Source organism: Leifsonia xyli subsp. xyli str. CTCB07 (genome assembly GCF_000007665.1).
Taxonomy (GTDB): domain Bacteria; phylum Actinomycetota; class Actinomycetes; order Actinomycetales; family Microbacteriaceae; genus Leifsonia; species Leifsonia xyli_C.
In genome coordinates this window covers 2,053,305-2,107,472 of the sequence record NC_006087.1, presented here as the reverse complement: position 1 = coordinate 2,107,472, position 54,168 = coordinate 2,053,305, and the positions used below count along the sequence as shown (strand labels likewise).

The 54,168-nt window shown below is 67.8% G+C and carries 69 protein-coding genes and 3 pseudogenes (2 of these 72 running past the window's edge); 66 read left to right on the top strand and 6 right to left on the bottom strand.

All coding sequences use genetic code 11. The annotated features are described in order from the left end of the window. Nucleotides 1-9, bottom strand: partial view of a hypothetical protein gene (locus LXX_RS14455; RefSeq protein WP_050737917.1) — the 5' portion only. It extends 306 nt beyond the left edge of the window; 9 of the gene's 315 nt are visible here — the first part of the coding sequence; its start codon is at nucleotides 7-9; its stop codon lies beyond the left edge, outside the window. Between the two features lie 76 nt (nucleotides 10-85). Between LXX_RS14455 and ykgO the strand changes: the two genes are divergently transcribed. Then, nucleotides 86-208 (top strand): type B 50S ribosomal protein L36, encoded by a 123-nt coding sequence (gene ykgO, locus LXX_RS10120; RefSeq protein WP_011186752.1) that lies wholly within the window; start codon nucleotides 86-88, stop codon nucleotides 206-208. Between the two features lie 940 nt (nucleotides 209-1,148). Here ykgO and LXX_RS16305 read toward each other — a convergent pair. Then, nucleotides 1,149-1,271, bottom strand: coding sequence for a hypothetical protein (locus tag LXX_RS16305; protein WP_256030446.1), 123 nt, complete (start codon nucleotides 1,269-1,271; stop codon nucleotides 1,149-1,151). 89 nt (nucleotides 1,272-1,360) lie between these two features. Between LXX_RS16305 and LXX_RS14450 the strand changes: the two genes are divergently transcribed. The 53 genes and pseudogenes from LXX_RS14450 (at nucleotide 1,361) to LXX_RS09865 (ending at nucleotide 39,770) form a co-directional block, all read left to right on the top strand. Beyond that, a complete protein-coding gene (locus LXX_RS14450) occupies nucleotides 1,361-1,723 on the top strand; it encodes a hypothetical protein (protein WP_041767728.1) in 363 nt (120 codons plus the stop codon). A 350-nt stretch (nucleotides 1,724-2,073) separates the two neighbouring features. Next, complete coding sequence (locus LXX_RS10105; protein ID WP_176714718.1) at nucleotides 2,074-3,708, top strand: Ig-like domain repeat protein; 1,635 nt, start codon at nucleotides 2,074-2,076, stop codon at nucleotides 3,706-3,708. Nucleotides 3,709-3,730: 22 nt separating this feature from the next. After that, complete coding sequence (locus LXX_RS13730; RefSeq protein WP_192807318.1) at nucleotides 3,731-4,423, top strand: choice-of-anchor M domain-containing protein; 693 nt, start codon at nucleotides 3,731-3,733, stop codon at nucleotides 4,421-4,423. Nucleotides 4,424-4,477: 54 nt separating this feature from the next. Further along, complete coding sequence (locus LXX_RS10100) at nucleotides 4,478-4,765, top strand: hypothetical protein (protein WP_041767726.1); 288 nt, start codon at nucleotides 4,478-4,480, stop codon at nucleotides 4,763-4,765. Nucleotides 4,766-4,775: 10 nt separating this feature from the next. Further along, a pseudogene (locus LXX_RS10095) lies at nucleotides 4,776-6,464 on the top strand (TIGR03773 family transporter-associated surface protein); the annotation flags it as partial. Further along, nucleotides 6,430-7,227, top strand: a complete 798-nt coding sequence (locus tag LXX_RS10090; RefSeq protein ID WP_081423145.1) for a TIGR03773 family transporter-associated surface protein — start codon at nucleotides 6,430-6,432, stop codon at nucleotides 7,225-7,227. The pseudogene LXX_RS10095 and the gene LXX_RS10090, both read left to right, overlap by 35 nt. A gap of 82 nt (nucleotides 7,228-7,309) precedes the next feature. Continuing rightward, on the top strand, nucleotides 7,310-8,218 hold the full coding sequence (locus tag LXX_RS15830) for a metal ABC transporter solute-binding protein, Zn/Mn family (RefSeq protein ID WP_218060867.1): 909 nt from the start codon (nucleotides 7,310-7,312) through the stop codon (nucleotides 8,216-8,218). Between the two features lie 12 nt (nucleotides 8,219-8,230). Beyond that, nucleotides 8,231-8,971: pseudogene (locus LXX_RS15825) on the top strand (anchored repeat ABC transporter, substrate-binding protein); the annotation flags it as partial. Between the two features lie 175 nt (nucleotides 8,972-9,146). After that, entirely contained in the window at nucleotides 9,147-10,016 is an 870-nt protein-coding gene (locus tag LXX_RS10080) for a choice-of-anchor M domain-containing protein (protein WP_218060868.1), read from the top strand. Further along, a complete protein-coding gene (locus tag LXX_RS16390) occupies nucleotides 10,013-10,318 on the top strand; it encodes an ATP-binding cassette domain-containing protein (RefSeq protein ID WP_176714719.1) in 306 nt (101 codons plus the stop codon). Before LXX_RS10080 ends, LXX_RS16390 begins: the two co-directional genes overlap by 4 nt. Continuing rightward, nucleotides 10,315-10,776: an ATP-binding cassette domain-containing protein gene (locus tag LXX_RS16295; protein ID WP_176714720.1), complete on the top strand. Its 462-nt coding sequence runs from the start codon at nucleotides 10,315-10,317 to the stop codon at nucleotides 10,774-10,776. Before LXX_RS16390 ends, LXX_RS16295 begins: the two co-directional genes overlap by 4 nt. Before the next feature lie 2 nt (nucleotides 10,777-10,778). Beyond that, on the top strand, nucleotides 10,779-11,699 hold the full coding sequence (locus LXX_RS10070) for an anchored repeat-type ABC transporter permease subunit (protein WP_041768473.1): 921 nt from the start codon (nucleotides 10,779-10,781) through the stop codon (nucleotides 11,697-11,699). A 250-nt stretch (nucleotides 11,700-11,949) separates the two neighbouring features. Beyond that, nucleotides 11,950-12,942, top strand: a complete 993-nt coding sequence (locus LXX_RS12820; protein ID WP_050737916.1) for a DUF4199 domain-containing protein — start codon at nucleotides 11,950-11,952, stop codon at nucleotides 12,940-12,942. Nucleotides 12,943-12,955: 13 nt separating this feature from the next. Then, complete coding sequence (locus LXX_RS10060) at nucleotides 12,956-13,450, top strand: DUF6121 family protein (protein ID WP_011186744.1); 495 nt, start codon at nucleotides 12,956-12,958, stop codon at nucleotides 13,448-13,450. Nucleotides 13,451-13,809: 359 nt separating this feature from the next. Then, nucleotides 13,810-14,184 carry a 30S ribosomal protein S12 gene (gene rpsL / locus LXX_RS10055; protein WP_011186743.1) on the top strand — a complete coding sequence of 125 codons (375 nt, stop codon included), beginning with the start codon at nucleotides 13,810-13,812 and terminating at the stop codon, nucleotides 14,182-14,184. Continuing rightward, on the top strand, nucleotides 14,184-14,654 hold the full coding sequence (gene rpsG, locus LXX_RS10050; protein ID WP_011186742.1) for a 30S ribosomal protein S7: 471 nt from the start codon (nucleotides 14,184-14,186) through the stop codon (nucleotides 14,652-14,654). The genes rpsL and rpsG overlap by 1 nt, the downstream gene beginning before the upstream one ends. 84 nt (nucleotides 14,655-14,738) lie before the next feature. Then, the gene (fusA, locus tag LXX_RS10045; protein ID WP_041767722.1) at nucleotides 14,739-16,853 is read left to right on the top strand and encodes an elongation factor G; all 2,115 of its coding nucleotides are present in this window, start codon (nucleotides 14,739-14,741) and stop codon (nucleotides 16,851-16,853) included. A gap of 132 nt (nucleotides 16,854-16,985) precedes the next feature. Beyond that, complete coding sequence (gene tuf / locus LXX_RS10040) at nucleotides 16,986-18,179, top strand: elongation factor Tu (protein WP_011186740.1); 1,194 nt, start codon at nucleotides 16,986-16,988, stop codon at nucleotides 18,177-18,179. A 165-nt stretch (nucleotides 18,180-18,344) separates the two neighbouring features. Next, complete coding sequence (locus LXX_RS12815; protein WP_050737915.1) at nucleotides 18,345-19,877, top strand: choice-of-anchor L domain-containing protein; 1,533 nt, start codon at nucleotides 18,345-18,347, stop codon at nucleotides 19,875-19,877. Between the two features lie 409 nt (nucleotides 19,878-20,286). After that, nucleotides 20,287-21,312 (top strand): glycosyltransferase family 2 protein, encoded by a 1,026-nt coding sequence (locus LXX_RS16885; RefSeq protein WP_192807297.1) that lies wholly within the window; start codon nucleotides 20,287-20,289, stop codon nucleotides 21,310-21,312. Then, nucleotides 21,248-21,988: a glycosyltransferase family 2 protein gene (locus tag LXX_RS16880; RefSeq protein WP_011186738.1), complete on the top strand. Its 741-nt coding sequence runs from the start codon at nucleotides 21,248-21,250 to the stop codon at nucleotides 21,986-21,988. The genes LXX_RS16885 and LXX_RS16880 overlap by 65 nt, the downstream gene beginning before the upstream one ends. After that, nucleotides 21,985-22,170: a hypothetical protein gene (locus LXX_RS14910; protein ID WP_176714723.1), complete on the top strand. Its 186-nt coding sequence runs from the start codon at nucleotides 21,985-21,987 to the stop codon at nucleotides 22,168-22,170. Before LXX_RS16880 ends, LXX_RS14910 begins: the two co-directional genes overlap by 4 nt. Then, entirely contained in the window at nucleotides 22,167-23,300 is a 1,134-nt protein-coding gene (locus tag LXX_RS12805; protein WP_050737913.1) for a glycosyltransferase, read from the top strand. The genes LXX_RS14910 and LXX_RS12805 overlap by 4 nt, the downstream gene beginning before the upstream one ends. A 322-nt stretch (nucleotides 23,301-23,622) precedes the next feature. Beyond that, entirely contained in the window at nucleotides 23,623-23,931 is a 309-nt protein-coding gene (rpsJ, locus tag LXX_RS10010) for a 30S ribosomal protein S10 (protein ID WP_011186736.1), read from the top strand. A gap of 14 nt (nucleotides 23,932-23,945) precedes the next feature. Beyond that, the gene (gene rplC / locus LXX_RS10005) at nucleotides 23,946-24,605 is read left to right on the top strand and encodes a 50S ribosomal protein L3 (protein ID WP_011186735.1); all 660 of its coding nucleotides are present in this window, start codon (nucleotides 23,946-23,948) and stop codon (nucleotides 24,603-24,605) included. Between the two features lie 4 nt (nucleotides 24,606-24,609). Then, a complete protein-coding gene (gene rplD, locus LXX_RS10000) occupies nucleotides 24,610-25,275 on the top strand; it encodes a 50S ribosomal protein L4 (protein ID WP_011186734.1) in 666 nt (221 codons plus the stop codon). Further along, complete coding sequence (gene rplW, locus LXX_RS09995; protein WP_011186733.1) at nucleotides 25,275-25,574, top strand: 50S ribosomal protein L23; 300 nt, start codon at nucleotides 25,275-25,277, stop codon at nucleotides 25,572-25,574. Before rplD ends, rplW begins: the two co-directional genes overlap by 1 nt. A 24-nt stretch (nucleotides 25,575-25,598) precedes the next feature. Further along, nucleotides 25,599-26,438 carry a 50S ribosomal protein L2 gene (rplB, locus tag LXX_RS09990; protein WP_011186732.1) on the top strand — a complete coding sequence of 280 codons (840 nt, stop codon included), beginning with the start codon at nucleotides 25,599-25,601 and terminating at the stop codon, nucleotides 26,436-26,438. A gap of 24 nt (nucleotides 26,439-26,462) precedes the next feature. Next, nucleotides 26,463-26,744, top strand: coding sequence for a 30S ribosomal protein S19 (gene rpsS, locus LXX_RS09985; RefSeq protein ID WP_011186731.1), 282 nt, complete (start codon nucleotides 26,463-26,465; stop codon nucleotides 26,742-26,744). Between the two features lie 25 nt (nucleotides 26,745-26,769). Further along, entirely contained in the window at nucleotides 26,770-27,180 is a 411-nt protein-coding gene (rplV, locus tag LXX_RS09980) for a 50S ribosomal protein L22 (RefSeq protein WP_011186730.1), read from the top strand. Further along, nucleotides 27,180-27,950 carry a 30S ribosomal protein S3 gene (gene rpsC, locus LXX_RS09975; RefSeq protein WP_011186729.1) on the top strand — a complete coding sequence of 257 codons (771 nt, stop codon included), beginning with the start codon at nucleotides 27,180-27,182 and terminating at the stop codon, nucleotides 27,948-27,950. Before rplV ends, rpsC begins: the two co-directional genes overlap by 1 nt. Nucleotides 27,951-27,952: 2 nt before the next feature. Next, nucleotides 27,953-28,372 carry a 50S ribosomal protein L16 gene (gene rplP, locus LXX_RS09970; protein ID WP_011186728.1) on the top strand — a complete coding sequence of 140 codons (420 nt, stop codon included), beginning with the start codon at nucleotides 27,953-27,955 and terminating at the stop codon, nucleotides 28,370-28,372. Then, a complete protein-coding gene (gene rpmC / locus LXX_RS09965) occupies nucleotides 28,372-28,716 on the top strand; it encodes a 50S ribosomal protein L29 (RefSeq protein WP_011186727.1) in 345 nt (114 codons plus the stop codon). The genes rplP and rpmC overlap by 1 nt, the downstream gene beginning before the upstream one ends. Beyond that, complete coding sequence (gene rpsQ, locus LXX_RS09960; RefSeq protein WP_011186726.1) at nucleotides 28,716-29,021, top strand: 30S ribosomal protein S17; 306 nt, start codon at nucleotides 28,716-28,718, stop codon at nucleotides 29,019-29,021. The genes rpmC and rpsQ overlap by 1 nt, the downstream gene beginning before the upstream one ends. Then, the gene (gene rplN / locus LXX_RS09955; protein ID WP_011186725.1) at nucleotides 29,018-29,386 is read left to right on the top strand and encodes a 50S ribosomal protein L14; all 369 of its coding nucleotides are present in this window, start codon (nucleotides 29,018-29,020) and stop codon (nucleotides 29,384-29,386) included. The genes rpsQ and rplN overlap by 4 nt, the downstream gene beginning before the upstream one ends. A gap of 3 nt (nucleotides 29,387-29,389) precedes the next feature. Continuing rightward, nucleotides 29,390-29,749, top strand: coding sequence for a 50S ribosomal protein L24 (gene rplX, locus LXX_RS09950; protein ID WP_011186724.1), 360 nt, complete (start codon nucleotides 29,390-29,392; stop codon nucleotides 29,747-29,749). Then, a complete protein-coding gene (gene rplE, locus LXX_RS09945; RefSeq protein WP_011186723.1) occupies nucleotides 29,749-30,336 on the top strand; it encodes a 50S ribosomal protein L5 in 588 nt (195 codons plus the stop codon). Before rplX ends, rplE begins: the two co-directional genes overlap by 1 nt. Before the next feature lie 116 nt (nucleotides 30,337-30,452). Continuing rightward, nucleotides 30,453-30,851, top strand: a complete 399-nt coding sequence (gene rpsH, locus LXX_RS09940; RefSeq protein WP_011186722.1) for a 30S ribosomal protein S8 — start codon at nucleotides 30,453-30,455, stop codon at nucleotides 30,849-30,851. A 6-nt stretch (nucleotides 30,852-30,857) separates the two neighbouring features. After that, entirely contained in the window at nucleotides 30,858-31,394 is a 537-nt protein-coding gene (gene rplF / locus LXX_RS09935; protein ID WP_011186721.1) for a 50S ribosomal protein L6, read from the top strand. Between the two features lie 2 nt (nucleotides 31,395-31,396). Further along, the gene (gene rplR / locus LXX_RS09930) at nucleotides 31,397-31,771 is read left to right on the top strand and encodes a 50S ribosomal protein L18 (RefSeq protein ID WP_011186720.1); all 375 of its coding nucleotides are present in this window, start codon (nucleotides 31,397-31,399) and stop codon (nucleotides 31,769-31,771) included. After that, complete coding sequence (gene rpsE, locus LXX_RS09925; RefSeq protein ID WP_041767719.1) at nucleotides 31,768-32,496, top strand: 30S ribosomal protein S5; 729 nt, start codon at nucleotides 31,768-31,770, stop codon at nucleotides 32,494-32,496. Before rplR ends, rpsE begins: the two co-directional genes overlap by 4 nt. After that, complete coding sequence (rpmD, locus tag LXX_RS09920; protein ID WP_011186718.1) at nucleotides 32,496-32,678, top strand: 50S ribosomal protein L30; 183 nt, start codon at nucleotides 32,496-32,498, stop codon at nucleotides 32,676-32,678. Before rpsE ends, rpmD begins: the two co-directional genes overlap by 1 nt. Then, nucleotides 32,678-33,310: a 50S ribosomal protein L15 gene (gene rplO / locus LXX_RS09915; protein WP_011186717.1), complete on the top strand. Its 633-nt coding sequence runs from the start codon at nucleotides 32,678-32,680 to the stop codon at nucleotides 33,308-33,310. Before rpmD ends, rplO begins: the two co-directional genes overlap by 1 nt. Nucleotides 33,311-33,390: 80 nt before the next feature. Then, complete coding sequence (gene secY, locus LXX_RS09910; RefSeq protein ID WP_011186716.1) at nucleotides 33,391-34,713, top strand: preprotein translocase subunit SecY; 1,323 nt, start codon at nucleotides 33,391-33,393, stop codon at nucleotides 34,711-34,713. Then, the gene (locus LXX_RS09905) at nucleotides 34,710-35,318 is read left to right on the top strand and encodes an adenylate kinase (protein WP_176714724.1); all 609 of its coding nucleotides are present in this window, start codon (nucleotides 34,710-34,712) and stop codon (nucleotides 35,316-35,318) included. The genes secY and LXX_RS09905 overlap by 4 nt, the downstream gene beginning before the upstream one ends. A gap of 7 nt (nucleotides 35,319-35,325) precedes the next feature. Beyond that, nucleotides 35,326-36,156, top strand: coding sequence for a type I methionyl aminopeptidase (map, locus tag LXX_RS09900; protein ID WP_011186714.1), 831 nt, complete (start codon nucleotides 35,326-35,328; stop codon nucleotides 36,154-36,156). A gap of 138 nt (nucleotides 36,157-36,294) precedes the next feature. Further along, nucleotides 36,295-36,516 carry a translation initiation factor IF-1 gene (infA, locus tag LXX_RS09895; RefSeq protein ID WP_011186713.1) on the top strand — a complete coding sequence of 74 codons (222 nt, stop codon included), beginning with the start codon at nucleotides 36,295-36,297 and terminating at the stop codon, nucleotides 36,514-36,516. Between the two features lie 80 nt (nucleotides 36,517-36,596). Then, on the top strand, nucleotides 36,597-36,710 hold the full coding sequence (rpmJ, locus tag LXX_RS09890) for a 50S ribosomal protein L36 (protein WP_011186712.1): 114 nt from the start codon (nucleotides 36,597-36,599) through the stop codon (nucleotides 36,708-36,710). Nucleotides 36,711-36,859: 149 nt separating this feature from the next. Further along, entirely contained in the window at nucleotides 36,860-37,234 is a 375-nt protein-coding gene (gene rpsM / locus LXX_RS09885; RefSeq protein WP_011186711.1) for a 30S ribosomal protein S13, read from the top strand. Nucleotides 37,235-37,263: 29 nt separating this feature from the next. Beyond that, on the top strand, nucleotides 37,264-37,662 hold the full coding sequence (gene rpsK / locus LXX_RS09880; protein WP_011186710.1) for a 30S ribosomal protein S11: 399 nt from the start codon (nucleotides 37,264-37,266) through the stop codon (nucleotides 37,660-37,662). 112 nt (nucleotides 37,663-37,774) lie between these two features. After that, the gene (locus LXX_RS09875) at nucleotides 37,775-38,773 is read left to right on the top strand and encodes a DNA-directed RNA polymerase subunit alpha (protein ID WP_041767718.1); all 999 of its coding nucleotides are present in this window, start codon (nucleotides 37,775-37,777) and stop codon (nucleotides 38,771-38,773) included. A gap of 52 nt (nucleotides 38,774-38,825) precedes the next feature. After that, nucleotides 38,826-39,372, top strand: a pseudogene (gene rplQ / locus LXX_RS09870) (50S ribosomal protein L17). A 173-nt stretch (nucleotides 39,373-39,545) separates the two neighbouring features. Next, nucleotides 39,546-39,770: a hypothetical protein gene (locus LXX_RS09865; RefSeq protein ID WP_041767717.1), complete on the top strand. Its 225-nt coding sequence runs from the start codon at nucleotides 39,546-39,548 to the stop codon at nucleotides 39,768-39,770. 13 nt (nucleotides 39,771-39,783) lie between these two features. On the opposite strand, the gene LXX_RS09860 is transcribed toward LXX_RS09865, so the two are convergent. Further along, on the bottom strand, nucleotides 39,784-41,673 hold the full coding sequence (locus LXX_RS09860; RefSeq protein WP_081423207.1) for an acyltransferase family protein: 1,890 nt from the start codon (nucleotides 41,671-41,673) through the stop codon (nucleotides 39,784-39,786). 139 nt (nucleotides 41,674-41,812) lie between these two features. On the opposite strand from LXX_RS09860, the gene truA reads away from it, so the two are divergent. From truA to glmM, 4 genes are all read left to right on the top strand, one after another. After that, nucleotides 41,813-42,679 carry a tRNA pseudouridine(38-40) synthase TruA gene (gene truA, locus LXX_RS09855; RefSeq protein ID WP_011186705.1) on the top strand — a complete coding sequence of 289 codons (867 nt, stop codon included), beginning with the start codon at nucleotides 41,813-41,815 and terminating at the stop codon, nucleotides 42,677-42,679. 381 nt (nucleotides 42,680-43,060) lie between these two features. Beyond that, on the top strand, nucleotides 43,061-43,507 hold the full coding sequence (gene rplM / locus LXX_RS09850) for a 50S ribosomal protein L13 (protein WP_011186704.1): 447 nt from the start codon (nucleotides 43,061-43,063) through the stop codon (nucleotides 43,505-43,507). A 50-nt stretch (nucleotides 43,508-43,557) separates the two neighbouring features. Further along, nucleotides 43,558-44,064, top strand: a complete 507-nt coding sequence (rpsI, locus tag LXX_RS09845; RefSeq protein WP_011186703.1) for a 30S ribosomal protein S9 — start codon at nucleotides 43,558-43,560, stop codon at nucleotides 44,062-44,064. Nucleotides 44,065-44,091: 27 nt separating this feature from the next. Further along, nucleotides 44,092-45,453, top strand: a complete 1,362-nt coding sequence (gene glmM, locus LXX_RS09840) for a phosphoglucosamine mutase (protein ID WP_011186702.1) — start codon at nucleotides 44,092-44,094, stop codon at nucleotides 45,451-45,453. A gap of 362 nt (nucleotides 45,454-45,815) precedes the next feature. Here the strand turns inward: glmM and LXX_RS09835 are convergent, their stop codons facing one another. From LXX_RS09835 to coaA, 3 genes are all read right to left on the bottom strand, one after another. Continuing rightward, on the bottom strand, nucleotides 45,816-46,142 hold the full coding sequence (locus LXX_RS09835) for a helix-turn-helix domain-containing protein (RefSeq protein ID WP_011186701.1): 327 nt from the start codon (nucleotides 46,140-46,142) through the stop codon (nucleotides 45,816-45,818). Between the two features lie 52 nt (nucleotides 46,143-46,194). Continuing rightward, the gene (locus tag LXX_RS09830; protein ID WP_011186700.1) at nucleotides 46,195-46,545 is read right to left on the bottom strand and encodes a helix-turn-helix domain-containing protein; all 351 of its coding nucleotides are present in this window, start codon (nucleotides 46,543-46,545) and stop codon (nucleotides 46,195-46,197) included. Between the two features lie 77 nt (nucleotides 46,546-46,622). Then, a complete protein-coding gene (coaA, locus tag LXX_RS09825; RefSeq protein ID WP_011186699.1) occupies nucleotides 46,623-47,591 on the bottom strand; it encodes a type I pantothenate kinase in 969 nt (322 codons plus the stop codon). A gap of 43 nt (nucleotides 47,592-47,634) precedes the next feature. On the opposite strand from coaA, the gene glmS reads away from it, so the two are divergent. The 8 genes from glmS to LXX_RS09785 all read left to right on the top strand — a co-directional run. Further along, a complete protein-coding gene (gene glmS / locus LXX_RS09820) occupies nucleotides 47,635-49,485 on the top strand; it encodes a glutamine--fructose-6-phosphate transaminase (isomerizing) (protein ID WP_011186698.1) in 1,851 nt (616 codons plus the stop codon). 5 nt (nucleotides 49,486-49,490) lie between these two features. Then, nucleotides 49,491-49,847 (top strand): holo-ACP synthase, encoded by a 357-nt coding sequence (locus LXX_RS09815; RefSeq protein WP_011186697.1) that lies wholly within the window; start codon nucleotides 49,491-49,493, stop codon nucleotides 49,845-49,847. Next, nucleotides 49,844-50,962, top strand: coding sequence for an alanine racemase (gene alr / locus LXX_RS09810; protein ID WP_011186696.1), 1,119 nt, complete (start codon nucleotides 49,844-49,846; stop codon nucleotides 50,960-50,962). The genes LXX_RS09815 and alr overlap by 4 nt, the downstream gene beginning before the upstream one ends. Before the next feature lie 44 nt (nucleotides 50,963-51,006). Further along, a complete protein-coding gene (gene tsaE, locus LXX_RS09805) occupies nucleotides 51,007-51,462 on the top strand; it encodes a tRNA (adenosine(37)-N6)-threonylcarbamoyltransferase complex ATPase subunit type 1 TsaE (RefSeq protein ID WP_176714725.1) in 456 nt (151 codons plus the stop codon). A gap of 9 nt (nucleotides 51,463-51,471) precedes the next feature. After that, the gene (gene tsaB, locus LXX_RS09800; RefSeq protein ID WP_011186694.1) at nucleotides 51,472-52,092 is read left to right on the top strand and encodes a tRNA (adenosine(37)-N6)-threonylcarbamoyltransferase complex dimerization subunit type 1 TsaB; all 621 of its coding nucleotides are present in this window, start codon (nucleotides 51,472-51,474) and stop codon (nucleotides 52,090-52,092) included. Next, nucleotides 52,089-52,571, top strand: coding sequence for a ribosomal protein S18-alanine N-acetyltransferase (rimI, locus tag LXX_RS09795; RefSeq protein WP_041767715.1), 483 nt, complete (start codon nucleotides 52,089-52,091; stop codon nucleotides 52,569-52,571). Before tsaB ends, rimI begins: the two co-directional genes overlap by 4 nt. Further along, on the top strand, nucleotides 52,568-53,650 hold the full coding sequence (gene tsaD, locus LXX_RS09790; protein WP_011186692.1) for a tRNA (adenosine(37)-N6)-threonylcarbamoyltransferase complex transferase subunit TsaD: 1,083 nt from the start codon (nucleotides 52,568-52,570) through the stop codon (nucleotides 53,648-53,650). Before rimI ends, tsaD begins: the two co-directional genes overlap by 4 nt. Before the next feature lie 129 nt (nucleotides 53,651-53,779). Beyond that, nucleotides 53,780-54,168, top strand: the 5' portion of a protein-coding gene (locus LXX_RS09785) for a DUF4190 domain-containing protein (protein WP_041767714.1). The gene runs 70 nt beyond the window's last position; 389 of the gene's 459 nt are visible here — the first part of the coding sequence; it begins with the start codon at nucleotides 53,780-53,782; its stop codon lies off the right edge, out of view.

Below are 54,168 nucleotides of genomic sequence, written 5' to 3'. Positions count from 1 at the left end.
TCGCTGCACTGGGATCCTCCTACCGAGCCGGGACACCTGCCCCGATTCCGTTAATGATAATCTTTCTCAGTAAACGGAGGTGAAGATGAAAGTCAGGGCGTCGATCAAATCGCTGAAGAACCAGCCTGGCGCGCAGGTTGTGCGTCGTCGGGGCAGGGTCTATGTCATCAATAAGCTCAACCCCCGGTTCGAGGGGCTTCAGGGCTGAGCGTGCGACAGCGGGCGGGGTCGCTCGGCCACCCCGCCCGCTGTCTTCGTCGTTCGCGCAGGCGCTCAATCGGTCGCTCGATGGGGCGCAACATCGGGGGATTGACACATTCTCCTGAGATGTGGATAACATGCGCTGACAAATGATGATAATTATTATCATTAAAATCGGGCAATGAAACACGGTGCCTCGAATCGCAGAGTAAGGAGGAAACCAGGATGTGGACAGGTGAGGGAGTACGGCTGGGCAACCGCCGCGGCCTCTTCTGCCGAGCAGACTCCCGTCCCCTCCTTGAGCGAGCGGCAGCCTCACCTCCACGGTCTCGGTCATCTCGCCTTCGGACGCCGTCCTCGATGCGGCTGCGGCTCCGAGAGCCTCGCCGACGAACGCTATGAGATCCGTGTGGCCACCGAGCCCTCGCCGACCTGGGTCCCGCTTCGGCACCAGCGCACCGGGTGGTGCCGCACCCACTTCGTCTACTCCGACCGAATGCCCCTCCTGTCCCGCTGAGCCGGGCATCGCCGCCGCCGCGCACGGCGGGGTGACCCCTGTGCTCGCGGGACAGGGCGCACGGGGGAAAGCGCCGTCGGCATCGTCTGCCGACCATGTCTCCGGGGCTGGGCGCAGGCCGGCTCCGCACACCCAGTGGTCATCGCAACGCACAGGCACAAAAACAGGAAAGAAGCACAATCATGAACACGAACACCATTGAGCGCACCGCCGTCCCGCGCAGGTACACGGTCCTCGGCTCCCTGACCGCGAGCGTCGGGGTCCTCGCGCTGAGTCTCGGGCTCGGGGCGGGGATCGCGAACGCCGGCACAGCCGGGACGTTCGATCAGCAGCATGTGGACAGCGTCCATGTGTCGCTCTCGCCGAACTCCAACAAGCTGATCCTCGGCACCAACCGGGAAGACTCCACGGTCGCTCCGGAGGATGGCTACTATCTCGGCTCGGAAGTCGACGCCACCTCTTCGCTCGGCACGCCGGCGTACGACTTCACCGTGAAGAAGTACACGCCCGGCTCCGGCACTCCGATCTGGCAGATCTCGAAGGACCAACTCACCGCGAACGCGCGGAGCGTGGTGTGGTCCGGGTTCGCCGGCCTCGGTAACGTCCCCAGCGACCCGTCCGCGGTACCTGAAGCAGCACGGCATGACCGCGCAGAATGCGGCCCGCAGCGTGTTCTACAGCCCGAGCGGCGGACTGGCCACGGTGTCGCCGTCGGCGAAGATCCGCACCACGATCACCCTGGTCAGCCAGCCGGCCGGCTCGACGGCGTCGATCGACTGGTCCGGCATCCCGGGTGTGACCGCCTCCGGCACGGGCGCTGTCTCGAACCCCTATGTGTTCGATTTCGCACTGACCACGGGAATCGATGAGGCGTTCTACCGGCACCCGGAGTGGGACTTCAGCACCCCCGGCACGTACGTATTCAAGGTTGTGGCCTCGGTGGCGGGGCCCTCCTCGATCGCGGCGTCCGACCCGGTCTACTACAGCTTCGTCGCAACCCCGTAGCGGTCTCCTTCGCGGGGCGGGCGCTCGGACGCCCGCCCCGCACCCTTTGTCCGTTCTCACCAGTATCCAGAGAGCTTGCCCGTGACTCACCCCGCGCCCCGTCTCCGTCGTGGACTTGCCATCGCCGTCCCGCTCGTCATCGCTTTGTCCGGAATGACCATGACCCCCGCTCTCGCGACGCCCCCGTCGATGGTTCCCGCAGCCGGGGCGACGCTGCCTCTTCTGGTGGCGACGCCGACGGCGCCGCCACCGCAGCGACGACCGTCGCCAGCACGGTCTCGCCACCGGCAGCGACCCTGGAACAGGAGACCCTCACCCTCGAGGCCGTTGACGTACCCGGTAAGGGGACCGTGTCGGCGACTCTTCCCGGTGGTGTCGTCTGGGGAACCGCCCACGGGCAAAACCGCAGCGTCGCCGTGAACACCAGGACGCCTTCCACGCTTGTGTGGGCTTTCACCGAGCCCGGCGAGTACGCGGTCAGCGTGGCGGCCGAAGCCCGCTTCTCAAACGCTGACGGGACGCAGAGCGAGAGCGCGACGGCCAAGCCGGTCACCTACCGATTCGAGGTCTCTGCTCTCACACCGGCCCCCGCACAGGCCGTCTCGACGCCGGTCCCTTCGACGCCGGTCCCCTCGACAGCGGCCCCTTCGACGCCCGCGCCGTCCGCCTCGGCCCCGGGGTCACCCACGAGCCCTCGGACGCAGGCCCTGGACACGGCGAAATCCTCAGCGCCCGGCAGCGTACCCGCGGCGAAGCGGGACGCTGCCGTCGTGCTCGCCTCCTCGTCCCCCTCGGCGAAGGCCGGCGATTCCCTCACTCTCACCGCGAGCGTCACGCCCGTCGGCGCCGCTGGCTTCGTGGAGTTCACCGAGGCCGAGAAGCTGCTCGGCCGGATTCCGGTCGACTCGTCCACAGGGGTGGCCAGCCACACCGTCGCCGCTCTGACGGCTGGTTCCCACAGCTACACCGCGCAGTTCGTTCCGAGCGACCTCGGGGCGTACACCACCGCTTCGTCTGACCCTGTCACGGTGACTGTGCATGGAGACCGCACGGTCCTCTCCGCCGGGGATCTGAGACTCGGTCCGCAGTACGTGGATGTCATCGCGGCCGCGACCGGATTCGGCTCCTTCCGCATGGGGGTGCGAAACGTAACCGGATGGTCGTATGGGGACGCACCGGCGCCGTGGTCCGCGGCAGAGGACACGATCATCCACCTCACGGATCGAGAGCGCGACCCCGCGACGGGTTCCTGGTCGACGCCGCAGGCGACCGAGGACCCGGGCGCTTATGCGCAAGGAAAAGCCGGGCGGCTGCTCTTCGGCGTGACCGGCGGGGACACCTCCGCCGTTTCCGAGAAAGCGGTGATCTCCAATGACACAACCCCGAGTTTCACCCTCACCTCGGTCACCGGGCCGGACGGCGGACGGTTCTCGGCGTCCTCGGTGACCGGCGACTATGTCGAGGACCCGCCGGGCTCCGGCGCCTGGACTCAGCCGGTCGCGTCCACCTGGGACTCGTCGGCGCTGACCGCGGGCGGTGCGCCGCAGACCGTGATGGAGAACAACGTCACCACCCGCGCCAGTGCGTGGAATATGGGCTGGTCCTTCACTCAGCCAGGCCAGTACTGCGTGAGCGTGAAGACCGTGATCAAAAGCTACAAGCCATCGGCGACACGGTCCGCGCAAGCCACCTACACTCTTGTTGTCGGCGACAAAACCGATCCGGCGATGGTCACGCCCTGCGCGCAGGTCCCGCTGTCCGGAGGCGGCGATGACGGCCACGACTCGGGGGCGTCCCGGCCGGCAATCCGACGGTGCTCGGGGCGGGTCACCTTGACATGCGCGCGGTGCTCAATCATGCGGGTGACGGCATCACGTTCGGCGTCAAACCGGCAGCGTTCTACGACACGAAGGACGTTGTCCTCACCGGCGCCTACGGACCGGCGGCCGTTGGAGAGCCTAACCAGGCGCTGGACCCCCGTCTGATCGGACCCGCTGGAACGAAGTACTGGTACTTCGAACAAGGGGGGCGGAGGGCGCCCATCTGTGGCCGGGGCTGAGCACAGAGGGCTGGAAGGTCTCCGACATCGCGCCGAGCGCGAACATCGACTTCACTCTGAACGGTGTCCTCACCCCGACCGCCGACGCGCGCGTTGTGATCTTCGACAACACCGCGAGCGACGACGGATTCGTCAAGTCGCGACCCTCCGGGGTGTGGTTCGACTCCTCCCGGCTGCCGATGACGCGCACGTCGCAGATCGGGGCGCACCAGCATATGAACTGGGCGTTCACGGCCCCGGGGCGCTATTGCCTGAACGTCACCGCGAAGACGCAGCTCACCTCCGGCTCTTGGGCGTCGGACAGCGGCATGGTCACGGTGTGGATCGGCGACCCAGCCGCCGCAGGCTACGTCGTCCCCTGCGATCGCGACGCCACCCCGCCCCAGGCGAGCCTTCAGCCGCTCGCGGTGACACCGACGGCCACGGCGAGGGTGGCCCGCGCTGGTGGCGCCGACCTCACCACTTATCTGACCGGGGGGCGGCATCGACACGGTCACCCGGGTGTAAGCGTCCGCGACGGCGCCGGTCGAATACGTCGCCGCGGAGGATGTCGTCTAAACCGCCAACGTGTCCACTATGGGCGGCTACCGCACGGGGCAGGACATGAACACCGGGCTGAACACCGACCGGATCGCCCCTGACGCTCTCGACGGTCCGCTGACCCTCTCGATAGGAGAGGCAGCGACCCCGGCAGTGTGTCGCTGACCTCCGGCCTGGCGGGCACACCGGATGTGCTCAGCCCCGCGAGCGGGAAGCTGACCACCATGCTGCCCGCTCGAACCGACAATCAGGTGTCCCAGTGGTCCTTCAGCCAGCCCGGCGTCTACTGTGTGCCGGTGACGTGGACCGCCACCAAGGCCGGCAGCCGCACACCCGTCTCGGTGCGGAAGGTTCTCACCTTCGCCGCCGGGGTCGCCGACGATACGGGCATCACCTCCTGCTCCCGCGGCCAGAAGCCGACCGGGCAAGGCAGCGGGCGATGACGCGTGGCGGGTGCCGAACCAGTCCACGACCGACTCGGGCGCGACGATCCTCAACAGCGGCCACATCGACATCGCCTCCACTCTGAACGGCGGCGTGTTCGGCACGAAGGTGAAGGACACCACCTCCGCTGCCACCGCGGGGGAAACGGTCTGGCGCGATCCCGCCCGAACCGTCCTGCAACTGCTTCCGGCGTCCGAGACCGCTATCCCGGAGAACGCCCAGTACGCTTTCCTCGGCCGTGCCGGCAGCCACCTCTGGCAGGTGACCGAGACGCAGCAGACGGAGCTCGGCCTGCTGTGGCCCGGTTGGTCCACGGAGTCCATTCCCGTCGACGCCACCCAGAGCGGGGTGAGATGGACGCTCGACAAGATACAAGGGCCTGGTGAGTTTGCCCTCTACAAGGGCGGCCGGACTCTGGGCAGCGTCGATGTGCTGTTCAACACCCGCGACGGGATCACCGCGGCCGACTCGTTCGAGATCGCCAAGAACGCGCATGTCCACGGCGCCTGGGACTTCTCCGCGGAAGGCGCTTACTGCCTTGCCTTCACCCGTTCCACCGCTCTCGCGGACGGAACCACAGCCTCGGACACCTTCACGCTGGCCGTCGCGGTGGGCAAGGTCGAGGTGAAGAAAATCGACCCTGCCCGCTGCTTCACCGGTGCGGGCAAGCCCGGCACGCAGGACATCGCGCCGGTGCCCGAGTCACAGCTGACCGATGCGAGTGCCGGCGGTGTGCAGGTCCTCGGGGATGAATCGGGTTTCTCCCCGGGGCAGCAGGCGACCGTCCAGATCGGCAAGGCCCGCACAGGTCAGTGGGTGTCGGCGTGGCTGCACAGTCAGCCGGTCTGGCTGGGCTGGGCCCAGATCAACGATGCGGTCGCCGCGCAGGTCCGTCTTCCCGCCGATGCCCCTCTGGGGGTACACAAAGTCGTCGTGAAGGCCCGGGACGGGTCGCTGATCGGCTGGGATTCCCTCGCCGTGGTGAAAGCGCCCGACAGCGGTTCCGGGGACGGGGGCGCCCCCGGAGACCCGCCCGTGCTGGACGGATCGGGCGGCTGTTCGGCCGGTGACACGACGATCGTCTCCTCCGGGCACCTGGACTATTCGACCCAGGTGGTGAACGGGAAGATCGAGTCGTACATCGGCTACAACTCATCGGGCACGGAGGTTTTCCGGGAGCCGTCGAAGACCGTCCTGTGGCTCAAACCCTCGAGTACGGTCACGCTCCCCGCCGGATACGGGCAGATCGGGCCCGCAGGATCGAGTGTTTTCATGGTGCCGCAGACGCAGAACCCAGAGCTGATCTGGCTGGGCTGGTCCACCGAGACCCTGAGCGGCGCCAAGGTCCTGTCGCCCGTGACGTGGAAGCTCACCGACGTGGACGGGCCGGGGACGGTGAAGGTGTTCCTGGACGGTCAGTTCGGCGGCATTCAATCGATGGTGTTCGACGGCGCCGGCTCGTACAGCATCCGCACCGGCGTACACGCACACGCGAACTGGGCCTTCTCCCAGGCGGGTGTCTACCGGCTGCACTTCACCCAGTCCGCTACGTTGACTGGTGGGAGGGAGTCGAGTGATTCGGAGATCGTGACGGTCGTCGTCGGCGATGTGGACCCGGTGACCGCCGTTCCCGGCGGCAAGGGCTGTCTCGCCGCCCTCGACGCTGTCACCAGCGGAGGTCAGAGCGGCACGGGCGAAACCGGCTGTCGCGCAGTGCGCAAGCACGGGTGTGTCGGTGATCTCGGCCGGGCATCTGGACTGGAACACGCAGATCATCGGCGGGAAACTCGAATCCCTGATCGGCGACGACTCCACCGGTGCCCGCCTGTACCGGGAACCGGACAGCACCGTGCTGTGGCTGAAACCAGCGTCGCGGGTCAGCCTCCCCGCCGGGTTCCCGCAGATCGGACCATCCGGCGCGACGGTGTGGCAGGTGCCGCAGACGCAGAACTATGACCTCATCTGGCTGGGCTGGTCCACGGAGCTGCTCAACGCCGGCAACGCCTCCAGCCCCGTGACCTGGTCGCTGACCCGGATCGATGGCCCCGGCAGCGTGAAGGTCTACACGGTCGGTTCGTTCGGAAACTTGCAGGAGATGGTGTTCGAAGGCGCGGGCAGCCACACTCTCCCGCTCGGCGTGCATGTGCATGCGAACTGGGCGTTCAGCGCTCAAGGCGTCTACCACCTGCACTTCACCCAGACCGCCACGCTCGCCCAGGGGCAGCGTTCCTCTGACAGCGAGGTGCTGACCGTCGCGGTCGGCGATGCGAACCCGGACACGGCCCTGTCCAAGGGCGCCGGGTGCGGTGCCCTCTCGAACACGCTGGCGACCGGGAATCAGAGCCTGCACGACGCGAAACAGGCCGCCGAGCAGGCGCAGGCCGACGCTGCGCGAGCCCAGGCGAGGGCGCTGCCCGGGGGACCCGCCACGCGGGCCTTCTCGACCCGATCGCGGCGCTGACCCAGGGCGATCCGATTCCGCTGCTGCTGAGCATCCTCGGAGCGCTGCTCCTGCTCGCCGGCGTCGGCGTGGGGGCGCTGTGGTGACGCAGGCGCAGGGGGGAGAGCGTCGCCGGCCGGGCGCCGGCCGGCTTATGACGCCGCTGACCGGGGGGCGCGCAGCCTCGCTGCGCGATCCCCTTCAGCGCCGCTGCCGCTCCCGCCTCCTGATCGGCGCCGGACTCGCCGGACTACTGTTGTCCGGGTGCGCCGCCGAGCCACTGCTCGAACCCGGAACGCACCGGCTCCAGGTGGTGACGACGACCGGGCTTCTGGCCGATCTGGTGAAGAACGTCGGCGGCGATCGGGTGGATGTCACATCGATCGTCCCCGACGGGGCCGATCCGCACACGTACGAGCCGACCCTGAGGGACGTCCGCAATGTCGTCTACGCCGATGTCGCGTTCTCCAACTACGCCCTGCTGGAAGAGCACACCATCGTCAAAGCCCTCGACGCCAACCTCAGCCCTCGGGCAGCGAATGTGTCTCTGGCCGAGGAGTCCGTCAAATACTCTGCCGAGCTCATCCCGCTCGTGGAGAACGTGCGTCTGGACACCGTCTGGCTGGGAATGCGCGCTGAGGGCGCTGGCCGGCGGTATGGGGCCACGCGCGCGTCTGATGTGCTGCTGGAGGCCACCCACGCGGACGGGCCGGGGAATGTCTACGCGTATCTGACCGGAACTTTCGGCGACACCGATGTGTACTTCGACTCCTCGAACGGCTTCGACGCCGCAGACGGGTACAAGGACGACACCGCCACACTGCCGGCCGATGCGCACACGCGTCTGTCGTGGGCCTTCACCAAACCCGGTGTCTACCACCTCACCCTGCGCGGCCGGCTGCGAACGGACGACACCTCCAGGCCGGTCGATCTCGGCGAAGCGACTTACACCTTCGCTGTCGGTGTCAACCCCGACGACGCGCGCGTCGCCGACCCGGTGGTCCTCGACTAGGGGCACGCGGATCTCACCGTCGATCTGGACGGCGGCGGCCTGGACGTGCTCTACGAACCGACCGGAGGCGAGCGCACCCAGAAGCGATACGATGCCTCCCGGGTCGTCATCGACGTCCCCAGCAAGAGCATTGTGGAGATCCCCGGTGACCCGCAGTACCGCTTCCTCGGCCAACCCGGTGGACAGGTCTACCAGCTCGCGCAGGCAGTGCTCGGAAAGCACGTCCACGGCGAGATCGACCCGCACCTCTGGCAGAACGTCCGCAACGTCGAGGCCTACGCCAAGCTCATCCGCGACACCCTCATCGCCAAAGACCCCGGCGGGGCCGCCGGCTACCGGGCGAACGCGGAACGGTATCTGACCGAACTCGATCAGACCGACAGGTATGTGCGAGACACGATCGCCCGTATACCGAAAGCGAACCGGTACCTGGTCACGACCCACGACGGATTCGCCTACCTCGCCAAGGCCTACGGTGTCCCCGTCGCCGGATTCGTCACCCCCAACCCCGCCACCGAGCCATCGCTCGCCGATCGGCGCCGGCTCACCGAGACGATCCGGAACCTGCGTGTGCGGGCCGTATTCCTTGAGCCGAACCTGAGAGCCCGCTCCTCGGAGCTGACCCAGGTGGCCGCCGAGCAGCGCATCCCGGTGTGCCCGATCTACGGCGACACCCTCGACGGCGGCGCTCCGACCTACCTCGACATGATGCGCTTCAATGCCGCCACGCTCCTGAGATGTCTCGGTCCTTGACTTCCGGTCCGCGACCGCCCCACCTTCGACACCGAACGATGAGAGACCTCCCCATGCACTCCACCCGCCCCCCGCGCCGGCTTCCCGCCTGTGCCGCCGCCACTCTCCTGTCTATCGCCGCCCTGCTCGCCCCCGTGGCAGCTGGGCCGACCAGACCCCGTCACCGGGAGATCCGGTGCTCAACCAGACGATCGGCGTGAACCAGCCCATCGTCCACGGCGACCACGTCATCACCACCGGGCACGTCGATATGGGCCCCCGGTTCGACGGATCCACCTGGAAGTTCCTCATCCACGACGACGCGGCCCGCGCGAACAAGGACGCGCAGAGCGTGTGGCTTTACCCGGCCGAGACGGTGCTGCAGGTCGTGGACGCGGCGAAGCTGACCGTCCCCGGCGGCCGCGCCTACTCCTTCGTCGGCGCGGCCCCCGGTGCCGCTGTCTGGGTCGTGCCGCAGACCCAGAACCCCGATGTGGTCTGGACCGGCTGGAACACTCAGGACCCGACCGTGATGCAGAAGATCGACCGCGGCGCGACCTTCTCTGTGGACGGTGTGCAAGGCCCCGGCATCCTCACCGTCTACCTGCAGTCCGGTGACTTCGGCGCCCCGCAGGTGCTGTGGGACTCCCGGAAGAGCGGTCCTCAGGACATCTTCGTCGACACCAAAACGCACACTCACGCCAACTGGGTGTTCACCAAGCCGGGTGTCTACCTGATCCGGATGACCGCCTCCGCGACCCTCATCGACGGATCGGCGGTCTCCGACACCCAGCTGTTGCGCTTCGCTGTCGGCTCCGGCACCCTCGCGGGCGATGCTGCGAAGGCGACCTGGAGGGGTGCGGCCCCGGGAAGGAGCGCCCGTCCCTCCGTCGCGGGCGGACAGGGACCGCTCGTGCCGATCCTGATCGTCGCGATCGCGGTCGTCGCGGTGGCCCTGCTCGTCGGATTCGTGACCGCGATCGTGTGCGGCGGCCAGGCGAAGAAGCGTTTCTTCGCCGACCGCCCTTCTTCGCCGCTGGCGCCGGACGAGGGCAGCGGCGCATGACCGCAGCACAGGAAACCCTCGCCCTTTCCGTCGAGCACGTTTCCGTCGAACTCGGCGGGCGTCGCGTGCTCGAGGACGCGAATCTCACTGCGCACCGCGGCGAGATCATCGGCCTCATCGGCCCCAATGGCGCGGGCAAGACCACTTTGCTGCGCACCCTCCTCGGGCTGCTGCGCCCCGTCGCCGGCCGCGCCCTGGTCGGGGGCCGCCCGGCCAGACCGGGTAGTGCCGAGATCGGCTATGTGCCCCAGCGCACGAGTTCTCCTGGGAGTATCCGCTCTCGGTCGCGGGCACTGTCATGACCGGCCTCACCGGCCGGCTGGGCCTGTTCCGCCGCCCCGGAGCGAACGAGTGGGAGGCGGTCGCCGACGCCCTCGACCGGGTTCGCATGACCGGCCTCGCCAACCGCCCCGTCGGGCAGCTCTCCGGAGGGCAGCGCCAACGTGTCCTCGTGGCCCGCGCCCTCGCCCTGCGCCCTTCCCTCCTACTGTTCGACGAGCCGTTCACCGGCCTCGATATGCCCACCCAGGAGATCCTCGGCGACCTGTTCACCCAGCTGGCCCGTGAGAACCGGGCCGTGCTGATGACCACCCACGACCTCGCCTCCGCCCTCTACAGCTGCGACCGTCTCGCTCTCCTGAATCGCACCGTCATCGCCACCGGCAGCCCGGCCGAGCTGACCGCGCGCCCGGAGGCCTGGATGGCCGCCTTCGGCGTCGACCCCGGCAGTCCGCTGCTGCGCATCCTGAACGTCGCGTGAACATGAATCCGATCGACTTCTTCACCGACCTGTTCCACCCCGGTCTCGCCTTCCTCCCGAAGGCTCTCGCGGTCGCGGTCATCTCGTCCACCGTCTGCGGCATCGTCGGCGCCCATGTCGTGCTTCGCGGTATGGCCTTCATCGGAGGCGCCGTCTCTCACGCTGTCTTCCCGGGCCTGGCGATCGCGTTCGTCCTCTCCGGCGACCTCGTCCTCGGCGGGGTGTTCGCTGGCGTCGCCACGGCGGTGCTGGTCGCCGTCTTCTCCCACAACCGCCGCCTCAACGAATCCTCGATCATCGGCGTGTTCTTCGTCGTCGCTTTCGCCCTCGGCGTTGTGGTCATCTCCCAGACTCCCGGATACGCTGGGTCTCTCGAGCAGTTCCTGTTCGGCTCGATCACCGGCATCCCCGACCGGGACCTGTACGTTGCCAGCATCACGGGCGTCGCCGTGCTGGGGGCGATGTTCCTGCTGCACAAAGAGTTCGTCACCATCAGCCTGGATCGCGAGTCCGCACGCGCACTCGGTGTTCCCGTTTTCTTGCTCGACCTGGTGCTCTACGTGCTGGTCACCCTCGCGGTTGTCATCAGCGTGCAGACTATCGGCAACATCCTCGTCCTCGCCTTGCTGGTCACCCCGGCGGCGACGGCGCGGATGCTCACCGATCGTCTCGGCGTGATGATGTCCCTCTCGCCTGTCATCGGCGGGCTCGGAACGTTCATCGGCCTGTACCTGTCCTGGTCGTGGGACATCCCCACCGGGGGAACCATCGTCCTGGTCCTCACCGCCGCCTTCCTTGTCGCCTGGTTCTTCTCACTTCGTCAGAGGCTGCTGGGCAAGGCCGTTCGCGGCGTCCAGCGAACGCTCGCCGCCCTCGCCCGGGTCCCCGCACGCCGCCCGGGCCGCAGTGCTGAGGAAGGCTGAGGGGCTGACGACGCCCCTCGCCAGCTTCACCGTCGACGGGACCCGTCCGGCGCGACTCGCTGCTCTGGCTGCTGCCCAGCCGCCGGCGGAGACCGGTGAGGCCGCACTTTCGCTGCCGCCGGGGAAAGGGGCGCGAGGCCGCCGCCCAGAAGTGACGGCGCTCGCTCTCCCTCCCTGGACATCCCTTTTCCCGTTGCTACAGTGGGCAGCACTGACAGCTGCCCGACCGGGCCGATCGAGGAGTGGGATCATGAGCGACACCCCGCCGGAAGACAAGCCGGAGCGGGCGACGGAGCCGGCCGAGCCGGTGGCAGCCGAGGCACACGGCATCGACCCGGAGGTCGCCGACCCGCCAGCGGGGCCGGTCTCCGCCCGCGGGCACCTCAACCGGTCGGCCGCGGGCGCCCCACCCGCCGAGCCCATCGCCGCGGCTCCGCCCGCCGCCCCCGCTGCGGTCGAGCCCGAGCCGGTCGTCCCCAGCGACGAGGATGTCGCGGCCGCTGTGGCTCGCAACACGCCCGAGGCCGCCGCTGCCGGCAGCGCCGCTGTCGACACCGCATCGCCCGCCGAATCGACCGCTGCGGTCACTGCCGCGGCCGAGGCGGCCCATCGGGACGGCGGTTATCCGGCCACCGTGGCATACCCCCCGCAGCCGGTCGCGCCGGTCTTCCTCCAGCGCCCGGAGGCGCCGAAGAAGAAGAGCAACCGCGGGTTCGGCCTCCTGCTCGCTCTCGCCGGGACGGTCGCCTTCGCTGTCCTGTGGGCCGTCACGGTGGTCCTCGTGGGCTCGCTCATCGCCCCGGGCGACGAGTTCCTCCCCGCCTTGCGGCAGTACTTCACGGGCCAGCTCTCCGGGTGGGCGCCGATTGTGGCGTTCTTCGTCGGGATGGCCGTCCTCATCCAGATCGTCAACCGCGCCCGCTGGTGGGGCTACATCCTGGGTGGGCTCGTCGTCGCGGCCTTCGTCTACTTCGTCTACATCGGCGCCGGTCTGATCGACGCCCACTACTGGCAGCGCACGCCCGACGAGTTCCAGGTCCTGCTGCGCAGCGCCTGGGTGAACCCGTTCGCCGTCCTCTCCGGTGTGCTCGCGCGCGAGGTCTCGGTCTGGACGGGCGCCTGGCTCGCCGCCCGCAGTCGCCGGCTCAAAGCCCGCAACGCCGAGGCGCGGGCCGACTACGAGCAGCAGCTGGTGGACGCTCAGAACCAGGCCGTCGCCGCGTACGCGCAGCAGAGCTACTGAGCCCGGAGGCTCCGTGCGTGACGAGCGCGCCTACGCGACCGTCGTGGCGTGCTTCGCGGCCGGGCTCTATCTTGCGCTGCTGGTGGCGGGATTCGGCCTGACCTCCCTGGCGGCCAACACCGAGGTGATCGCGGATTCGCGCGCCGGCCCGCTGATCGGCCCGGCGATGACCGGCGCGGCGGTCGCGCTGCTGCTGATCCTCCTCATCCTGTTCGGGCGGAGGGCGCCGGGGAAGCGTCAACGTGTCGATCCGGGCTTCGCGTTCGGCGTGGCCACGGCCTGTTCCCTCGTGTTCGCCGCTGCCGGGGGAGTGGCCGGCATCGCGGGCGATCCGGGCCAGTCGTTCCACTACGTCCTGTTCGCTGTGGCTCAACTCGGCAGCGTTTACACGATTGTCACCGGTCTTCTCGGCTTTGTCGTCGCTCTGCTCTATCAGCTCGTGCTGGTCGGCCGCTTCCGCCAGCGCGGCCGCCCGCGCTGGCCGTGGGAGGACGGCGACGAGGAATGAGGGCAGGGGCGGAGCGGACCGGGAGAGCCGGCGGGACACCACGCTCTCTTCGCAACCTCAGGGGGAAGCGCCGGTAGCATGCCCGCGATCATTTGACCAGCTTTCGCGTGGACGATAGTATTTATCGGGTGTGCGCTCTGTCGCGCGCTTGTCCTATGGTCACTGACCGGCTCGGTCCGGGACTGGGAGGAGCGGGCCGGCACGTACTCATCCGATGGGCTGAGGAGACCGCACGGGAACCCGCCCCCACGGCATATCGGCAGCTCGCCGATCACCCCACGACCAGAGGCGCCGCGAGGCGCGGCTGGGCCGTGGGAAAGCAACAACTGTCACCGTGCAGTCCTAAAAGGAGAAGTTCAGTGCCAACTATTCAGCAGCTGGTCCGCAAGGGCCGGACGCCGAAGGTCACCAAGACCAAGGCTCCCGCCCTGAAGGCCAACCCGCAGCAGCGCGGCGTGTGTACCCGCGTCTACACCACCACCCCCAAGAAGCCGAACTCGGCGCTCCGCAAGGTCGCGCGTGTCAAGCTCTCGAACGGGACCGAGGTCACCGCCTACATCCCCGGTGAGGGTCACAACCTGCAGGAGCACTCGATGGTGCTCGTCCGCGGCGGCCGTGTGAAGGACCTCCCAGGCGTTCGCTACAAGATCGTTCGTGGCGCGCTGGACACCCAGGCCGTCAAGAACCGCAAGCAGGCTCGCAGCCGCTACGGCGCGAAGATGGAGAAGAAGTAATGCCTCGCAAGGGTCCCGCTCCGAAGCGCCCCGTCGTCGCCGATCCGGTCTACGGCTCCCCGGTCGTCAGCCAGCTCGTCAACAAGATCCTCCTCGACGGCAAGAAGGGCCTCGCTGAGCGCATCGTCTACGACGCGCTCGAAGGCGTCTCCTCCAAGTCGGGCAACGACGCCGTCGCCACCCTCAAGAAGGCGCTGGACAACATTCGCCCGACCCTCGAGGTCCGCAGCCGCCGCGTCGGCGGCTCGACCTACCAGGTGCCGGTTGAGGTCAAGCCGCACCGTGCGAACACCCTCGCGCTGCGTTGGCTCACCAGCTACGCCAAGGGCCGTCGCGAGAAGACGATGACCGAGCGCCTCGCCAACGAGATCCTGGACGCCTCGAACGGCCTCGGCGCGGCTGTGAAGCGCCGTGAGGACACGCACAAGATGGCCGAGTCGAACAAGGCCTTCGCGCACTACCGCTGGTAACACTCTTCGCCGTCCGGGCGTAGCACCCTTCGGGGAGCCGCCCGGACGGCGCCCCTTCCACTTTCTACATTTCGGAGGAACCCTGTGGCACAGGACGTGCTCACCGACCTGCATAAGGTCCGCAACATCGGCATCATGGCCCACATCGACGCCGGCAAGACCACCACGACCGAGCGCATTCTGTTCTACACGGGCGTCAACCACAAACTGGGCGAGACCCACGACGGTGCCTCGACGACCGACTGGATGGAACAGGAGAAGGAGCGCGGCATCACCATTACGTCCGCGGCCGTCACCTGTTTCTGGAACAAGAACCAGATCAACATCATCGACACCCCGGGCCACGTGGACTTCACCGTCGAGGTGGAGCGCTCGCTGCGCGTGCTCGACGGCGCCGTCGCCGTCTTCGACGCCAAGGAAGGAGTCGAGCCCCAGTCGGAGACCGTCTGGCGTCAGGCCGACAAGTACGTCGTCCCCCGCATCTGCTTCGTCAACAAGATGGACAAGCTGGGTGCCGACTTCTACTTCACGGTCGACACCATCATCTCCCGCCTCGGCGCCAAGCCGCTTGTGATGCAGCTCCCGATCGGTTCCGAGTCCGAGTTCATCGGTGTCGTCGACCTGATCGAGATGCGCGCGTTGGTCTGGCCGGGCGACGCCAAGGGTGATGTGACCATGGGCGCCAAGTACGAGGTCCAGGAGATCCCCGCCGACCTTCAGGCCAAGGCCGAGGAGTACCGCGCCAAGCTGGTCGAGACCGTCGCTGAGAGCGACGACGCGCTGCTCGAGAAGTTCTTCGGCGGCGAGGAGCTCACCGTCGCGGAGATCAAGGGCGCCATCCGCACGATGACCGTCAACAACGAGATCTACCCGGTGCTCTGCGGCTCCGCGTTCAAGAACCGCGGTGTGCAGCCGATGCTCGACGCGGTCATCGACTACCTGCCGTCGCCGCTGGACGTCCCGGCCATCGAGGCGCACGACCCGCGCGACGAGGAGAAGGTCATCCTCCGTCACGCCGACGCCACCGAGCCGTTCTCGGCTCTGGCCTTCAAGGTCGCCGTTCATCCGTTCTTCGGTCGCCTCACGTATGTCCGCATCTACTCGGGCCGTGTCGACTCGGGTGCCCAGGTCATCAACTCGACCAAAGGCCGCAAGGAGCGCATCGGCAAGATCTTCCAGATGCACGCCAACAAGGAGAACCCGGTCGACTTCGTCACCGCCGGCAACATCTACGCGGTGATCGGCCTCAAGGACACCACCACCGGCGACACCCTGAGCGACCCGGCCAACGAGGTCGTCCTCGAGTCGATGACCTTCCCGGAGCCGGTGATCGAGGTCGCCATCGAGCCGAAGACCAAGGCCGACCAGGAGAAGCTGGGCACCGCGATCCAGAAGCTCGCCGAAGAGGACCCGACGTTCCGCACCGAGCAGAACCAGGAGACCGGTCAGACGGTCATCAAGGGTATGGGCGAGCTGCACCTCGACATCCTCGTGGACCGCATGAAGCGCGAGTTCAACGTCGAGGCGAACGTGGGCAAGCCGCAGGTCGCCTACCGCGAGACCCTCCGCCGCACGGTGGAGAAGCACGACTACACCCACAAGAAGCAGACCGGTGGTTCCGGTCAGTTCGCAAAGGTGCAGATCACCCTGGAACCGCTCGAGGTCACTCCGGAGACCTCGTACGAGTTCGTCAACGCCGTGACCGGTGGCCGCGTTCCGCGCGAGTACATCCCCTCGGTCGACGCGGGCATCCAGGACGCGATGCAGGTCGGCGTCCTCGCCGGCTTCCCGACGGTGGGCGTCAAGGCGACGCTCGTCGACGGCGCTTCGCACGACGTCGACTCCTCGGAGATGGCGTTCAAGATCGCCGGCTCGATGGCCTACAAAGAGGCTGCCCGGAAGGCGAACCCGGTGCTGCTCGAGCCGCTCATGGCGGTCGAGGTGCGCACCCCGGAGGAGTACATGGGCGACGTCATCGGCGACCTGAACTCGCGTCGTGGGCAGATCCAGTCGATGGAGGACGCCAGCGGTGTGAAGGTCGTCAAGGTGAACGTCCCGCTGTCCGAGATGTTCGGCTATATCGGCGATCTGAGGTCCAAGACCTCCGGCCGTGCGGTGTACTCGATGCAGTTCGACAGCTACGCAGAGGTCCCGAAGGCCGTCGCCGACGAGATCGTCCAGAAGAGCAAGGGCGAGTGACTCCGGTCGCTTGCCAACGCGTCGTTCTGATACTCGGGCAACATCCCGTAACATAAGAAACCAATCCGTAGATCCGCCGGTCGAAATCCGTCGATTGGGGTGTCTACTCGAGAGTCCTGAGGAGGACCCACAGTGGCTAAGGCCAAGTTCCAGCGGACTAAGCCGCACGTAAACATCGGAACCCTCGGTCACGTCGACCACGGCAAGACGACGCTCACCGCGGCGATCTCCAAGGTGCTTGCGGACAAGTACCCGTCGGCGACCAACGTTCAGCGCGACTTCGCGTCGATCGACTCGGCTCCGGAAGAGCGTCAGCGTGGTATCACGATCAACATCTCGCACGTCGAGTACGAGACGCCGAAGCGTCACTACGCGCACGTTGACGCCCCGGGCCACGCCGACTACATCAAGAACATGATCACCGGTGCCGCTCAGATGGACGGCGCCATCCTCGTGGTCGCCGCCACCGACGGCCCGATGGCCCAGACCCGCGAGCACGTCCTGCTCGCCAAGCAGGTCGGAGTTCCGTACCTGCTGGTCGCCCTCAACAAGTCCGACATGGTGGACGACGAGGAGATCCTGGAGCTCGTCGAGCTTGAGGTCCGTGAGCTGCTCTCCAGCCAGGACTACCTCGGCGACGACGCTCCGGTCGTCCGCGTCTCGGGCCTCAAGGCTCTTGAGGGCGACGAGAAATGGGTTCAGAGCGTTCTCGACCTCATGGAGGCCGTGGACAACAACATCCCGGACCCGGTGCGCGACAAGGACAAGCCGTTCCTGATGCCTGTCGAGGACGTGTTCACGATCACCGGTCGTGGAACCGTCGTCACGGGCCGTGCTGAGCGCGGCACCCTGGCCGTCAACTCCGAGGTCGAGATCGTCGGCATCCGCCCGACGCAGAAGACCACGGTCACCGGTATCGAGATGTTCCACAAGCAGCTCGACGAGGCTTGGGCCGGCGAGAACTGTGGTCTGCTCCTCCGCGGCACCAAGCGCGAGGACGTCGAGCGCGGTCAGGTCGTCGTGAAGCCGGGTTCGGTCACGCCGCACACCAGCTTCGAGGGCACCGCCTACATCCTCTCGAAGGACGAGGGCGGCCGTAACAACCCCATCTACACGAACTACCGTCCGCAGTTCTACTTCCGCACCACCGACGTCACCGGCGTCATCTCGCTGACCGAGGGCACCGAGATGGTCATGCCCGGCGACACCACCGACATGACGGTCGAGCTCATCCAGCCGATCGCCATGGAGGAGGGCCTCGGTTTCGCCATCCGTGAGGGTGGCCGCACCGTGGGCGCCGGTAAGGTGACGAAGATCATCAACTGAGTCGTCTCAGGCCGCTCGGAGAAGGGCCGGACCCGAAAGGGTCCGGCCCTTCTCCGTCGTACTCCGGATCACCCCCATTGGGGGTACTTGTCTGCCTGGATAGGTTTCGAGAGTTCGCCTGAGTCAGGGAGTGTGGTCGTGCGCGGTCGTCGGAGTCTGTCAACGGTGCTGGGAGGCGCGGTGCTCGCTGCTGCCGCGTTCGTCCCGCAGTCGGCCTCGGCCTCCACCGGTCAGTCTGTCGCCGACCTGTCCAGCACCTCGGTGGAGGAACTGGTCGCCTCACTGGTTGGGCCGGGTGTCACCGTCTCCAATGCGACCTTCACTGGCCACAGCGCCGCCGTCGGCCTCTTCAGCGGGATGGGTGCGGCGCTCGGGTTGGAGGGCGGCGTCGCCCTCAGCACCGGCAGGGTCAAGGATGGCGTTCTCGGCCCGCACGGCGCATCGAAGGCCAGCACGGACCTCGACCAACCCGGCGACCACGATCTCTCGGCCCTCCTGGGCGGTCGCACTTGCCTCTTTGACGCGGCCGTGCTCGAGTTCGACTTCGTGCGGCGGTCGCCGTCGATTTCGATCGACTATGTCTTCGGGTCGATGGAGTACCCGAAGTTCGTCGATCCCCGGTACACGGTCAACGACGTTTTCGGCTTTTTCGTGAACGGGACGAACTGCGCCACCGTCGGCAGTCAGGCTGTCTCGATCAAAACGGTGAACGCCGGTGTCAATGCTGAGCACTTCGTGGACAACACAACCGGAGCGCGGGACACTGCCGTCAACGGCTTCACGAAGGTTCTGACCTGCACCGCGGAGGTGGAGGCCGGCCGGACGAACCATGTGAAACTCGCCATCGCGGATGGCGCCGATGGCGGCTTCGACTCCGTCGTCCTGGTCGGAGCCGGCGGCTTCTTCTCGAATCAGGCTCCCACCGCGGGGGACCTCTCGTTTTCTCTGACCGCCGGCAACAGCGTGCAGATCGTCCTGCCCGGCTGGGACCCGGACGGTGACCAGCTCGGCCACAAGATTGTGAAGGCACCGGCGGGCGGAACGCTCACCCTGGAGGGCGGCAGCGTCGTCTACACGCCGCGAGCGGGATTCATCGGAACCGACAGCTTCACCTACACGGTCAGCGACGGGATCGTCGTCTCCGAGCCGTACACCGTCGCGATCACCGTGGACGAGTCGGAGACGAGTGCCCCTGTCCTGCGCGAGCGGCACTACACGGTGGTCGCGGGCGCGGACACTGTGATCGAACTCCTGCCCCTGGATGGGGTGGGTGCCCCGGCGACGGCGGCTGCGAACCCGCAGGCGCTCAGCGAAGGGGCTGTGCCCGTCAGTTACGCGGTCACCACCGCTCCGGCGCATGGAACGCTGAGCGGCGACGGAGCGTTGCGGACCTACCGCTCGGCCGCCGATTTCGCCGGCGTCGACACTTTCCAATACACCTCGTCGCGGAACGGCGTCACCAGCGGCCCCGCGACCGTGACCCTCGAGGTCGCCGCCCGCCCGGTTCCGAACGTGCAGTCGCGCAGCATCCCCGTCTTCCCGCCCGCGCCCGTCCGCATCGGCGATGGGGCCGGAACTCGCCGCCTGGCGGACACCGGAGCCGATCTCGGGACGACCGCTTCCCTCGGGGCGCTTGTGTTGTTCGCCGGTGTGGCCGCCGTCAGCGTGGCAGCGCTGCGTCGCCGGGCCCGTTCCTGATCCGCGCCTGGGCCTTTGCCTCAGCGCTCCCCGGGCACAGAATGGTCTTACCGATTCAACCGAACGGGTCCGTCGCCGAAGGGAGCGCCTATGCTAAGCCAGCACCTCGCAAACCAGACCACACCGCTGACCGGATCCCGGGCGAAGAGTTCGGGAGCGTGAGCGGTCTTGACACGATCTGAGCGACGGCGCGAGGCGTCGCTCGAGCGGGGCCGGTGACACAGCCGGTCCCGCTTCTGCGTGCCGGCGGGTGTTCTTCGCAGCTTTCGTCTTCTGCCGGCCGCTCAGAGCTGTCGCCGCCGGGGTCTGCGGCGAGTGGAACCCTTCACACAGGTAATCTTTGTGTGTACATGTTGTATCATGTCCCATATCTCATTTCCGAGACATCTGCCCGAATCCCGTCGCCGTCGTGGCCTGCTTCTATAACGCCGGTCCGGCGGTCGGCCGTTCCCTCGCCCGCCTCGCCGAGTTCGACCGTGGCGCGCAGATCGTCCTTGTGGACGATGCATCGACCGACGCCACCGAGAGCAGGCTTCGAGAGTGGGCGGTGGGGCGCCGGGAGGTCCGCGTTCTCGCCCTTGAGGAGAATCGGGGGCCGGCTGCCGCTCGCAACGCGGCGATCGGCCTGATCGACCGCGAGTACGTCTGGTTCGTGGACGACGACGATCCGGAGCCGAACGCGCTCGACAGCTTCGCCGAGGCCATCTCCGGAAAGCCGGATCTCGTGTTCGCCCGTGCTCGCTTCCGCGCCGCAGGCGCCAGCGAGCGCTGGATCGACGGAATCGGCGAGCAGCGGACAACCGGCCGCGAGCGCGCGCTGCGAAGCGTTCTCGACGGCGACGTCCAGGGCTTCCTCTGGAGCAAGCTGTTCCGTCGCTCTGTGCTGCACGCGGAGACGTTCGGACGCGACTATCCGCAGGAAGACTTCATCGGTGTCGTCGATGCGCTGGAGCGGAGCGAACGCATCGTCTTCTGGCCGGAGTCTGTCTACACCGACGTCGAGCGGGGGGGGGGGCTCGCTGAGCCGGGAACGCACGCAGAACTTCGCGTGCTATGCCGTAGCACGCGATGCGGCTGTCGCCGCGGCGGAGCGAGCGGGAGTCGAGCCGCAGCGCATCGACGTCTTCCGGCTCTGGTTCTACGCGCTGGCGGTGGCCTTCGTTCCGGTCCGGCGCCGTGGCTCGCGAGCAGAGGTGAACGAGGGGATGCGGCTCGCCCGTCAGGAGCTGCGGACGATCCGGCTGACTCAGGTCGGCGCCCAGGCCGGTCGCTGCCCTCCACGTCTGGGTCATCCGCCTGTCCGGACCGCTCTACCCCGTCCTCCTGCGCTGCGCGCTCTGGGCACACGATTCGATCAGAAAGGTGTGGCGATGAACCCGCGAATCTCCGCTGTGAGCGTTGTCATCCCGACGATGAACACTCGCGGCGCCCTTGACGACGCGGTCGCTTCCGCTCTCGTTCAGCGCGACGTGGACGTGGAGGTGATCGTCGCTATGAACGGGCAGGGCCCCGACCCGGTGTTCCAGGACGCCCGTGTGCGTGTCGTGCGCTCCGAACCGGGACTGCGCGGGAACGGCGCACGTATGGCCGGCATCCGCTCGGCGCGGCACGAGACTGTCGCGTTGCTGGACGACGACGACACCTGGGAAGCGACGAAGCTCCGAGCGCAGCTGGACGCGCTCGAATCGGCCGGAGTCTCTGGTGGCAACTGGGTGATGAGCTGTGCGATTCTCGAAAAAGACCTGAGCACCGGCGGTGAGCGTGTGGTCCCCACCGAGCCAGTCCGAGATGTGCCGAGCATCACCGAGTATCTGCTGGAAAGACCCCGGCTCCGTTCTGTCTCGCCGCAATTCGCTTCTTCCACCATAGCTGTTCCCCCGGGAGCTGGCGCTGTCCGAGCCGTGGGACACCGCTGTGCGGCTCCACCAAGACTGGGAGTGGCTGATCCGGCTGGAGCGCGAACGGGGAACCCGGATGCTGTGCGTTCCAGAACCGCTCGTGTGCCGCCCCGTCAGTCACGCCGACTCCCTGACGACGGACCCCAACTGGCGTGCGAGCCTCGAGTGGGGCAAACGGCATCTCACAGCGACCAGCCGGCGTGTTCGCGGTGACTTCATTTCTGACGCTGCCCGCCGACCGCGCGGGACGGGCGGCGAGCGGGAGCGGCCTGCTCGCGTGCCTCGGCGCGGCTCTCAGCGGCGGACGGCCCGGGTACGGCGCTTGGGCCTACTTCTGCGTCACAACGTTCCGCGCGCTCAGCAACCGGGTCCGGATGGGGAGGCCGGTCGCGTGAAGATCGCCTACTGCCGTGTCTGGGACACCGAGTATCCACGCAACGCACGGATTCGCGCTTTCCTTGAGGAACAGCTGGACGCTGAGATCACGATCACGCGACGTCGGGAAGGGCCCCGCTGGCGGCGGATGCTGCACGATCTCCGAGCGCTCCTGTTCACGGTGCATGGGCGGCGAGTCTACATTCTGTCGGAGTTCTCGCTCCCGTACGTCGCCGTCGTGTGGGCGGTCGCGCGCCTCAACCGGGGTGTGCTCGTGGCAGACGGGTTCGTCGGGCAGTACGAGACGATGGTCGAAGACTGGAAGAAGGCACGACCGGGCTCGCTGCGGGCGCGATGGTACGCGCTGGTGGACACGATGGCCTGCGCGCTGGCCGACCTCGTCCTGATCGACACCAGGGTCCGGGCGCAACAGCTGGCTGCTGCGCATCCCGGAACCGATGTCCTCTCGCTCCCGGTGGGCGCTCCCGGGTGGGCGCGCCCGGCGACCGGGACAGCGGCCGATCGCCGGCGCGCCGCGGACGAGCCCCTCCGGGTCCTCTACTACGGCAACTACATCCCGCTGCACGGGCCGCCGGTCATCGTGGAGGCGCTCGCCACGCTCGGAGCGGCCGTGCCGTTAGAGGCCACGTTCATCGGCGACGGTACGCTGCGGGCGAGCATCCGCGCGCGGGCCGCTGAGCTCGGGATCGCCGGGCAATGCCGATTCCTCGAGCCGGTCCCCGCGATCGAGCTGGCCGATCACCTGGCCGCCGCGGATGTGGTGCTCGGCATCTTCGGGGACTCGCCGAAGGCGCGGAGCGTCATTGCCAACAAGGTCTGGCAGGGTCTGGCCGCTGGGAAGACGGTTGTCACGCGCAGCTCGCCGGCGCTGGAGGAAGTGGCCGGGGCGGTGGGGGAGAGTCTCGTCCAGGTCGACGGTTCCTCCCCCGCAGAACTGGTCAGCGCCCTCGCCGCAGCTCTGCGCTCGATCGGTGAGCCCGGCCCGGACGCCGCGCGACGCAGCCGGGGCGCTCGAGGCGTACGTCGCCTCCGAATACGCTCGCTTCGGCGCGAAACTGACGGAACTCGCCGGATCGCTGTAGCGCGACACGCCCGGGTTGCAGCACTGGCCGGAATCTGGCAAACTTGACGGGTTCAACATTTCGGAACGAGCGTGACTGTGCGCGCTCCGAACGGATCACTGCCAGGTTGTGCATAGCCCAGCGCGAGAGTCTCCGGACCCGTGGATGGACGGTTAGGCCGCAGGCAGCAGGACACGCTCACTTCGGCCACCTCGGAAAACACTGTTCATCCCTGTCTTCCGGCCGGGAGAAATCCCGGAGCCATGGCCGGGGAGTTGACAGATAAACAGTGGCGTTCCCCTGCGTTCGTCGCATCGCGTCCAATGCGAGAGCACTTCCCTTCGGGGAGAGCTCTTCGTACGACGCCATAACAAGAGAGAGAGTCGCAACATGGCGGGACAGAAGATCCGCATTCGGCTTAAATCGTACGACCACGCTGGTCTCGACACCTCGGCGCGCAAGATCGTCGACACGGTGACTCGTGCCGGCGCGACCGTCGTCGGGCCGGTGCCGCTTCCCACCGAGAAGAACGTGGTGTGCGTCATCCGTTCGCCCCACAAGTACAAGGACAGCCGTGAGCACTTCGAGATGCGCACGCACAAGCGGCTGATCGACATCGTCGACCCGACGCCGAAGGCCGTCGACTCGCTCATGCGTCTCGACCTGCCGGCCGACGTCAACATCGAGATCAAGCTCTAAGGGGGAGTGCCGCTATGTCCACCATCGATACCAAGACCTCCCGTGGCCTCCTCGGCAAGAAGCTCGGCATGACCCAGGTCTGGGACGAGAACGACACTCTCATCCCCGTGACCGTCATCGAGATCACGCCGAACGTCGTGACCCAAGTCCGCACCCCCGAGGCAGACGGCTACAACGCCGTCCAGATCGCCTACGGCCAGATCGACCGGCGCAAGGTCAACAAGCCCTCCGCCGGTCACTTCGACAAGGCGGGCGTCACGCCGCGCCGTCACCTGACCGAGGTCCGTACCGCCGACGCCGCCGAGTACTCGGCCGGCCAGGAGCTCACCGTCGACGGCACCTTCGAGGCCGGCCAGCTGGTCGATGTCGTCGGCACCTCGAAGAGCAAGGGCTTCGCCGGTGTCATGAAGCGCCACAACTTCCAGGGCGTCTCCGCTTCGCACGGTGCGCACCGCAACCACCGCAAGCCGGGCTCCATCGGCGCCTCCTCGACCCCGAGCCGTGTCTTCAAGGGCATGCGCATGGCCGGTCGCATGGGTGGCGAGCGCGTCACCGTCCTGAATCTGAAGGTTCAGGCGATCGACGCCGAGAAGGGCCTGCTGCTGGTCAAAGGCGCCGTTCCCGGCGCTCGCGGCCGCATCGTTTTCGTCCGCAACGCAGTGAAGGGGGCCTAAATCCATGGCTACCTCGATTGACGTCGTCGACCTCAAGGGCAAGAAGGCCGGCTCCATCGAGCTCCCCGACTCCCTGTTCGACGTTCAGACCAACATCCCGCTGATCCACCAGGTGGTCACCGCTCAGCTCGCCGCCGCGCGTCAGGGCACCCACAAGACGAAGAACCGTGGTGAGGTCTCCGGTGCCGGTCGCAAGCCGTTCAAGCAGAAAGGCACCGGCCGCGCTCGTCAGGGCTCGATCCGCGCCCCGCAGATGACCGGTGGTGGCATCGTCCACGGACCGACCCCGCGCGACTACTCGCAGCGCACCCCCAAGAAGATGATCGCCGCCGCTCTGCTCGGCGCTCTCTCGGACCGCGCTCGCGGCAGCCGCATCCACGCCGTCCAGGCCTTCACCGCCGGTGAAGCCCCCTCGACCAAGGCCGTCGTGGAGCTGCTGAGCGGCGTCGCCACCTCGAAGCACGTCCTCGTCGTGCTGGAGCGCGACGACGAACTCGCTTTCAAGAGCGTGCGCAACATCGCGTCCGTGCATGCGCTGACCTACGACCAGCTGAACGCCTACGACGTGCTGGTGAGCGACGACATCGTCTTCACCCAGGCCGCGCTCGAGGGCTTCATCGCAGCCAAGTCCACGAGCGCTGCGACCAAGAAGGAAGAGGTGAACGCCTGATGGCCGCCGTCAACAAGGACCCGCGCGACGTCATCATCGCTCCGGTCGTCTCCGAGAAGAGCTACGGCCTGATCGACGAGGGCAAGTACACCTTCCTTGTCGACCCGCGTTCCAACAAGACCGAGATCAAGCTCGCCATCGAGTCGATCTTCAGGGTCGAGGTCGCGTCGGTGAACACCCTGAACCGTCAGGGCAAGACCCGCCGCACCAAGTTCGGCCTCGGTAAGCGCAAGGACACCAAGCGTGCCATCGTCACGCTGAAGTCCGGTTCCATCGACATCTTCACGGCCGTCGGCTGAGCGAAGGATTAGAGGAAAACAGACATGGCTATTCGCAATTACAAGCCCACGACCCCCGGGCGTCGCGGCTCCTCCGTCGCCGACTTCGCCGAGATCACCCGGTCGAACCCGGAGAAGTCCCTTCTCCGGCCGCTGTCGAAGTCCGGTGGCCGCAACAACCAGGGCCGCATCACGACCCGTCACATCGGTGGTGGCCACAAGCGCCAGTACCGCGTCATCGACTTCCGTCGCAATGACAAGGACGGCGTCAACGCCAAGGTCGCGCACATCGAGTACGACCCCAACCGCACGGCTCGCATCGCGTTGCTGCACTTCCTGGACGGCACCAAGCGCTACATCCTGGCGCCCGCCGGTCTCAAACAGGGCAACATCGTCGAGTCGGGCGCTGGCGCGGACATCAAGCCGGGCAACAACCTGCCGCTGTGCAACATCCCGACCGGCACCGTCGTCCACGCGATCGAGCTGAAGCCGGGCGGTGGCGCCAAGCTGGCCCGCTCCGCGGGCTCCTCGGTGCGTCTCGTCGCGAAGGACGGCCCCTACGCCCAGCTGCGCCTCCCCTCGGGCGAGGTCCGCAACGTCGATGCGCGCTGCCGTGCCACGATCGGCGAGGTCGGCAACGCCGAGCAGTCGAACATCAACTGGGGCAAGGCCGGACGCATGCGCTGGAAGGGCGTCCGCCCGACCGTCCGCGGTGTCGCGATGAACCCGATCGACCACCCGCACGGTGGTGGTGAGGGCAAGACCTCCGGTGGTCGCCACCCGGTCAGCCCGTGGGGCCAGAAAGAAGGCCGCACGCGCCACCCCAACAAGGAAAGCGACAAGCTCATCGTCCGCCGTCGCAACGCCGGCAAGAAGCGCAAGTAGGCCAGGGAATAGGAACCGAAGAAGATGCCACGCAGTCTTAAGAAGGGCCCCTTCGTCGACGAGCACCTGTTCCGCAAGGTGGTCGCCGCGAACGAGGCTAATAGCAAGAACGTGATCAAGACCTGGTCGCGCCGCTCGATGATCGTCCCGGCCATGCTCGGCCACACGATCGCGGTACACGACGGTCGCAAGCACATCCCGGTGTTCGTCACCGAGACCATGGTCGGTCACAAGCTCGGCGAGTTCGCGCCGACGCGTACCTTCCGCGGTCACGTGAAGGACGACAAGAGGGGTCGTCGCCGCTAAGAGCGGTGACGAAAGGAGGAGAGAAATGGTGGAGTCGATCGCACGCGTGCGACACATCCGCGTCACCCCCATGAAGGCCCGTCGCGTCGTCAACATGATCCGCGGCAAGCAGGCTCAGGAGGCCCTGGCCATCCTGAAGTTCGCCCCGCAGGGCGCGAGCGAGCCGGTGTACAAGCTGGTCGCGTCGGCCATCGCCAATGCGCGCGTCAAGGCCGACCAGAGCAACACCTATCTGGATGAGCAGGACCTCTATGTGAGCCGCGCTTTCGTGGACGAGGGGACCACCCTGAAGCGGTTCCAGCCGCGCGCTCAGGGCCGTGCCTTCCGCATCAACAAGCGCACCAGCCACATCACCGTCGTCCTCGCGACGCCGGACGAGGCCGAGGCCGCGCAGCCAGCTAAGAAGGCCAGCACCGCAAAGAAGGCGAGCAACTAATGGGTCAGAAAGTCAACCCGTACGGCTTCCGTCTGGGCATCACCACCGACCACGTGTCGCGGTGGTTCTCCGACAGCACGAAGAAGGGACAGCGGTACAGCGACTACCTCGCTGAGGACGTCAAGATACGCACCCTGCTGAAGACATCGCTCGACCGCGCGGGCGTGTCCCGCATCGAGATCGAGCGCACCCGCGACCGCGTCCGCGTCGACATCCACACCGCCCGTCCGGGCATCGTGATCGGTCGTCGTGGCGCCGAGGCCGAGCGCATCCGCGCCGACCTCGAGAAGCTCTCGGGCAAGCAGATCCAGCTGAACATCCTCGAGGTCAAGAACCCCGAGGCCGACGCCCAGCTCGTCGCGCAGGGCATCGCCGAGCAGCTCGCCGCGCGTGTGGCGTTCCGCCGCGCGATGCGCAAGGGCCTGCAGGGCGCTCAGCGCGCCGGCTCCAAGGGTGTCCGCATCCAGGTGTCCGGCCGTCTCGGCGGCGCGGAGATGAGCCGCTCCGAGTTCTACCGCGAGGGCCGTGTGCCGCTGCACACGCTCCGCGCCAACATCGACTACGGCTTCTACGAGGCCAAGACCACCTTCGGTCGCCTCGGCGTCAAGGTGTGGATGTACAAGGGCGACATCACGAACAAAGAACTTGCTCGCGTGCAGGCGAACGTCAAGCCGTCGCGCGAGCGCAACGACCGTCCGCGCCGCGGTGGCCGGGGGAGCAACGCGCCCGAAGCCTCGACCGTGCCGGCCGCAGCAGGAGTTGAGGCATAGCCATGTTGATCCCACGCAGAGTCAAGCACCGCAAGCAGCACCACCCCGGCCGGAGCGGCCAGGCGACCGGTGGAACGAAGGTCTCGTTCGGCGAGTTCGGCATCCAGGCCTTGACCCCCGCTTATGTCACCAACCGTCAGATCGAGTCCGCTCGTATCGCCATGACGCGTCACATCAAGCGTGGCGGCAAGGTGTGGATCAACATCTACCCCGACCGTCCGCTCACGAAGAAGCCGGCCGAGACCCGCATGGGTTCCGGTAAGGGCTCCCCGGAGTGGTGGGTCGCCAACGTCAAGCCGGGTCGCGTCCTCTTCGAGGTCTCGGGAGTCTCCGAGGACCTCGCTCGCGAGGCGATGAGCCGTGCAATCCACAAGCTGCCCCTCAAGGCACGCATCATCAAGCGCGAGGAGGGCGACGCGTAATGGCGATCGGCACCAAGGAGCTCGCTCCGAGCGAGCTCGACACTTTCGAGGACGAGCGTCTGATCGACGAGCTGAAGAAGGCCAAGGAGGAGCTGTTCAACCTGCGCTTCCAGTCGGCCACCGGCCAGCTCGAGAGCCACGGCCGCCTGCGCGCCGTGAAGCGCGACATCTCTCGCATCTACACCGTGATCCGTGAGCGCGAGCTCGGGATCCGGGCCACCCCGGCTCCGGTCGAGGCTGAGCCCGCCAAGAAGCCTGCCAAGAAGGCAGCGAAGTCCAAGGCGGAGACGGAGGCCCCCGCGGCCGCCGAGGTCGCCGAGACCGAGACTGAGGAGGCCAAGTAATGGCTGAGACCACCAAAGCCACGGCTGCGGAGCCGGCGGCCGACGAGGCCCTCGTCCGTGGCTACCGGAAGGCCCGTCGCGGCTACGTCGTCAGCGACAAGATGGACAAGACCATCGTCGTCGAGGTCGAGGACCGCGTGAAGCACCCGCTGTACGGCAAGGTCCTCCGCCGCACCTCCAAGGTGAAGGCGCACGATGAGAGCAACGTCGCCGGCATCGGCGACCTCGTTCTCATCAACGAGACCCGCCCCCTGAGCGCCAGCAAGCGCTGGCGCCTGGTTGAGATTCTGGAGAAGGCCAAGTGATTCAGCAGGAATCCCGACTCAAGGTTGCCGACAACACGGGCGCGAAGGAACTCCTGACCATCCGCGTTCTCGGTGGCTCCGGTCGTCGCTACGCGGGCCTGGGCGACGTCATCGTCGCCACGGTCAAAGACGCCATCCCCGGCGGAAACGTCAAGAAGGGCGATGTCGTCAAGGCCGTCATCGTGCGCACGCGGAAGAACACCCGGCGCACGGACGGCTCTTACATCAAGTTCGACGAGAACGCCGCCGTGATCCTGAAGAACGACGGTGACCCCCGCGGAACCCGTATCTTCGGCCCGGTCGGCCGTGAGCTTCGCGACAAGAAGTTCATGAAGATCATCTCGCTGGCCCCGGAGGTGCTGTAACACATGGCCAACATCAAGAAGGGCGACCTGGTCCAGGTCATCACGGGCCGCTCGCAGGCCCGCGGCGGTGACCGCGGCAAGCAGGGGCGCGTCATCGAGGTCCTCGTGGAGAAGAACCGCGTGATCGTCGAGGGCGTCAACTTCGTGACCAAGCACGTTCGCGTCGGTCAGACGCAGCGTGGCACGAAGACCGGTGGCATCGAGACCCACGAGGCGTCGATCCACGTCTCGAACGTGGCGCTCGTGGACCCCGAGACCAAGAAACCGACCCGGGTCGGCTTCCGCACGGAGACAGTGACGAAGGACGGCGTCGCCAAGACGGTCCGCGTTCGTTACGCCAAGAAGTCTGGTAAGGACCTGTAATGACGGACACTGCAACGAGCGCTGGAAAAATCCAGCCTCGCCTGAAGCAGAAGTACAAGACCGAGATCGCCGCGAACCTGTCCAAGGACTTCGGCTTCACGAACGTGCATCAGGTGCCCGGCCTCGTGAAGATCGTCGTCAACATGGGCATGGGTGAGGCGGCTCGCGACGGCAAGGTCATCGACGGTGCGATCAACGACCTCACCCTGATCACCGGCCAGAAGCCGCAGGTCACCAAGGCCCGCAAGTCCATCGCGCAGTTCAAGCTGCGGGAGGGCCAGCCGATCGGCGCGCACGTCACGCTGCGTGGCGACCGGATGTGGGAGTTCCTCGACCGGCTGCTCTCGCTCGCCCTGCCCCGCATCCGGGACTTCCGCGGCCTGAGCGACAAGCAGTTCGACGGGAACGGCAACTACACGTTCGGTCTCACGGAACAGTCGATGTTCCACGAGATCAACCAGGACAGGATCGACCGCGTCCGCGGTATGGACATCACGGTCGTGACCACCGCCAAGAACGACGAGGAGGGCCGTGCGCTGCTCAAGCAGCTCGGCTTCCCCTTCCGTTCGGTGGAGGCGGCGAGCTAGGGAAACCTAGCAGTCTTGTCTACTTGTGGGCCGGCCGGTCCGGCCGGCCCACTTCCACCACAGGTCGTCAGTCGTGTAACGGCTGAACGAAACCTGGTGAACAAAGGAAAACCGCAATGACAATGACAGATCCGGTCGCAGACATGCTGACCAGACTGCGCAACGCGAACTCTGCGCACCACGACACTGTTTCGATGCCGCATTCGAAGCTCAAAGTACACATCGCCGAGATCCTCACCACCGAGGGCTACATCTCCGGGTGGGAGGTCGCCGACGCCCGTGTCGGCCAGACCCTGACGCTGAGCCTTAAGTTCGGTCCGAACCGCGAGCGTTCCATCGCCGGTATCAAGCGCGTCTCCAAGCCCGGCCTCCGCGTCTACGCGAAGTCCACGGAGCTCCCCAAAGTGCTTGGCGGGCTCGGCGTCGCCATCCTGTCCACCTCCTCGGGGCTCCTCACGGACCGCCAGGCTGAGAAGAAGGGCGTGGGTGGGGAAGTCCTCGCCTACGTGTGGTAACCCGCCATGTCGCGTATTGGAAGACTGCCCATCGACGTCCCCGCCGGGGTCGATGTGAAGATCGACGGCCAGGCCGTCACCGTCAAGGGTCCGAAGGGCGAGCTCAGCCTCACTGTCGCGAGCCCGATCGAGGTGAAGCTGGAGGAGGGCCAGGTCCTGGTCACCCGTCCGGACGACGAGCGCGAGTCGCGTTCGCTGCACGGCCTCACCCGCACCCTCCTCAACAACAACATCGTGGGCGTCACCCAGGGCTACTCGAAGGGCCTGGAGATCGTCGGCACCGGTTACCGGGTGGCCCAGAAGGGTGCGGGTGTCGAGTTCGCGCTCGGCTTCTCGCACCCGGTTACCGTCGAGCCGCCGGCCGGCATCACCTTCACGGTCGAGGGCAACAACAAGCTCACCGTGGCCGGCATCGACAAGCAGGCCGTGGGCGAGGTCGCCGCGAATATCCGCAAGATCCGTAAGCCCGAGCCGTACAAGGGCAAGGGCGTGCGCTACGCCGGCGAGGTCGTCCGCCGCAAGGCCGGAAAGGCTGGTAAGTAATCATGGCTCTGCTGGGTACCAGAGGAAAGAGCAAGGCGGCCGCGCGTGGCCGTCGTCACACCCGCCTGCGCAAGAAGATCGTCGGCACCGAGCTGCGTCCGCGCCTGGTGGTCACCCGTTCGGCCCGTCACGTCTTCGTGCAGGTCGTGGACGACGCCCAGGGCCGCACCCTGGCCTCCGCGTCGACGATGGAGGCGGACCTCCGCGGCTTCGACGGCGACAAGACCGCCAAGGCCCGCAAGGTCGGTGAGCTCGTCGCCGAGCGCGCGAAGAGCGCCGGTGTCGAGGCCGTGGTCTTCGACCGCGGCGGCAGTCAGTACGCCGGCCGTGTGGCCGCCGTCGCCGAGGGCGCTCGCGAAGGCGGGCTGAACCTGTGAGCGAGACGAACGACAAGGAGCAGACCGTGGCCGCTGAGGTAACGGAGACCGCGCAGCCGGTCGAGACCGCTGCGTCGACCGACAACAACCGCGAGCAGCGTGAGCCGCGCCGCGGTGGCCGGGAGCGCAACCCCAACCGCGATCGCGGCAACCGGGACGCCGACAAGAGCCAGTTCCTGGAGCGCGTCGTCACCATCAACCGCGTCTCGAAGGTCGTGAAGGGCGGTCGTCGCTTCAGCTTCACCGCTCTCGTGGTCGTCGGCGACGGCAACGGCCTGGTGGGCGTCGGCTACGGCAAGGCCCGCGAGGTGCCGCTGGCGATCTCGAAGGGCGTCGAGGAGGCGAAGAAGAACTTCTTCCGTGTCCCGCGCGTCGCCAACACCATCCCGCACCCGGTGCAGGGCGAGGCCGCCGCTGGCGTTGTCCTCCTCCGTCCGGCCGCGGCCGGTACCGGTGTCATCGCGGGTGGTCCGGTGCGTGCCGTCCTGGAGTGCGCCGGCATCCACGACGTGCTGAGCAAGTCGCTCGGCTCGTCGAATACGATCAACATCGTCCACGCCACGGTGGAGGCGCTTCAGCAGCTCGAGGAGCCGCGTGCCGTCGCCGCCCGCCGTGGTCTGGACTACGACCGTGTCGCGCCGGAGAAGCTGCTGCAGATCGAGGCCCGCGCGGCCGAGGCCGCTGCCGCTGCCAAGAAGGCGGGCGCAGAGAAGGTGGGTGCCTGATGGCCCGTCTGAAGATCACGCAGATCAAGTCGAAAGTGAGCGAGAAGCAGTACCAGCGCGACACGCTGCGCAGCCTGGGACTGAAGCGCATCGGCGACGTGACTGTCCGCGAGGACACCGCACAGAACCGCGGATACGTCAGGACCGTCGCCCATCTGGTGAAAGTCGAGGAGATTGACTAATGGCTGACGACAAGTCGACGAACGAGGCCGCCGCGAAGCCGGTTGCCGAGAAGGCGACGGCCACGGCTCTGGCCAAGAAGGCTCCGGCGAAGGCCGCTGCTGCGGACAAGGCCGCTCCCGCCGCCAAAGGCGAGACTGTCGCCGCCAAGCCGGCGAAGGCCTCGGCTAAGAAGGACGTCGCCGCCCCGCGCGAGCAGGTCCTGAAGGTCCACCACCTGCGACCCGCCGCCGGTGCCAAGAAGGAGAAGACCCGCGTCGGACGCGGTGAGGGCTCCAAGGGCAAAACGGCCGGTCGTGGCACCAAGGGAACCAAGGCCCGTTATCAGGTGCGCCCCGGCTTCCAGGGCGGTCAGCTTCCGTTCCACATGCGGACGCCGAAGCTGCGTGGGTTCAAGAACCCGTTCCGCGTCGAGTACCAGGTGGTCAACCTGGAGAAGCTCGCCGAGCTCTACCCGGCGGGCGGTGACGTCACCGTCGCCGCCCTCGTCGCCAAGGGCGCCGTTCGCAAGAACGAGAAGGTCAAGGTTCTCGGTAACGGGGACATTGCGGTTAAGCTGAACGTTGCGGTCGATAAGGTCTCCGGCTCCGCTGAGCAGAAGATCGTCGCCGCTGGCGGCTCTGTGAACCGGTAGCCTCCCTCAGCAGCACAGTCGGGTGGCCGGAACTCCACCGGTCACCCGACTGACTTCCGACAGGAAAGCAGGACGCACTTTTGTTTAGCGCCGTCGCGCGGATTTTCCGCACTCCGGATCTCCGCCGGAAGATCTTCTTCACGTTGGGTATCATTGCCCTGTTCCGGCTGGGGTCCTTCATCCCCGCGCCGTTCGTGGACTTCGCCAACGTGCAGACCTGCCTCAACGCCAACCAGGACACCTCGGGCCTCTACTCGCTCGTCAACCTGTTCTCGGGCGGGGCGCTCCTCAAGCTTTCGATCTTCGCGCTCGGCATCATGCCGTACATCACCGCGTCGATCATCGTGCAGCTGCTGCGCGTGGTCATCCCGCGTTTCGAGACCCTCTACAAGGAGGGTCAGGCCGGGCAGGCTAAGCTCACGCAGTACACGCGCTATCTCACGATCGCGCTCGGCGTCCTCCAGTCGACAACGCTGATCACCGTCGCCCGCTCCGGTGCGCTCTTCGGCACGACGGCCGTTTCGCAGTGTACCCAGCTGATCACGGACGACTCCTGGTATGCGATCATGCTCATGGTCATCACCATGACCGCGGGCACCGGCCTCATCATGTGGATGGGCGAGCTGGTCACCGAGCGCGGCATCGGCAATGGCATGTCGCTGCTCATCTTCACCTCGATCGCGGCGCAGTTCCCGAGCTCGCTGTGGACCATCGGGCAGTCGCAGAGCATCGAGATCATGCTGGTGGTGATCGCGATCGGGCTGCTGATCGTCGCGGCGGTCGTGTTCGTCGAGCAGTCGCAGCGCCGCATCCCCGTGCAGTACGCCAAGCGCATGGTCGGGCGGCGGACCTATGGCGGGAACAACACCTACATCCCGATCAAGGTCAACATGGCCGGTGTCGTGCCGGTCATCTTCGCTTCGTCGCTGCTGTACCTGCCGGCGCTGATCGCGCAGTTCAACCAGCCGGCCGCGGGCAAGGCGCCGGCTGCCTGGGTCACCTGGATCACGAACTACCTGACCAAGGGCGACCACCCGCTGTACATGCTGCTCTACTTCCTGCTGATCGTCGGCTTCACCTACTTCTACGTGGCCATCACGTTCAACCCGGAGGAGGTGGCCGACAACATGAAGAAGTACGGCGGCTTCATCCCCGGCATCCGCGCCGGACGCCCCACCGCCGAATACCTCGACTACGTGCTGACCCGTGTGACGCTGCCCGGCTCCGTCTACCTGGGGGTGATCGCGCTGATCCCTCTCGTCGCCTTCGCCCTGCTCGGAGCCAGCCAGAACTTCATGTTCGGCGGCACATCCATCCTCATCATCGTCGGTGTCGGCCTTGAGACGGTCAAGCAGATCGACTCCCAGCTCCAGCAACGGCACTACGAAGGGTTGCTGCGTTGACCCGCATGCTCATCGTCGGACCTCCGGGAGCCGGGAAAGGCACTCAGGCCTCCCGCATCACCAGCGGATACGGAATTCCCGACATCTCCACGGGCGACATCTTCCGGGCCAACATCAAGAACAAGACCGAACTCGGCCAGCAGGTCAAGGCCATCGTGGACGCGGGGGACTACGTTCCGGACAGCCTGACCAACGAACTCGTCACCGGCCGGCTGGCCGAAGACGACGCCAAGGGCGGCTTTCTGCTGGACGGCTATCCGCGCACGCTCGAGCAGGTGAAGTACCTGGACGAGCTGCTGGGTTCGGACGGCGAGAAGCTGGACGCTGTGATCCAGCTCGTCGCCGACCGTGAAGAGATCGTCGCCAGGCTGACCAAGCGGGCACGGGAACAGGGCCGCGCCGATGACTCCGAAGAGGCCATCCGGTACCGCCAGGAGGTCTACGTGCGTGAGACCTCCCCCCTGATCGAGGTCTATCGCGAGCGCGGACTGCTCGTGGAGGTGGACGGACTCGGCCCCGTCGACGAGGTGGCCGGACGCATTTGCACGGCGCTCGCCGAGCGCGGCATCCTGCCCCTCACGGGCACCGGCGAGTCTGTCGCCTAGCCGCTCGATGGTCTTCAAGCGTTCTCTCTACAAGACGCCTGGGCAGCTGCGCGCGATGGTGGCGCCGGGGCGTGCCACGGCGGCCTCTCTCGACGCCGTCGCGCGGGCCGTCGCTGCCGGGACCACGACGCTCGAGCTGGACGGCATCGCTGAGCGCGCCGTCGAGGCGGCGGGCGGCAAGCCGAACTTCAAGCTGGAGGCGGGTTACCACCACACGATCTGCGCGTCGGTGAACGATGAGGTCGTGCATGGCCTCCCCGGATTCCGCATCCTGCAGCCCGGCGATATCCTCTCGGTGGACTCTGGCGCCATCCTCGATGGCTGGAACGGGGATGCGGCGCGTACGTTTGTGCTGCCCGACCCCGCGCGTCCCGACCTCGTGGCCGAGCGGCAGACGCTCTCCGAGGTGACGGAGCAGTCGCTCTGGCACGGGATCGCGCGTCTCGCCCGGGCGAGGCACCTCAACGAGGTCGGCGAGGCGATCGAGGACTATATTCTCTCGCGGGGAGAGTACGGCATCCTGACCGACTACATCGGGCACGGGATCGGCCGCCGGATGCATGAGGAGCCGCCGGTCTTCAACTACCGGGTGCGGGCCAAAGGCCCGGAGGTGAAGCCGGGACTCGTCGTTGCGATCGAGCCGATGGTCGTGCTGGGAGACCAGGACACCTATGTGAAGGACGATGGCTGGACCGTCGCGACCGAGGACGGGGCCGCTGCCGCGCACTGGGAGCACAGTGTCGCCGTGCATGCGGACGGCATCTGGGTGCTGACGGCGGAGGACGGCGGGGCGGCCGGGCTCGCACCGTTCGGCCTCACCCCGAGACCGATTCCGTGAACCGAAAGTATAGCGGGAATTGGAGAAACATGCGGATATCCCATAAGATTGGCCCTTGGTGTCTTGGGCTCGCTTCCAGCATGCTCGTCACCGGTCAACGCACGACCAGCAACCCCTATTTTTAGCGACAGTGAGGCTATGGCCAAAAAAGACGGTGTCATCGAGATCGAAGGATCTGTGATCGAGGCGCTCCCCAACGCGATGTTCCGCGTGGAGCTCACCAACGGTCACAAGGTTCTTGCCCACATCTCCGGCAAGATGCGTCAGCACTACATCCGCATCCTCCCCGAGGACCGCGTGATTGTGGAGCTGAGCCCCTACGATCTGACCCGCGGCCGGATCGTCTACCGCTACAAGTAAAGGTCTGCTGTAAGTAACGGCCTCGCCACGGGTGTCCCCGGGTGAGGCACGAAAACAGCGAACAAAGGTTGGAAACACTCATGAAGGTCAACCCCTCCGTCAAGAAGATCTGCGACAAATGCAAGGTCATCCGCCGAAACGGCCGGGTCATGGTCATCTGCGAGAACCCGCGCCACAAACAGCGCCAGGGCTGATCCCGCCGAGCTCACCGCGCAAGACTCAACTGAATAACGAGGCGATCCCAGAACCCGCGTCCTGACTCAGGAGGCGGGGGACACCCCCGGAGGAGGCCGGGGCACCGGGATCGCTGAAGACCTCCGCTCATCAACAGGAGAAGCCAAACATGGCACGTCTAGCAGGCGTCGACATCCCGCGCGAGAAGCGCGTGGAGGTCGCACTCACCTACATCTATGGCGTCGGGCGCACCCGTGCGCTGCAGACCCTTCGCGAGACCGAGATCTCGGGCGAGATCCGCGTCAAGGACCTCACGGACGAGCAGCTCGTCTCGCTCCGCGACTACATCGAAGGAAACTTCAAGGTTGAGGGCGACCTCCGCCGCGAGGTCGCCGCCGACATCCGCCGCAAGGTCGAGATCGGCAGCTACGAAGGAATTCGCCACCGCAAGGGCCTTCCGGTCCGCGGCCAGCGAACCAAGACGAACGCGCGCACCAGAAAGGGCCCGAAGCGGACCGTCGCCGGTAAGAAGAAGGCTCGTTAGGCCGACTACGGACTCAAGGAGATAAGAAAATGGCAGCACCCAAGTCGGCCGCTCGCAAGCCGCGCAAGAAAGAAAAGAAGAACATCGCTGTGGGCCAGGCCCACATCAAGAGCACGTTCAACAACACGATCGTCTCGATCACCGACACCACTGGTGCGGTCCTCAGCTGGGCCTCCTCCGGCGGCGTCGGGTTCAAGGGCTCTCGCAAGTCGACTCCGTACGCCGCGCAGCTGGCGGCCGAGTCGGCCGCCCGCCAGGCGCAGGAGCACGGCATGAAAAAGGTCGACGTCTTCGTGAAGGGCCCGGGCTCGGGTCGTGAGACGGCGATCCGCTCCCTCCAGGCCGCCGGCCTCGAGGTGGGCTCGATCAACGACGTCACTCCGCAGGCGCACAACGGCTGTCGCCCGCCGAAGCGTCGCCGCGTCTAAATCCTGTGTAAATTTTCGAGCAAGCGAGGGGGTGACACGGCTTCGCCGCGTCACCCCCTCGCGCCCGATGCGAGTGTCATATAGCGGACACTTAGCCGAAAGGAAAACAAAAGTGCTCATTGCACAGCGTCCTACGCTCACCGAAGAGAACATCTCGGAGTTCCGGTCGCGGTTCGTCATCGAGCCGCTCGAGCCGGGCTTCGGTTACACGCTCGGCAACTCCCTGCGCCGCACTCTCCTCTCCTCCATTCCCGGCGCGGCTGTGACCAGCATCCGCATCGACGGTGTGCTGCACGAGTTCAGCACCGTTCCGGGTGTCAAGGAGGACGTGACCGAGATCATCCTGAACATCAAGGGTCTCGTCGTCTCCAGCGAGCACGACGAGCCGATCACGGCTTACCTGCGCAAGACCGGCGCGGGCCAGGTCACCGCGGCGGACATCTCCGCTCCGGCGGGTGTGGAGATCCACAACCCCGAGCTGGTCATTGCGACCCTCAACGACAAGGCGAAGTTCGAGGTCGAGCTGACCATCGAGCGCGGCCGCGGCTACGTCTCGGCCCAGCAGAACCGCAACGAGTACAGCGAGGCGGGCCAGATCCCGATCGACTCGATCTACTCGCCGGTTCTGAAGGTCACCTACCGCGTCGAGGCCACCCGTGCGGGCGAGCGCACCGACTTCGACCGCCTCGTGGTCGACGTCGAGACCAAACCGGCGATCAGCCCGCGCGACGCCATCGCGTCCGCTGGCCGCACGCTGGTCGAGCTGTTCGGATTGGCCCGCGAGCTCAACAGCGCGGCCGAGGGCATCGAGATCGGCCCGGCGCCGGTCGACCAGGTCCTCAGCTCCGAGCTGTCGATGCCGATCGAGGACCTTGACCTGTCGGTCCGGTCGTACAACTGCCTCAAGCGCGAGGGCATCAACACCGTCAGCGAACTCGTCTCGCTCTCGGAGACGCAGCTCATGAACATCCGCAACTTCGGCCAGAAGTCGGTGGATGAGGTCAAGGACAAACTGACGGAGATGGGGCTCTCGCTCAAAGACTCCGTCCCCGGCTTCGACGGCGCCCACTTCTACAGCGGGTACGACGAGGACGAGTCCACCACCATCTGAGGTCTCGTCGTCTCGACGAGCCCACGACTTTCAACACTGGAGATAACCGATCATGCCTCAGCCCACCAAGGGCCCCCGCCTCGGGGGTGGACCCGCGCACGAGCGTCTCATGCTCGCCAACCTGGCCGCCGCGCTGTTCGCGCACAAGAGCATCAAGACCACTGAGACCAAGGCCAAGCGGCTGCGTCCCTACGCCGAGCGTCTCATCACGTTCGCGAAGCGCGGCGACCTGCACGCCCGCCGTCGCGTTCTCGCCGTCATCGGCGACAAGACCGTGGTCCACGAGCTCTTCACCGAGATCGCGCCGCTGCTCGCCGAGCGTGAGGGCGGCTACACTCGCATCACCAAGCTGGGTTTCCGTAAGGGCGACAACGCCCCGATGGCGCAGATCGAGCTCGTACTCGAGCCGGTGACCCCGAAGGCGAAGCCGGCCAAGTCGACCGCCAAGGCCGCCCCGAAGTCCAAGGCGCCGGTCGAGGAGACCCCCGACGAGCCCGCTTCGGAGGAGACTGCCGAGGCCGAGGCCGATTGAGGACGCCACCGGCGACGCCGAGGCGACCGAGGAGACCACCGCCGAGGCGGAGGCCGAGAAGGCCTGATCTTCTTCCGGTTCGAACGTCCCCCGCATCCCTCTGGGGTGCGGGACGTTCCCCGTTAAGCGCTCGGTTAAGCGCTCGTCCTGAAGAGGCTGCCGGGGTGCCGGACCACCACGAACTGACGCCGTTGCGCGACCGGGTCACCGCCGAGCCACGTCCCGAAGCATCCCCTCAGCGTGGAGTGGAGGCTGCTGACCCGGGGCGACGTGGATGCGTCGCTCGACGTCAAGCGCATTGCCCCGGCGCTGCTTGGCGCGGTGGTCACGGCGTGCCGCGAGAAGGGCTGGCAGTGCGTGACACTGGATGTGGACGCCGGGAACCCGACCGGTGCGCTCGGGCTGTGTTCCGGGAGGGGGTTCCGGGAGACGGGTCGCGAGACCGCGTTCGCGATCGAGCACTGACCGCGGCGATCGTCTACTGCGGGCGCGGGCCGGCCCGGTCCCACGCGTTGGCCACTCGCACGGTCGAGTGCTCGGCGAGCGTGAGCAGCGCGTTGTGCAGGGCCTCCGCGTAGATGCGCCCGCCACTCATCCCGGGGTGGATCTGGTCATCGGCGAGGAGGTCGAGCCGTCCGCTGATGGCGGTCTTCCAGTCCGCGAGAGTGACCCGGTCCGGATGCCGTGCCGCGAAGTCGTGGAGGGCGGCGTTGACGTCGTCGGTCCACGTGCGCGGGGCCTGCACGGTGACGAGGACGAGCTGCCGCTTCGGTCCCAGCTCCGCCAGCGTGTGCTCGAGGGTCTCGTCGGAGATGGAGCCGTTGGTGCCGAGCCCGATGACGACGACCTTCCGGAGGGCGCCTGCCGCGTCCGCAGCGGCGATGAGGGCCGGCGCCGTGCTCATCTGCCGGGAGACAACGGCGTCGACGAGGATGCCGGGGAGCGCCTCTTGGAGGGCGGGCGCGGAGGCGAGCATCACCGAGTCTCCGAAGGCCGAGATGTCGGCGCCGGTGGCGACGGGATGCGGGTCTGGTGGCACGCGGAGGTGCGGGGCCCCGCCGCCCGGCGAGGTGGTGGTCGGGGGAGGAGAGGTGCGCAGGGCGGCCGCGCCCTGCTGGATGTACCGCTCGGCTCCCGTCGCGGTCGGCGCGACGAGCATCGCGACCACGGTGGCGACGGCGAGGAGGCCCGCCGTGCTCGTGCCCGCCCACGCCGCCCAGCGACCGGGGGAGGATCGCCGCATCCGGAGCCGGACGATGCGCAGCGTTCTGCGCATCCCGTGCCGGCGGATGGGCTGTTCGAGGTAGCGGTGGGAGAGCAGAGCGGCGGCCACCGAGCACGCGAGCGTGCCAGCACCGGCGACGACGGCCATGACCGGGTCGTGCTTGTCCGGGAGGAGAGCGCACACCAGCACGAATACCGGCCAGTGCCACAGATAGAGACCGTAGGACCGTTCGCCGATCGCCTTCAGGGGCCGCGAGTCCAGGATGCGGCCGAGCCCGGATCCCGGTGCGATGGCCGCCCAGATCGCCAGCGCGCTGAGGAGGCTCACGAGTGCGAGGCCGCCGCGGTAGGTGATCGGCGCGTCGTCGCGGAGGACCGCCGCGGCGGCGAGCAGCCCGAGGACCGACAGCACGCCGAGGGGCGGGAGCCAGCGCCGGACGAAGACCTGGAGGGTGCTCTCGCCGGCGTCCAGGTCGACCGGGCGGCCGGGGGCTGCCAGCAGCGCGAGGGCCGCGCCCAGGGCCAGGCCGAAGCTGTGGGTGTCGGAGCCGAAGTACACGCGCGTCGGGTCTGCGCCGGGACTGTAGAGCACGACCATCTCGATTGCGGAAGCTGCGGCGATGGCGAGGATGAGGGCGAAGCGGACGCCCCAGCTGCGGATGAGCACGAGCGCGAGCAGGATCAGGGGCCAGACCAGATAGAATTGCTCCTCCACGGCGAGCGACCAGAGGTTGCGGAAGAGCTCGGGCGCCCCCTGCGCGAAATAGCTGGAGTCCGCGGCGATCGAGAGCCAGTTGGTGCTGAAGGTGGTGGCTCCCAGGATTTGGCGGGGGAGGCCGACCAGCACGTCGCCGCCGAGCGCGAGCGCTGCGGTGGAGCAGACCAGGACGAGGAGGACCATCGCCGGGACGAGGCGGCGCGCCCGGCGCGTCCAGAACCGCTTCAGGTCGATCCGCCCGGTGGCCGACCGCTCGCGGACCAGGAGGCTCGTGATGAGGAAGCCGCTGATCACGAAGAAGATGTCGACCCCGAGGAACCCGCCCGGGAGCACACCGGGGAACAGATGGTAGATCAGCACCGTGGTCACCGCGATCGCACGCAGGCCGTCGAGCCCGGCATAGCGGGCCGGGGCGGGCGAGGGCATCGATGCTCGTCCGGGGTGGGCGTCGACGGTCGGCTGGAAGGTCATATCAGGCATCAGGGTGGGGGGTCGATGGGTGTGGAAGCGCCCACGATAGCAAGCGCTCGTGGGCGGTGGCATCCCGATTCCCTAGAATCGAGGGATGACCGACCAGGCGACGCGATTCCGGCTCGACATCGCCTACCAGGGCACCGACTTCGCGGGCTGGGCCCGGCAGCCGGATCTGCGGACCGTGCAGGGGACGCTGGAGGAGGCTCTGGCGACGATCTTCCGTTGCTCGGGCGAACCGCCGTCGCTGACCGTCGCCGGGCGCACAGACGCCGGAGTCCACGCCACCGGCCAGGTCGCGCACGTGGACCTCTCGCCCGAGCAGGTCGCGCTCCTGCGCAGGCCGCACGGCAAACGGGAGCCGCAGCTCGCGCACGATGCGCTGAAGCGGCGCGTGAATGGCGTGCTCGGCCCGGTCCCGGATGTCCTCGTCTCCCGTGCGACCGAGGCGCCGGCCGGCTTCGACGCGCGCTTCTCCGCCCTCTGGCGCCGTTACGAGTACCGCGTGGCCGACCGGATCGCTCTGCGTGACCCTCTTCAGCGGCACCGCACCGCCTGGGTGCCGAACACGCTCGACGTCGACGCGATGGATCGGGGGGCCCACGGGATGCTGGGTCTCCACGACTTCGCGAGCTACTGCAAAGCGCGCGAGGGCGCGACGACCATCCGCACGCTTCAGGCCTTCTCCTGGCGCCGCGACGCGGAGGGGGTTCTGCTCGGCGAGGTGGCCGCCGACGCGTTCTGTCACAGCATGGTCCGCGCGCTGGTCGGCGCGTGCGTCGAGGTCGGCGAGGGCAAGCTCCGGCCCGGGGATCTCGTGACCCTGCGGGACGAACGGCAGCGCACGAGCGCCTTCAAGGTGATGCCTGCGCGCGGCCTGACGCTGCGGGAGGTCGGCTACCCCGTGGATGCCGAGCTCGGCAGACGAGCCGAGCAGACCCGCGGGCTGCGCACGCTTTGAGGGCACACGCGGGGAAGCCTCGGCGCACCAGGCCGTGCTCGTGGGCGAACGCCACGACCTGCGCGCGCGTGCTCAGCCCGAGCGTGGCCAGGATACTGCGCAGGCGACTCTTCGCCGTCGCCTCGGAGCTGAACGCCGTGCTGGCGATGTCGGCGTCGCCGAGCCCGCGCGCGGCGAGAAGGAACGACTCCGTCTCCCTCCGGTTTGACCGTCCCGGGCGTGTCGCATACAATTAACTTTTGGCGTCTACGTCTCACTGTGACGGGCGCCGCGAACGTGAGCCCTCCACCGGCTTCGGTTCTCCTCCCCTCGGGAGAGGAACCCCCCATCGGAGTGGGATTCACGAACTTCTCCGTTCGACACAAGAAAGCAGCCACTACTGTGACGCGCACTTACTCCCCGAAGGCAGACGAGATCCAGCGCGACTGGGTCGTCATCGACGCGACCAATGTCGTGCTCGGCCGTCTCGCCAGCCACACCGCCGCCCTCCTGCGCGGCAAGCACAAGGCGACCTTCGCCCCCCACATGGACACGGGCGACTTCGTCATCATCGTCAACGCGGACAAGGTTGCCTTCACCGGCCAGAAGGTCGCGCAGAAGAAGGCCTACCGCCACTCCGGCTACCCGGGTGGGCTCAAGGCCGTCACCTACGCCGAGCTCCTCGAGAAGAATCCGGTTCGCGCCGTCGAGAAGGCTGTGCGCGGGATGCTGCCGAAGAACTCCATCGGCCGGGCCCAGTTCCGCAAGCTGAAAGTCTACACCGGAAGCGAGCACCCGCACGCCGCCCAGCAGCCCAAGGCCTACGCCCTCGGCCAGGTCGCCCAGTAGGCGATCCCACGACCTTCACGACTGACTAAGAAAAAAGGATTATCATCATCGTGGCGAAGATCGCAGACAGCATCGACTCGGCCCAGGCCGACAGTGTTGAGAACGTCGAGTCCTACTCGACCGAGACCCCGGAGAGCGCCGCCCCGGCCGCTCCCCGTCCCGTCCTCTCCGTTCCCGGCGCGGCCGTCGGCCGCCGCAAGGAGGCCATCGCGCGCGTGCGCCTGGTCCCCGGCGCTGGCGCCGTCACGGTCAACGGCCGTGCGTTCGCGGACTACTTTCCGAACAAGCTGCACCAGCAGCTGATCACCGACCCCTTCAAGGTCCTCGACCTCGTTGGTTCGTACGATGTGATCGCGCGCATTACCGGCGGCGGCCCCTCGGGCCAGGCCGGGGCGCTCCGCCTCGCCATCGCCCGGGCCCTCAACGAGATCGACCGCGAGAACAACCGGCCGACCCTGAAGAAAGCTGGCTTCCTCACCCGCGACGCCCGCGTCACCGAGCGTAAGAAAGCCGGTCTCAAGAAGGCCCGCAAGGCATCGCAGTTCTCCAAGCGTTGACGCTTCACAGCGTTTAGGCTTCGGTTTATGCCCCGTCTTTTCGGAACCGACGGAGTCCGCGGACTCGCGAACGGTACGCTCACTGCCGACCTCGCGCTCGGCCTCGCCCAGGCAGCCGCCGCTGTCCTGACGCGAGGCCGCAGCGCCGAGGCACGCCGCGCTGTGGGCAAGCGCCCGCTGGCCATCGTCGCCCGCGACCCGCGTGTCTCCGGCGAGTTCCTGTCGGCCGCCGTCGCGGCCGGACTGGCCAGCTCGGGCATCGACGTCTATGACGCCGGTGTCATTCCGACCCCCGCCGCGGCGTTCCTCATCGCGGATTTCGACGCCGACTTCGGTGTGATGGTCTCGGCTTCGCACAACCCCGCTCCCGACAACGGCATCAAGATCTTCGCCCGCGGCGGCACCAAGCTCCCCGATGTCGTGGAGGACAGGATCGAGGAGCACCTTCACCTGGAGAAGCTCACGCCGACCGGCGCCGAGGTCGGGCGCATCCAGTGTTTCGCGGATGCCGAAGACCGCTATGTCTTGCACCTCCTGGCGAGTCTGCCGCACCGCCTGGACGGCATCCACGTCGTCCTCGACTGCGCGCACGGAGCCGCCGCGGGAATCTCGCCGGAGGTGTTCACTGATGCCGGCGCCCGGGTGACCGTCATCGGCGACGCGCCGGACGGTATGAACATCAACGACGGCGTCGGCTCGACGCACCTCGACAGGCTGGCGGAGGCCGTGCTGGCGGCCGGCGCCGATGTCGGTATCGCGCACGACGGCGACGCCGATCGCTGCCTGGCGATCGACGCCAGTGGCCGCACCGTCGATGGCGATCAGATCATGGCTATCCTCGCTCTCGGCATGAAGGAGCGCGGCAAGCTCAGAGACGACACGCTCGTCGCGACGGTGATGAGCAACCTCGGGCTCAAACTCGCCATGCGCGAGGCCGGTGTCCGGGTGGTCGAGACCGCTGTCGGAGACCGCTACGTCCTGGAGGAGATGAACGGGCACGGCTACTCGCTCGGCGGCGAGCAGTCTGGCCACGTCATCATGAGCGATTTCGCCACCACGGGTGACGGCATCCTCACCGGCCTGCACCTGCTCAGCGAGATGGCACGCCAGCGCAAGACCCTCGCCGAGCTCGCACAGGCGATGACGGTGTACCCGCAGGTGATGGTCAATGTGCGGGGGGTCGATCACCACTCGGTCCACAGCGACGAGTTGCTGCGGTCGGCCGTCGAAGCCGTGGAGGCGGCGCTCGGCGACAGCGGCCGGGTGCTGCTGCGCCCGTCGGGAACGGAGCCGCTGGTGCGGGTTATGGTGGAGGCGGCCGATCAGGAAACCGCCGTGCGGATGGCGAACGAACTCGCGGATGTGGTGCGCGAGCGGCTCGCGGGCTAGTTCTTTCCAGAATCGCCATGCGCGTCGCCTCCCGGCGACGACTCGACGGACTCGATGAGCGCCGGTTCGTCCTCGATCAGATCCCCGGCATTCTGCGGACGGCCCCCATCGGCATCGCTCTCTGAACCGGTCCCTTTGATTCTGGCCGGGACAGCCCGGTGGCGCCGTCAGCGTCGACCAGAGCGACGAGCGCATCCTCGGACGTGCCCGCCTCTCGGTCTCTTCGACGCCTTCGGAGGCCACTCGGTTCTTCTTCCGGCACCTCGACTTGCCCGTGGGCTGAGTCGCACGGGCGGGGCCGGATAGAGAAGTCTGGGACGCACGCGAATGCTCCGCTGACAGTGCCTTTTGCCCTCCTCCGGCTAGTCTGCGCTGGAGCGTTGCGTCCCGCGCGCCCTCTCCTTCTCGCGGAGGAATTCCCCGACCGTGTATTTGCGGCGTTTCGGCTCCCGTTTGACCGGGGCGAGACCGGCGAGGAGCTCGGCCGGGTCGATCTGCAGGGTGGCGCAGACATGCACGATTGTTTCGAGTGTGGGGTTGGCGTCGCCACGCTCCAGACGGCCGTAGTTCGCCAGATCGACCTCGCAGAGCGCTGCGGCGTCTTGCTGGGAGATTCCGAGCGCCACGCGGTGTACACGCAGTCGTGAGCCGAGAAGACGAGCGGCCTCGGAGCGTGGAGCAGTCATCATTCTAGCTTTCTGGGCACAGACTTGCCGGGCCAGAGCGCAACGACCCGGGGCTTCAGGAGCTGGGGTCTTCAGGCTCTTCCTGGGCGTCGCCTTGATCGTCTCGCTCGGCGGCCTCCCGCGCTTCGAGGAAATCGGTCACGGAGTAGGCGTGCTCGCGGTCGGGTAGCATCCCGTCTCCATAGAGGCCCTGCACGAGTCCCGCGGGGTCGACATCGAGGGCGGTCGCGAGACGGACGATCGTGTGCAGTTCTGAGTTCGCCTCGCCGCGCTCGACCCGCCCATAGTTGGTCACGTGCATCGCGGCGAGGTTCGCGATGTCCTCCTGGCTCATGCCGATGGCGAGGCGGGCTTGACGGATGCGCTGCCCGAAGAGCTCGGCGGCATGCGAGCGAGGAGTACCCATGCCTCATGAATACGCGATACATGCCAAATATGCCAGAGTTTTAGTTAATCATGCCTTTCGGCCTGAGGCTTTTATGCCTAAATCTTTCGCAGCAGAACGGAGGAGACGGTGTGATCGGCGTCCTTCCGCAACACGAGCTTCGCCCGCGAACGCGTCGGCCGGATGTTCTGTGTGAGGTTCGGTTCGTTGATGTCCGCCCAGATGGCTGCCGCCCGTGCCCGCGCCTCCTCCTCGGTGAGCGAGGCGTAACGATGGAAGTAGGACTTCGGGTTGGCGAACGCGCCGCGCTGCAAGGTGAGAAACCGCTCCTGGTACCAGTGGGCGATGTCCCGGGTCCGCGCGTCCACGTAGACGCTGAAGTCGAACAGATCGCTCACCGCGAGCCGGGTGCCGCCGCCCGCGGGCTGCAGCACGGTGAGCCCCTCGACGATGAGGACATCGGGCTGCCGGACGACGATCTCGGCGCCGGGCACGATGTCGTAGCTCAGATGCGAGTAGAACGGTGCGCGGACCTCCCGCGCTCCGCTCTTGACGGCGGTGACGAACCGTAGCAGGGCGCGGCGGTCGTAGGACTCCGGGAATCCCTTGCGCCGCATCAGGCCACGGCGTTCCAGCTCGGCGTTCGGCAGGAGGAAGCCGTCGGTGGTGACCAGCTCGACGCGCGGAGTGTCGTCCCAGCGCGACAGCAGCTCGCGCAGCAGACGGGCGATCGTCGACTTGCCGACCGCGACGGAGCCGGCGACGCCGATCACGAACGGGGTCGCCTGCGCTCGCTCGCCGAGGAAGTCGCTGGTGACCCGGTGGAGCTGACGGGTGCCGCCCACATAGAGGTTGAGCAGCCGGCTGAGCGGGAGGTAGACCTCTCCCACCTCGCGCATGTCCAGGGGATCGCCGAGACCGCGCAACTGCACGATCTCAGCTTCCTGGAGGGGGAGCCGGGCGCTCTGGGCGAGTTCTGCCCAATCCGCGCGGCCCAGCTCCACGAAAGGGGTGCTCGAGTCGCCGCCGGCACTCGTTCCGCCGCGAGCGGCGCCGTTCTCAGCCATCAAAAAGCAAGTCTACGGTCTGCCCCTGGTTAGAATCGGGCCCATGTGTGGAATCGTGGGATACGTCGGCACGGACAAGAGCCTCGAGGTGCTGCTCGGTGGGCTGAAGCGGCTGGAGTACCGCGGTTACGACTCCGCCGGCATCGCCGTGATCGCACCTGACGGCAGCCTCGCCACGGCGAAGAGAGCCGGCAAGCTGGACGTGCTCACCGATGAGCTTCAGCAGCACCCCATCCCCGACGGTGGAACCGGTATCGGCCACACCCGCTGGGCGACGCACGGCGGGCCCACGGACTGCAACGCGCATCCGCACCTCGGCGATGACGGCCGTCTGGCCGTCATCCACAATGGCATCATCGAGAACTTCGCGACGCTCAGGGACGAACTGCTCGCCGAGGAATTCACCTTCGAGTCGGAGACCGACACGGAGGTCGCGGCCGTGCTGCTCGGCCGCGAGTACCGTGCCGCCGGCAGCCTCAGCGAGGCGTTCCAGCGCGTCGTTTCGCGGCTGGAGGGCGCCTTCACCCTGCTCGCGCTGCACCAGGACCAGCCGCACGTCGTCGTGGGCGCTCGCCGCAACTCGCCACTGGTCATCGGTCTCGGCGAGGGGGAGAACTTTCTCGGCTCCGATGTGGCCGCGTTCGTGGAGCACACGCAGCGGGCGCTCGCGATCGGCCAGGACCAGATCGTGACCATCACGCCGGAGCAGGTGACGGTCACCGACTTCGCCGGCGCTCCGGTCGAGGTCGAGCCGTTCGACGTGGCGTGGGACGCGACCGCGGCGGAGAAGGGCGGCTGGCCGTCGTTCATGGCCAAGGAGATCGCCGAGGAGCCGGATGCCGTCGCCAACACCCTGCGCGGCCGTGCGGCCGATGGCGCCGTTCACATCCCGGAACTGGACGCTCTGGGCGATGAGTTCTTCCTCGGCATCGACCAGATCACTATCGTGGCCTGCGGCACCGCCGCCTACGCGGGACTGGTGGGCAGCTACGCCATCGAGAAATGGGCGCGCGTCCCGGTCACCGTCGAGCTCAGCCACGAGTTCCGCTACCGCGAACCGGTCATCTCCGGCGGAACGCTGATCGTCTCGATCAGCCAGTCGGGCGAGACGATGGACACACTGATGGCCGTCAAGTACGCTCGCGAGGCCGGGGCCAAGGCGATCTCGGTCTGCAACACCCAGGGCGCGACCATCCCGCGCGAGTCGGACGCGGCGCTCTACACGCATGCCGGTCCGGAGGTCGCCGTCGCCTCGACCAAAGCTTTCGTCGGGCAGATCGCCGCGCTGTATCTGTTCGGCCTCTCGCTTGCGCGCGTACGCGGCACGCTGAGCGCCGCGCAGCAGCGCGACGCGGTGGCAGAGCTCTTCGCCGTGCCGGAGAAGATCAGGGCCGTGCTGGAGTCGAAGGACACGATCGCCCAGCTCGCGCACTGGATGTCCGACACCCGCTCGGTGCTCTTCCTCGGCCGCCACGTCGGCTACCCGATCGCGCTGGAGGGGGCGCTCAAGCTCAAAGAGCTCGCGTACATCCATGCCGAGGGCTTTGCGGCAGGCGAGCTGAAGCACGGCCCGATCGCGCTGATCGAGCCCGGTCAGCCGGTGTTCGTCGTCGTGCCCTCGCCGCGCTGGTCGGACGAGCTGCACAAGAAAGTCGTCTCGAACATCCAGGAGATCCGTGCCCGCGGCGCCCGCGTCATCGCGATCGCCGAGGCGGGGGACGCCGCCGTGCTGCCCTTCGCCGACGAGGTCATCCGCATTCCGCTCGCCGCCCCGCTGTTCGAGCCGCTGCTGAGCGTCATCCCGCTGCAGATCTTCGCCATGGAGCTCGCCGTCGCCAAAGGTCTCGACGTCGACCAGCCGCGCAACCTGGCCAAATCGGTCACGGTCGAGTAGCCGCCGTGATCGCCGGCATCGGCGTCGACGTCGTGGACCTCGCACGCTTCGGGCGTTCGCTGGCCCGCACACCGGCGCTCCGGGACCGCCTCTTCACCGAGGCCGAGCGCGGGCTGCCCGTTCACTCTCTGGCTGCGCGATTCGCGGCCAAAGAGGCGCTCATCAAAGCGCTGGGCGGCTCCGAGGGCGTGCGCTGGCACGACCTGGAGATCGTGTCCGATGAGGAGAGGAACCCCGCTTTCGTGCTGCGCAATGTGGTCGAGCGCCAGGCTCTTGAGCGAGGCATCGCGCACATCCATGTGTCGATGTCGCACGATGCCGGGATCGCAACAGCGTTCGTGGTGCTGGAGCGGGACTCGTGAGCGCTCCCTTCCGCGAGCTCGTCGTCGACCTCGACGCGGTGAGCGCGAATGTCGTGCGCCTGCGCGAACGGGCCGGGACCCCGCACCTGATGGCGGTCGTGAAGGCGGACGCCTACGGCCACGGGGCCGTCGAGTCCGCTTGCGCCGCGCTCGCCGGGGGCGCGGACTGGCTCGGCGTGGCCGATCTCTCCGAGGCGTCGCAGCTGCGGGCCGCCGGGATCGAAGCGCCCCTGCTCGCGTGGCTCCACGACCCGGACGAGGACTTCGTCGCGGCCATCGCGGCCGGAGTGGATATTGGGGTCTCCTCCCTCGCCCACCTGGAGGCCGCGGCAGCGGCCGGTGGCGGCAGCCCGGCCTTCGTCCAGCTCAAGCTGGAGACGGGGCTCAGCCGCAACGGCCTCCCCGAGGAGCAGTGGGAGGCTGTGTTCGCCCGCGCGCACGAACTCGAGAGGAGCGGGCGGATCGTGGTCCGCGGCGTCTTCAGCCACCTCTCCAACGCTTCGCCTGCGGAGGACCGCGCCGCCATCGCAGCCTACGAGCGCGGGCTCGCCCGCGCCGAGGCCGCTGGACTCGCGCCGGAGCTGCGGCACATCGCTGCGAGCGCGGCTGCGATCAGCCTGCCGGAGGCGCGGTTCACCCTGGTCCGGCTCGGGCTCGCGATCTACGGCCTCAGCCCTTTCGGCGCCGCCTCCGCCACCGAGCTCGGGCTGCGCCCCGCGCTGACGCTGCGGGCGCGCGTCGCCGCCGTCCGCCGCGTTCCCGCCGGGAAGGGCGTTTCCTACGACTACACGTACCGCACCGAACGCGAGACGACGCTCGCGCTTGTGCCCGTCGGCTACGGCGACGGCCTTCCGCGTCACGCGTCCAACCTCGGCCCGGTGTCGATCGGCGGCGAGCGTTTCCGCGTCTCCGGGCGCATCGCGATGGACCAGTTCGTCGTGGATGTCGGCGACGCGCCGGTGGCCGTCGGCGATGAGGTCGTTCTGTTCGGCGATCCGGCCCGCGGCGTCCCCGGTGCGGACGACTGGGCGGCGGCCGCCGAAACGATCAACTACGAGATCGTCACGCGCCTGGGCGGACGGCTCCGCCGCACCTTCCGCGGCGGCCCGGCGTGAGCGGTCGTGTGCGGGGCCCTCGCGTCGTCCCTACCAGCGCGGCCATGCACGAGCTCGGTCGTGAACTCGCCGGGACGCTGCGTGCGGGCGACCTCGTCGTGCTCACCGGGCCGCTCGGCGCCGGCAAGACGACCCTCACCCGCGGCCTCGGTGAGGGCCTGGGCGTGCGCGGGCCGGTGACGAGCCCCACTTTCGTGCTCGCCCGAACCCACCCGAGCCTCGTCGGCGGCGCGCCGCTCGTGCATGTCGACGCCTACCGGCTCGGCAGCGCCCTGGAACTGGACGATCTCGACCTCGACTTCGTCCACTCGATCGTGGTGGTCGAGTGGGGGAGCGGGATGCTGGACGGTGTGGCCGAGTCGTGGCTGGAGGTCGTCATCGAGCGGCCCACCGGCGCGCGCGCGGCCGCGCCGGGCGGCGGCGACCCCGCGCTGGACGCCGACGAACCGCGCACCGTCACCCTGACCGGATTCGGTCCGCGCTGGTCCGATCCCGCCTAGGCTGGTCCTATGCTCCTCGCCATCGACACCTCCGCCGGCACGAGCGTCGCGGTGGTCGATCGGGACGGCGGCGTGCTCGCCGACGTCATGGAGACCGACACCAGGCGGCACGCCGAGGTCATCGGCGTTCTCGTCTCGGCTGCGCTGGACGCCGCGGGCGTCGCTCCGGCCGCGCTCTCCGGCGTCGTCGCCGGCATGGGGCCCGGGCCGTTCACCGGCCTCCGGGTCGGCATCGCCGCGGCTCAAGCGTTCGCCTTCGGCCTCGGCCGGCCGCTCCTCCCCGTCGTCAGCCACGACGCGGTGGCCTTCGAGCGGTACGGCGCCGGTCACGAGGGACCGCTGCTCGTGGTCACCGACGCGCGCCGCCGCGAGCGCTACTGGACGGCGTATTCCGGCGTGGAGGCGTCCGGGCTCCCGGTGCGCTTCGACGGCCCGGGGCTCGACAAACCCGACGCGCTCCCTCATCCCGGGGTCTCGCGGTTCGACGCCGAGGCCGTCTCGGCCGGCCGTCTCGGCACGCTGGCGGAGCTGCGCTTCGCCGCCGGTCTCCCCTTCGACGCCGATGAGCCCCTCTATCTCCGCTCGCCCGATGTCACCCCGTCCGCGGTCCTGAAGCGGGTGACCGCGTGACCTGGCAGCTGCGTCGCGCCGGTGCGGAGGATGTGCCGGCGATCATGGAGGTGGAGCGCGGCATCTTCGTCTCCGATGCGTGGTCCGAGTACACCATGCTCGCGGAGGTGACCGGCGAGCACAGGCACTACCTCGTCGCCTTCCCGCCCGGTGAGCCCGCCCGCATCGACGCCTACGCTGGGCTGCTCGCGCCGCGCGGCTCGGGCGAGGGCGACATCCAGACTGTCGCGGTGGCGCCCCACGCCCGCCGGCGCGGCCTCGGCCGCACGCTCCTGCTGGCCCTGGTCGGCGAGGCGCGGAAGCGCGGCGCACGCGAGGTGTTCCTCAAGGTCCGGGCCGACAATCCCGGCGCGCGATCCCTCTATCGTCAGCTCGGCTTCGAGGAGATGGGCGTGTGTCCGCAGTACTACCAGCCGGACGGGGTGGACGCCATCGTGATGCGGCTGACCGTCCCGAGCACGGAGACCACCCCGGCATGAACCGCACAGCATCGACGGAGGAGGGCCCTCTCGTCCTCGGCATCGAGACGTCCTGCGACGAGACCGGCATCGGCATCGTCCGCGGCACCACGATGCTCGCCAATGTGATCGCCTCCTCGATGGAGGAGCACGCGCGCTACGGCGGGGTCGTGCCCGAGGTCGCGGCCCGCGCCCACCTCGAAGCGCTGACCCCGGCGCTCCGGACCGCTGTGGCCGACGCTGGCATCGACCTGGCCGCCGTGGACGCCGTGGCCGTGACGAGCGGACCGGGTCTCTCCGGGGCGCTCATGGTCGGCGTCGGCGCTGCGAAGGCGCTCGCGCTCTCCCTCGGCAAACCGCTGTACGCCGTGAACCACCTCGTCGGCCATGTCGGCGCCGATCTGCTGGACGCGGACGGCGGGCCCGGGCATCCCGTGGAGCTGCCGACTGTCGCGTTGCTGGTCTCCGGCGGGCACACCTCGCTGCTGCTCGTGCGCGACCTCGTCTCCGATGTCGAGCTGCTGGGCGAGACGATCGACGACGCGGCGGGGGAGGCGTTCGACAAGGTCGCCCGCCTCCTGGGTCTGCCCTACCCGGGTGGACCGCAGATCGACCGCGTCGCCGCCGCGGGCGATCCCCGCGCCATCCGGTTTCCACGCGGGCTCACGAAGCCGCAGGACCTCGAACGGCACCGCTACGACTTCTCCTTCTCGGGGGTGAAGACCGCCGTCGCGCGCTGGGTCGAGAAGCGGCAGGACGCCGGAGAGGAGGTCCCTGTCGCCGACGTCGCCGCGTCTTTCCGCGAGGCGGTGGCGGATGTGCTGCTCACGAAGGCCATCGCCGCGTGCCTCGACCATGGCGTCCCCCGCCTGCTGCTCGGCGGCGGCGTCGTGGCCAACGCGCGTGTGCGGCAGCTCGCGGCGGAGCGGGCCGCGGCAGCGGGGGTGGAGCTGCGCATCCCCGCGCTCTCGCTCTGCACCGACAACGGCGCGATGATCGCCGCCCTCGGCGCGCAGCTCATCATGGCCGGGCATGAGCCGAGCGGGCTTGGTTTCGGGGCCGACTCGACGCTGCCGGTCACCGATGTCCACGTGGTTTGAGACGCTGGCCCAGATGCGCGTTGACCCAGACGCGCCGGGCGGTCCGTTGACACACCGGTGCTGCACTGCGAGCATTGATGTGTACAGCATTTTCTCAGCTAGACGTTAGACGCAAGGAGATGGGCAACCATGACCGACCCGAACGCACCCGCCGGACCGACCGAGCCCGGCGTGACCGAGGGGGCCGTCCCGCCCGCCGCGGCTCCGCCGGCCCCGCCGGTCCCCCCGGCCGGCGCGCCGGTCTCGCCGCCGGCTCCGGGCTACCCGCAGCAGCCGTACGGCCAGCCCGCCCCCGGCTACGCGCAGCCCTACGGCGCGCCCGCCGCCAAATCGCCGATCCTCAGCATCCTGTCGCTCGTCGGCGGCATCGGCGGCATCGTGCTCACGTTCGCCTGGGGCGTCGGAGCCCTGTTCGGGGTCGCCGGGATCGTGCTCGGTTTCCTCGGCCGCAGCAAGGAGCCCCAGGCTCGCGGCTTCTGGCTGACGGGCATCATCCTGGGCTTCGTTTCGGTGTTTAT

Bases quoted from the DNA above. Each gene is read 5' to 3' on its own strand.
- infA (WP_011186713.1), top strand. From the start codon at position 36,295: ATGGCCAAAAAAGACGGTGTCATCGAGATCGAAGGATCTGTGATCGAG.
- rpsM (WP_011186711.1), top strand. From the start codon at position 36,860: ATGGCACGTCTAGCAGGCGTCGACATCCCGCGCGAGAAGCGCGTGGAG.
- rpmC (WP_011186727.1), top strand. From the start codon at position 28,372: ATGGCGATCGGCACCAAGGAGCTCGCTCCGAGCGAGCTCGACACTTTC.
- rpsJ (WP_011186736.1), top strand. From the start codon at position 23,623: ATGGCGGGACAGAAGATCCGCATTCGGCTTAAATCGTACGACCACGCT.
- tsaB (WP_011186694.1), top strand. From the start codon at position 51,472: ATGCTCCTCGCCATCGACACCTCCGCCGGCACGAGCGTCGCGGTGGTC.
- glmM (WP_011186702.1), top strand. From the start codon at position 44,092: ATGCCCCGTCTTTTCGGAACCGACGGAGTCCGCGGACTCGCGAACGGT.
- rplE (WP_011186723.1), top strand. From the start codon at position 29,749: ATGACGGACACTGCAACGAGCGCTGGAAAAATCCAGCCTCGCCTGAAG.
- LXX_RS14450 (WP_041767728.1), top strand. From the start codon at position 1,361: ATGACCGCGCAGAATGCGGCCCGCAGCGTGTTCTACAGCCCGAGCGGC.
- rpmJ (WP_011186712.1), top strand. From the start codon at position 36,597: ATGAAGGTCAACCCCTCCGTCAAGAAGATCTGCGACAAATGCAAGGTC.
- rplD (WP_011186734.1), top strand. From the start codon at position 24,610: ATGGCTACCTCGATTGACGTCGTCGACCTCAAGGGCAAGAAGGCCGGC.
- LXX_RS16880 (WP_011186738.1), top strand. From the start codon at position 21,248: ATGAACCCGCGAATCTCCGCTGTGAGCGTTGTCATCCCGACGATGAAC.
- map (WP_011186714.1), top strand. From the start codon at position 35,326: ATGGTCTTCAAGCGTTCTCTCTACAAGACGCCTGGGCAGCTGCGCGCG.
- rplV (WP_011186730.1), top strand. From the start codon at position 26,770: ATGGTGGAGTCGATCGCACGCGTGCGACACATCCGCGTCACCCCCATG.
- rplO (WP_011186717.1), top strand. From the start codon at position 32,678: ATGGCTGACGACAAGTCGACGAACGAGGCCGCCGCGAAGCCGGTTGCC.
- tsaE (WP_176714725.1), top strand. From the start codon at position 51,007: ATGCACGAGCTCGGTCGTGAACTCGCCGGGACGCTGCGTGCGGGCGAC.
- rpmD (WP_011186718.1), top strand. From the start codon at position 32,496: ATGGCCCGTCTGAAGATCACGCAGATCAAGTCGAAAGTGAGCGAGAAG.
- rpsK (WP_011186710.1), top strand. From the start codon at position 37,264: ATGGCAGCACCCAAGTCGGCCGCTCGCAAGCCGCGCAAGAAAGAAAAG.
- glmS (WP_011186698.1), top strand. From the start codon at position 47,635: ATGTGTGGAATCGTGGGATACGTCGGCACGGACAAGAGCCTCGAGGTG.
- rplB (WP_011186732.1), top strand. From the start codon at position 25,599: ATGGCTATTCGCAATTACAAGCCCACGACCCCCGGGCGTCGCGGCTCC.
- rplX (WP_011186724.1), top strand. From the start codon at position 29,390: ATGGCCAACATCAAGAAGGGCGACCTGGTCCAGGTCATCACGGGCCGC.
- rplC (WP_011186735.1), top strand. From the start codon at position 23,946: ATGTCCACCATCGATACCAAGACCTCCCGTGGCCTCCTCGGCAAGAAG.
- tsaD (WP_011186692.1), top strand. From the start codon at position 52,568: ATGAACCGCACAGCATCGACGGAGGAGGGCCCTCTCGTCCTCGGCATC.
- rpsH (WP_011186722.1), top strand. From the start codon at position 30,453: ATGACAATGACAGATCCGGTCGCAGACATGCTGACCAGACTGCGCAAC.
- LXX_RS16295 (WP_176714720.1), top strand. From the start codon at position 10,315: ATGACCGGCCTCACCGGCCGGCTGGGCCTGTTCCGCCGCCCCGGAGCG.
- rpsS (WP_011186731.1), top strand. From the start codon at position 26,463: ATGCCACGCAGTCTTAAGAAGGGCCCCTTCGTCGACGAGCACCTGTTC.
- rpsG (WP_011186742.1), top strand. From the start codon at position 14,184: ATGCCTCGCAAGGGTCCCGCTCCGAAGCGCCCCGTCGTCGCCGATCCG.
- ykgO (WP_011186752.1), top strand. From the start codon at position 86: ATGAAAGTCAGGGCGTCGATCAAATCGCTGAAGAACCAGCCTGGCGCG.
- LXX_RS16390 (WP_176714719.1), top strand. From the start codon at position 10,013: ATGACCGCAGCACAGGAAACCCTCGCCCTTTCCGTCGAGCACGTTTCC.
- LXX_RS09830 (WP_011186700.1), bottom strand. From the start codon at position 46,545: ATGGGTACTCCTCGCTCGCATGCCGCCGAGCTCTTCGGGCAGCGCATC.
- LXX_RS09835 (WP_011186701.1), bottom strand. From the start codon at position 46,142: ATGATGACTGCTCCACGCTCCGAGGCCGCTCGTCTTCTCGGCTCACGA.
- rplP (WP_011186728.1), top strand. From the start codon at position 27,953: ATGTTGATCCCACGCAGAGTCAAGCACCGCAAGCAGCACCACCCCGGC.
- rpsC (WP_011186729.1), top strand. From the start codon at position 27,180: ATGGGTCAGAAAGTCAACCCGTACGGCTTCCGTCTGGGCATCACCACC.
- rpsQ (WP_011186726.1), top strand. From the start codon at position 28,716: ATGGCTGAGACCACCAAAGCCACGGCTGCGGAGCCGGCGGCCGACGAG.
- LXX_RS10070 (WP_041768473.1), top strand. From the start codon at position 10,779: ATGAATCCGATCGACTTCTTCACCGACCTGTTCCACCCCGGTCTCGCC.
- rplR (WP_011186720.1), top strand. From the start codon at position 31,397: ATGGCTCTGCTGGGTACCAGAGGAAAGAGCAAGGCGGCCGCGCGTGGC.
- rplW (WP_011186733.1), top strand. From the start codon at position 25,275: ATGGCCGCCGTCAACAAGGACCCGCGCGACGTCATCATCGCTCCGGTC.
- truA (WP_011186705.1), top strand. From the start codon at position 41,813: ATGACCGACCAGGCGACGCGATTCCGGCTCGACATCGCCTACCAGGGC.
- LXX_RS12820 (WP_050737916.1), top strand. From the start codon at position 11,950: ATGAGCGACACCCCGCCGGAAGACAAGCCGGAGCGGGCGACGGAGCCG.
- LXX_RS09860 (WP_081423207.1), bottom strand. From the start codon at position 41,673: ATGCCCTCGCCCGCCCCGGCCCGCTATGCCGGGCTCGACGGCCTGCGT.
- rplF (WP_011186721.1), top strand. From the start codon at position 30,858: ATGTCGCGTATTGGAAGACTGCCCATCGACGTCCCCGCCGGGGTCGAT.
- coaA (WP_011186699.1), bottom strand. From the start codon at position 47,591: ATGGCTGAGAACGGCGCCGCTCGCGGCGGAACGAGTGCCGGCGGCGAC.